Annotated in this window: 53 protein-coding genes (1 of these 53 only partly in view); 19 read left to right on the top strand and 34 right to left on the bottom strand. The window is 65.4% G+C overall.

Going from position 1 to position 56913, the window contains the following annotated elements; translation table 11 throughout:
• The 7 genes in view from HGO92_RS08825 to HGO92_RS08795 are tightly spaced (at most 47 nt apart) and all read right to left on the bottom strand, a layout consistent with a single transcriptional unit that may run on beyond the window.
• Positions 1-335, bottom strand: partial view of a PPK2 family polyphosphate kinase gene (locus HGO92_RS08825; protein WP_169993831.1) — the beginning only. Its footprint begins 517 nt before the window's first position; 335 of the gene's 852 nt are visible here — the first part of the coding sequence; its start codon is at positions 333-335; its stop codon lies off the left edge, out of view.
• Between the two features lie 25 nt (positions 336-360).
• Positions 361-1575 carry a pyridoxal phosphate-dependent aminotransferase gene (locus HGO92_RS08820; RefSeq protein WP_169993829.1) on the bottom strand — a complete coding sequence of 405 codons (1215 nt, stop codon included), beginning with the start codon at positions 1573-1575 and terminating at the stop codon, positions 361-363.
• 28 nt (positions 1576-1603) lie between these two features.
• Complete coding sequence (locus tag HGO92_RS08815; RefSeq protein WP_169994412.1) at positions 1604-2524, bottom strand: ABC transporter substrate-binding protein; 921 nt, start codon at positions 2522-2524, stop codon at positions 1604-1606.
• A 40-nt stretch (positions 2525-2564) separates the two neighbouring features.
• Positions 2565-3284, bottom strand: coding sequence for an ABC transporter permease (locus HGO92_RS08810; protein ID WP_169993827.1), 720 nt, complete (start codon positions 3282-3284; stop codon positions 2565-2567).
• Entirely contained in the window at positions 3271-4029 is a 759-nt protein-coding gene (locus HGO92_RS08805; protein WP_169993825.1) for an ABC transporter permease, read from the bottom strand. Before HGO92_RS08805 ends, HGO92_RS08810 begins: the two co-directional genes overlap by 14 nt.
• Entirely contained in the window at positions 4029-5096 is a 1068-nt protein-coding gene (locus tag HGO92_RS08800) for an ABC transporter ATP-binding protein (RefSeq protein WP_169994410.1), read from the bottom strand. Before HGO92_RS08800 ends, HGO92_RS08805 begins: the two co-directional genes overlap by 1 nt.
• Positions 5097-5143: 47 nt before the next feature.
• Positions 5144-5665, bottom strand: a complete 522-nt coding sequence (locus tag HGO92_RS08795; protein WP_169993823.1) for an NUDIX hydrolase — start codon at positions 5663-5665, stop codon at positions 5144-5146.
• Positions 5666-5862: 197 nt separating this feature from the next.
• Here HGO92_RS08795 and HGO92_RS08790 point away from each other — a divergent pair, with 197 nt between their 5' ends.
• Genes HGO92_RS08790 through HGO92_RS08775 form a run of 4 tightly spaced genes read left to right on the top strand, consistent with a single transcriptional unit; the run spans position 5863 to position 10172 of the window.
• A complete protein-coding gene (locus tag HGO92_RS08790; RefSeq protein WP_169993821.1) occupies positions 5863-7584 on the top strand; it encodes a tetratricopeptide repeat protein in 1722 nt (573 codons plus the stop codon).
• A 43-nt stretch (positions 7585-7627) separates the two neighbouring features.
• The gene (locus HGO92_RS08785) at positions 7628-8044 is read left to right on the top strand and encodes a hypothetical protein (protein WP_169993819.1); all 417 of its coding nucleotides are present in this window, start codon (positions 7628-7630) and stop codon (positions 8042-8044) included.
• Between the two features lie 26 nt (positions 8045-8070).
• A complete protein-coding gene (locus tag HGO92_RS08780) occupies positions 8071-9507 on the top strand; it encodes a sensor histidine kinase (RefSeq protein WP_240974520.1) in 1437 nt (478 codons plus the stop codon).
• Positions 9504-10172, top strand: coding sequence for a response regulator transcription factor (locus HGO92_RS08775; RefSeq protein WP_169993817.1), 669 nt, complete (start codon positions 9504-9506; stop codon positions 10170-10172). The genes HGO92_RS08780 and HGO92_RS08775 overlap by 4 nt, the downstream gene beginning before the upstream one ends.
• Here HGO92_RS08775 and HGO92_RS08770 read toward each other — a convergent pair.
• The 4 genes from HGO92_RS08770 to galU form a co-directional block, all read right to left on the bottom strand.
• Positions 10148-11380 (bottom strand): aminoglycoside phosphotransferase family protein, encoded by a 1233-nt coding sequence (locus HGO92_RS08770; RefSeq protein ID WP_240974519.1) that lies wholly within the window; start codon positions 11378-11380, stop codon positions 10148-10150. The genes HGO92_RS08775 and HGO92_RS08770 overlap by 25 nt on opposite strands.
• Positions 11381-11494: 114 nt before the next feature.
• A complete protein-coding gene (locus tag HGO92_RS08765) occupies positions 11495-12301 on the bottom strand; it encodes a hypothetical protein (protein ID WP_169993815.1) in 807 nt (268 codons plus the stop codon).
• 269 nt (positions 12302-12570) lie between these two features.
• Positions 12571-13194, bottom strand: coding sequence for a GNAT family N-acetyltransferase (locus HGO92_RS08760; RefSeq protein WP_205834341.1), 624 nt, complete (start codon positions 13192-13194; stop codon positions 12571-12573).
• A gap of 18 nt (positions 13195-13212) precedes the next feature.
• Positions 13213-14115 carry a UTP--glucose-1-phosphate uridylyltransferase GalU gene (gene galU / locus HGO92_RS08755; RefSeq protein ID WP_169993811.1) on the bottom strand — a complete coding sequence of 301 codons (903 nt, stop codon included), beginning with the start codon at positions 14113-14115 and terminating at the stop codon, positions 13213-13215.
• Positions 14116-14219: 104 nt separating this feature from the next.
• Here galU and HGO92_RS08750 point away from each other — a divergent pair, with 104 nt between their 5' ends.
• The 3 genes from HGO92_RS08750 to cpaB all read left to right on the top strand — a co-directional run bounded on the left by HGO92_RS08750 (position 14220) and on the right by cpaB (position 16008).
• Complete coding sequence (locus HGO92_RS08750; RefSeq protein WP_169993809.1) at positions 14220-14834, top strand: 5-formyltetrahydrofolate cyclo-ligase; 615 nt, start codon at positions 14220-14222, stop codon at positions 14832-14834.
• 79 nt (positions 14835-14913) lie between these two features.
• Positions 14914-15186: an FmdB family zinc ribbon protein gene (locus HGO92_RS08745; protein WP_169993807.1), complete on the top strand. Its 273-nt coding sequence runs from the start codon at positions 14914-14916 to the stop codon at positions 15184-15186.
• Positions 15187-15348: 162 nt separating this feature from the next.
• On the top strand, positions 15349-16008 hold the full coding sequence (gene cpaB / locus HGO92_RS08740) for a Flp pilus assembly protein CpaB (RefSeq protein ID WP_169993805.1): 660 nt from the start codon (positions 15349-15351) through the stop codon (positions 16006-16008).
• 3 nt (positions 16009-16011) lie between these two features.
• Here the strand turns inward: cpaB and HGO92_RS08735 are convergent, their stop codons facing one another.
• The 11 genes from HGO92_RS08735 to groES form a co-directional block, all read right to left on the bottom strand.
• A complete protein-coding gene (locus HGO92_RS08735) occupies positions 16012-20034 on the bottom strand; it encodes a DUF4011 domain-containing protein (RefSeq protein WP_169993803.1) in 4023 nt (1340 codons plus the stop codon).
• A 115-nt stretch (positions 20035-20149) separates the two neighbouring features.
• Entirely contained in the window at positions 20150-21739 is a 1590-nt protein-coding gene (gene guaA / locus HGO92_RS08730) for a glutamine-hydrolyzing GMP synthase (RefSeq protein WP_169993801.1), read from the bottom strand.
• A gap of 200 nt (positions 21740-21939) precedes the next feature.
• Positions 21940-22437: a DUF3817 domain-containing protein gene (locus HGO92_RS08725; protein ID WP_139004928.1), complete on the bottom strand. Its 498-nt coding sequence runs from the start codon at positions 22435-22437 to the stop codon at positions 21940-21942.
• 8 nt (positions 22438-22445) lie between these two features.
• Positions 22446-23282: an SURF1 family protein gene (locus HGO92_RS08720; RefSeq protein WP_346768894.1), complete on the bottom strand. Its 837-nt coding sequence runs from the start codon at positions 23280-23282 to the stop codon at positions 22446-22448.
• 73 nt (positions 23283-23355) lie between these two features.
• Positions 23356-23832, bottom strand: a complete 477-nt coding sequence (locus HGO92_RS08715) for a PTS sugar transporter subunit IIA (RefSeq protein WP_240974518.1) — start codon at positions 23830-23832, stop codon at positions 23356-23358.
• 32 nt (positions 23833-23864) lie between these two features.
• Positions 23865-25589 (bottom strand): glycerol-3-phosphate dehydrogenase/oxidase, encoded by a 1725-nt coding sequence (locus tag HGO92_RS08710; protein WP_169993798.1) that lies wholly within the window; start codon positions 25587-25589, stop codon positions 23865-23867.
• A gap of 28 nt (positions 25590-25617) precedes the next feature.
• A complete protein-coding gene (locus tag HGO92_RS08705) occupies positions 25618-26757 on the bottom strand; it encodes a GuaB3 family IMP dehydrogenase-related protein (protein ID WP_169993797.1) in 1140 nt (379 codons plus the stop codon).
• Between the two features lie 105 nt (positions 26758-26862).
• Positions 26863-28053, bottom strand: coding sequence for a BtrH N-terminal domain-containing protein (locus HGO92_RS08700; protein ID WP_240974517.1), 1191 nt, complete (start codon positions 28051-28053; stop codon positions 26863-26865).
• 369 nt (positions 28054-28422) lie between these two features.
• Positions 28423-29928 carry an IMP dehydrogenase gene (gene guaB, locus HGO92_RS08695; protein WP_169993795.1) on the bottom strand — a complete coding sequence of 502 codons (1506 nt, stop codon included), beginning with the start codon at positions 29926-29928 and terminating at the stop codon, positions 28423-28425.
• Between the two features lie 280 nt (positions 29929-30208).
• Entirely contained in the window at positions 30209-31819 is a 1611-nt protein-coding gene (gene groL / locus HGO92_RS08690) for a chaperonin GroEL (protein WP_169993793.1), read from the bottom strand.
• Between the two features lie 63 nt (positions 31820-31882).
• Positions 31883-32179, bottom strand: coding sequence for a co-chaperone GroES (gene groES / locus HGO92_RS08685; RefSeq protein ID WP_074701392.1), 297 nt, complete (start codon positions 32177-32179; stop codon positions 31883-31885).
• A gap of 442 nt (positions 32180-32621) precedes the next feature.
• Here groES and HGO92_RS08680 point away from each other — a divergent pair, with 442 nt between their 5' ends.
• From HGO92_RS08680 to HGO92_RS08665, 4 genes are read left to right on the top strand one after another with little or no spacing between them, the layout of a single operon-like run.
• Positions 32622-33575 (top strand): siderophore ABC transporter substrate-binding protein, encoded by a 954-nt coding sequence (locus HGO92_RS08680; protein ID WP_169993791.1) that lies wholly within the window; start codon positions 32622-32624, stop codon positions 33573-33575.
• A gap of 51 nt (positions 33576-33626) precedes the next feature.
• Positions 33627-34658, top strand: coding sequence for an ABC transporter permease (locus HGO92_RS08675; RefSeq protein ID WP_277351884.1), 1032 nt, complete (start codon positions 33627-33629; stop codon positions 34656-34658).
• Positions 34651-35658: an iron chelate uptake ABC transporter family permease subunit gene (locus HGO92_RS08670; RefSeq protein ID WP_346768893.1), complete on the top strand. Its 1008-nt coding sequence runs from the start codon at positions 34651-34653 to the stop codon at positions 35656-35658. Before HGO92_RS08675 ends, HGO92_RS08670 begins: the two co-directional genes overlap by 8 nt.
• Positions 35655-36413 (top strand): iron ABC transporter ATP-binding protein, encoded by a 759-nt coding sequence (locus HGO92_RS08665; RefSeq protein ID WP_169993789.1) that lies wholly within the window; start codon positions 35655-35657, stop codon positions 36411-36413. Before HGO92_RS08670 ends, HGO92_RS08665 begins: the two co-directional genes overlap by 4 nt.
• Before the next feature lie 39 nt (positions 36414-36452).
• On the opposite strand, the gene HGO92_RS08660 is transcribed toward HGO92_RS08665, so the two are convergent.
• The gene (locus HGO92_RS08660) at positions 36453-36830 is read right to left on the bottom strand and encodes a VOC family protein (RefSeq protein ID WP_169993787.1); all 378 of its coding nucleotides are present in this window, start codon (positions 36828-36830) and stop codon (positions 36453-36455) included.
• 181 nt (positions 36831-37011) lie between these two features.
• Between HGO92_RS08660 and HGO92_RS08655 the strand changes: the two genes are divergently transcribed.
• Together HGO92_RS08655 and HGO92_RS08650 are read left to right on the top strand one after the other, a co-directional pair.
• Positions 37012-37776: a Crp/Fnr family transcriptional regulator gene (locus HGO92_RS08655; RefSeq protein ID WP_169993785.1), complete on the top strand. Its 765-nt coding sequence runs from the start codon at positions 37012-37014 to the stop codon at positions 37774-37776.
• Positions 37777-37807: 31 nt separating this feature from the next.
• Positions 37808-38962 carry a sulfite oxidase gene (locus HGO92_RS08650; protein ID WP_169993783.1) on the top strand — a complete coding sequence of 385 codons (1155 nt, stop codon included), beginning with the start codon at positions 37808-37810 and terminating at the stop codon, positions 38960-38962.
• A 53-nt stretch (positions 38963-39015) separates the two neighbouring features.
• On the opposite strand, the gene HGO92_RS08645 is transcribed toward HGO92_RS08650, so the two are convergent.
• Positions 39016-39615 (bottom strand): maleylpyruvate isomerase N-terminal domain-containing protein, encoded by a 600-nt coding sequence (locus tag HGO92_RS08645; protein ID WP_169993781.1) that lies wholly within the window; start codon positions 39613-39615, stop codon positions 39016-39018.
• Between the two features lie 76 nt (positions 39616-39691).
• On the opposite strand from HGO92_RS08645, the gene HGO92_RS08640 reads away from it, so the two are divergent.
• The gene (locus tag HGO92_RS08640) at positions 39692-40954 is read left to right on the top strand and encodes a THUMP-like domain-containing protein (RefSeq protein WP_169993779.1); all 1263 of its coding nucleotides are present in this window, start codon (positions 39692-39694) and stop codon (positions 40952-40954) included.
• Positions 40955-40997: 43 nt separating this feature from the next.
• Here HGO92_RS08640 and HGO92_RS08635 read toward each other — a convergent pair whose 3' ends face one another.
• Positions 40998-42641 (bottom strand): glycoside hydrolase family 3 N-terminal domain-containing protein, encoded by a 1644-nt coding sequence (locus tag HGO92_RS08635; protein ID WP_169993777.1) that lies wholly within the window; start codon positions 42639-42641, stop codon positions 40998-41000.
• Between the two features lie 124 nt (positions 42642-42765).
• Here HGO92_RS08635 and HGO92_RS08630 point away from each other — a divergent pair, with 124 nt between their 5' ends.
• The 3 genes from HGO92_RS08630 (at position 42766) to HGO92_RS08620 (ending at position 44697) form a co-directional block, all read left to right on the top strand.
• Positions 42766-43914 (top strand): glutamate--cysteine ligase, encoded by a 1149-nt coding sequence (locus HGO92_RS08630; protein WP_169993775.1) that lies wholly within the window; start codon positions 42766-42768, stop codon positions 43912-43914.
• A 91-nt stretch (positions 43915-44005) separates the two neighbouring features.
• Positions 44006-44269, top strand: coding sequence for a type II toxin-antitoxin system VapB family antitoxin (locus tag HGO92_RS08625; RefSeq protein WP_169993773.1), 264 nt, complete (start codon positions 44006-44008; stop codon positions 44267-44269).
• Positions 44266-44697, top strand: a complete 432-nt coding sequence (locus tag HGO92_RS08620; RefSeq protein WP_169993771.1) for a type II toxin-antitoxin system VapC family toxin — start codon at positions 44266-44268, stop codon at positions 44695-44697. The genes HGO92_RS08625 and HGO92_RS08620 overlap by 4 nt, the downstream gene beginning before the upstream one ends.
• 65 nt (positions 44698-44762) lie before the next feature.
• Here the strand turns inward: HGO92_RS08620 and tsaD are convergent, their stop codons facing one another.
• The 7 genes from tsaD to HGO92_RS08585 all read right to left on the bottom strand — a co-directional run bounded on the left by tsaD (position 44763) and on the right by HGO92_RS08585 (position 50556).
• Positions 44763-45830: a tRNA (adenosine(37)-N6)-threonylcarbamoyltransferase complex transferase subunit TsaD gene (gene tsaD, locus HGO92_RS08615; protein WP_169993769.1), complete on the bottom strand. Its 1068-nt coding sequence runs from the start codon at positions 45828-45830 to the stop codon at positions 44763-44765.
• Positions 45827-46330 (bottom strand): ribosomal protein S18-alanine N-acetyltransferase, encoded by a 504-nt coding sequence (gene rimI / locus HGO92_RS08610; RefSeq protein ID WP_169993768.1) that lies wholly within the window; start codon positions 46328-46330, stop codon positions 45827-45829. The genes tsaD and rimI overlap by 4 nt, the downstream gene beginning before the upstream one ends.
• A gap of 41 nt (positions 46331-46371) precedes the next feature.
• Positions 46372-47040: a tRNA (adenosine(37)-N6)-threonylcarbamoyltransferase complex dimerization subunit type 1 TsaB gene (gene tsaB / locus HGO92_RS08605; RefSeq protein ID WP_169993766.1), complete on the bottom strand. Its 669-nt coding sequence runs from the start codon at positions 47038-47040 to the stop codon at positions 46372-46374.
• Between the two features lie 18 nt (positions 47041-47058).
• On the bottom strand, positions 47059-47427 hold the full coding sequence (locus HGO92_RS08600; RefSeq protein ID WP_169993764.1) for a hypothetical protein: 369 nt from the start codon (positions 47425-47427) through the stop codon (positions 47059-47061).
• Between the two features lie 106 nt (positions 47428-47533).
• Positions 47534-48109, bottom strand: coding sequence for a tRNA (adenosine(37)-N6)-threonylcarbamoyltransferase complex ATPase subunit type 1 TsaE (tsaE, locus tag HGO92_RS08595; RefSeq protein WP_169993762.1), 576 nt, complete (start codon positions 48107-48109; stop codon positions 47534-47536).
• Complete coding sequence (gene alr, locus HGO92_RS08590; protein WP_169994395.1) at positions 48106-49371, bottom strand: alanine racemase; 1266 nt, start codon at positions 49369-49371, stop codon at positions 48106-48108. The genes tsaE and alr overlap by 4 nt, the downstream gene beginning before the upstream one ends.
• Positions 49372-49458: 87 nt before the next feature.
• Positions 49459-50556, bottom strand: a complete 1098-nt coding sequence (locus HGO92_RS08585; RefSeq protein ID WP_169993760.1) for a carbohydrate kinase family protein — start codon at positions 50554-50556, stop codon at positions 49459-49461.
• Positions 50557-50627: 71 nt separating this feature from the next.
• Here HGO92_RS08585 and HGO92_RS08580 point away from each other — a divergent pair, with 71 nt between their 5' ends.
• Complete coding sequence (locus tag HGO92_RS08580) at positions 50628-51968, top strand: family 4 glycosyl hydrolase (RefSeq protein WP_169993758.1); 1341 nt, start codon at positions 50628-50630, stop codon at positions 51966-51968.
• Positions 51969-52056: 88 nt separating this feature from the next.
• Here HGO92_RS08580 and HGO92_RS08575 read toward each other — a convergent pair whose 3' ends face one another.
• Positions 52057-53847, bottom strand: a complete 1791-nt coding sequence (locus HGO92_RS08575; protein WP_169993756.1) for an NAD(P)/FAD-dependent oxidoreductase — start codon at positions 53845-53847, stop codon at positions 52057-52059.
• Between the two features lie 178 nt (positions 53848-54025).
• Between HGO92_RS08575 and HGO92_RS08570 the strand changes: the two genes are divergently transcribed.
• On the top strand, positions 54026-55375 hold the full coding sequence (locus tag HGO92_RS08570) for a GAF domain-containing protein (RefSeq protein WP_240974516.1): 1350 nt from the start codon (positions 54026-54028) through the stop codon (positions 55373-55375).
• Positions 55376-55486: 111 nt separating this feature from the next.
• Here the strand turns inward: HGO92_RS08570 and HGO92_RS08565 are convergent.
• A partial coding sequence (locus tag HGO92_RS08565) for an HNH endonuclease signature motif containing protein (protein WP_169993754.1) occupies positions 55487-56913 on the bottom strand: 1427 nt, incomplete at its 5' end.

The following is a 56913-nucleotide window of genomic DNA, read 5'->3' as shown; positions in this document are numbered from 1 at the left end:
GACTGTTCCTCCGCCGTCGGTGCTTTGAACGCCTTGTGGTGGATGCCTTGCGGATCGGCTGCTCCGATGACATGGCGGACGATGCCGCCCTTGCCGCCGGTGTCCATGGCCTGCAGGACCAGCAGCACGCTCTCGCGGGCGCCGAACCGGCTCTGCGCGAACAGCTTCTCCTGCAGTTCCGTGAGCTGCTCATCCTCCCGGTCGAGGAGTTCTTTGCCTGCCTCCTTATCGCCGGTAAACCCCGGGGTCGATCCGGGGTCGACATGGCGCAGGTCGAAGCCCGTCTGCACTCGCAGCAGGACGGTCGGACTCGGGCTGAACGCGGTGGTCTCCATAGTGCCCTTCCTCTGCACGTGGCGCTTACGGTTTGTACGTACTCAGGAATTCGGCGATCCGGTTGACTGCTTCCTCGAGGATGCCGACGTTGGGCAGGGTCACAAGCCGGAAATGGTCCGGTTTGTGCCAGTTAAAAGCGCGCCCGTGGGAGACGAGGATCTTTTGCTGCTTGAGCAGATCCAGCGCAAACTTCTCGTCGTCCTTGATCGGGTACACGTCCGGATCCAGCTTGGGAAACAGGTAGAGGGCTCCCCTGGCCTGCTGGGTGCTGACGCCGGGAATGGCATTGAGCATTTCGTAGGCCTTGTCCCGCTGTTCCAGCAACCGGCCCCCGGGCAGGATCAGATCGTTGATGCTTTGGTAGCCCCCGAGTGCTGTCTGGATGGCATGCTGCGCGGGAACATTCGCGCACAAACGCATGTTGGTCAACAGGTTGATGCCTTCGATGTAGTCCGTAGCCAGGTGTTTCGGCCCGGAGATGGCCATCCACCCGCTGCGGAATCCGCAGACGCGGTAGGCCTTGGACAGCCCGCTGAAGGTCATGACCAGCACGTCGTCGGCCAGCAAAGCTGTATTTACATGCTGCGCATCCTCATAAAGGATTTTCTCGTAGATTTCGTCCGAGAACACCACCAGATTGTGCTTCCGGGCCAGTTCGAGCATTCCCTCGAGCACTTGTTGCGGGTACACCGCACCGGTGGGGTTGTTCGGATTGATGATCACGATGCCCTTGGTATTGGGCGTGATCTTTCGCTCCAGATCCTCCAGATCCGGCAGCCATCCTTCTTCCTCCACACACAGGTAATGGATGGGATGGCCGCCGGCCAGGCTCACGGAGGCAGTCCAGAGGGGATAGTCGGGCGCGGGGATCAGCACCTCGTCGCCGTTGTTGAGCAGCGCCTGCAAGCTCATGGTGATCAGTTCGCTGACCCCGTTGCCCAGGTAGACATCGTCGACGCCGATGTCCTGGATGCCGCGGGTCTGGTAATACTGCGACACGGCGGTCCGGGCCGAGAAGATCCCGCGGGAATCGCTGTAGCCCTGGGCATCGGGCAGGTTCCGGATCATGTCCACGAGGATGGCATCCGGCGCCTCGAACCCGAAGGGCGCCGGATTTCCGATGTTCAGCTTCAGGATCCGGTGGCCCTCGGACTCCATGCGTTGCGCATGCTCAAGCAGCGGACCGCGGATATCGTAAAGGACATTATGAAGCTTGTTGGACTGCTTGAACTGGGCCATTTAAGCATCTTCGCATATCGGAACCGGTTTACTTCGTCAGCCCGTTTTCACTAAGCCAGTCCGCAGCCGCGTCTGCCGGATTGCGCTTTTCGTCCCCGCTGACCTGACGGTTGAGATCAATCAGGTCTTCCGTGGTCAGCGCGGCTGAGACGTCGTTCAGCACCTCTGCCGCTTCCTCGCTGACTTTGTCCTGATTCACCAAGGGAAGCACCTGCTGGGCGATGAAGTTATTCTTCGGGTCCTCCAGCACCACCAGGTCATTATCCTCGATCGAAGGTGTTGTGGTGTAGATGTCGGCGATCTGGATCTGGTCGGTAATCAGCGCCTGCAGGGTGGCCGGGCCGCCGCCGTCGTTAATCGGTTCGAAGGACTTCGGTTCGCAGCCGTAGTTCTCCTTCAGCCCGGGCAGCCCGTATTCACGCTCGGCGAATTCAGGATTGGCACCGAGCACCAACTCGTCACAGACCGGCCCCAAGTCTGTAATGCTCTCAAGCTGGTACTTCTCGGCGGTGGCTTTGGTGACCACCATGGCGTCCTTGCTTTCGGCGGATGCCGGTTCCAGGACGCCCAGTCCCTCCGGCAAGGCAGCGGGAAGGGCATCCATGATCTCCCCGGCGGAAGCAGCCGTTGCGTCTGGATCCAGGAACAACAACAGGTTGCCGCTGTAGTCGGGAACGACGTCCACGGATCCTTCTTCAACCGCCTTGACATACACCTCCCGGGAACCGATGCCGGGTTTGGTGGTGACATCGAAACCCGCAGCGGTGAGCGCGCCGGCATAGATCTCGGCGACGATCTGGCTTTCGGGGAAGTTGGCGGATCCGACCACCAAGGAACCGGTTGCGCCCGAACTGGCGGCGGTATCGGACGAACCCTCCAACGGATTGGAATTGGCGCCGCATGCCGTCAGCGTGACGGTGAGGGCGGTCATGGCTGTCGCCGCCAACATTGCCCGGCGGGAGGATGTCTGGATCTTCAAGGCTTCTCCTTTACTGGCCGGCACCCGGGGCGCCAACATTCTTCGTTCCCTGCCCCGGCGAGGACAGGGAAGACTTCAAACCTGGTGAGACCGCGTACTTTTGCACCATTGAGAGGATCAAATCGACAATCAGCGCCAGCACCGCAATCAGAATAGCGCCCGCGAACAGCCGGACGGGGTCGCTGACGGCTAATCCATCGATCAGATACCGGCCCAGCCCGCCCAGATTGATGTAGGCAACGACGGCGACGGTCGAGATGACCTGCAGTACCGCGGCCCGCATACCGCCAAGCATCACCGGCAGGGCGTTGGGCAGTTCCACCCGTACCAGAACCTGCCACTCGGTCATGCCGAGACCGCGTGCGGCGTCCAGCAGTTGCCGGTCCACCGCCGCGATGCCCGAGTAGGTGCCTGCCAACAGCGGCGGGACAGTCAGGATGACGAGCGCGTAGATGGGCGGCATCAGGCCCAGGCCCATCAGGATGACAAACAGCGTCAGCAGGCCCAGCGTGGGCAGGGCCCGCAGCGCGCTGGCCACCGAGACCACGGCGACCTTGCCCTTGCCGGTATGCCCGATGTACATGCCCGCGGGAATGGCGATCGCCGCGGCGATCAGCAGTGTCAGGACCGTATACCAGAGGTGCTCTCCCAGCCGGGCCGGGATTCCGGCCGGCCCGGACCATTGCGCGGGGTCCGCGAACCACAGACCAACCTGCTCAAAGAGATTCATGCAGCACCGCCGTTTCGGCCGCATCCGGACGGCGGGCGGTACCGGCGCTATCCCCACTGCCGGAGTTGTCCGGGCCAGTCGTCGCCACCAACACCTGTTTGCTTCGAGCCTTGCGGTGCCGGTTCCAGGGCGTGAGCAGGTGCTCCAGGCCCACCAGGACAAAGTCCATCAGCAACGCCAGGACCAGCGTCATCACGATCCCGACGACGATCTCCGTCAGGAAGTGGCGCAGCAGCCCGTCCGTGAAAAGCACGCCGAGATTTCGGATGCCAATCAGGGCGCCCACGCTGGCCAGCGAAATGTTGCTGACCGACACCACGCGCAGGCCGGCAAAAAGGACGGGCACGGCCAGCGGCAGGTCCACGGCGAAGAACCGCCGGAACGGCCGGTATCCCATAGCCACGGCGGCTTGACGGACGCCGTCGTCAATTGACTCCAGTGCATCCACGACGGAGCGCACCAGCAACGCGATGGCATAGACAGTCAGGGCGACAATCAGATTGGCCGGGTCCAGAATCCTGGTGCCCAGGATGACCGGAAGAATGACGAACAGGGCCAGGGACGGAATGGTGTAGAGCACCGAACTGACCGACAGGATCACGCCGCGGACCGACGGAAGGCGCCAGGCCAGGTAGCCGAGGGGTACCGATATCAGCAATCCCAGCACGAGCGGCAGCACCGACTGGTAGAGATGGTGCCCGGAGAGCTCCAGTACAAAGGGCAGATTGGCCAGGAACCAGTCCATTAGCCGCGGCGCTCCGCGTCCAGCCGCTGGAGCACCTCGCCGGCGTCCACCAGTCCGGCTACCCTGCCCGCGGCGTCCACTGCCACGCCTTGGCCGGAGGGAGAGGACAGCGCGGCGTCCAGTGCCTGCCGGAGTGAACTGCCTATGGTGAACAAGGAGCCGCCGGTGACCGCCGCTGCGGGCGTACGCTGTCCGGGCGGCAGCCACCCGAGAGGCGCACCGCCGTCGTCGGTTATCAGCAGCCAGCCTTCGGCAGGCATCGACGCCAGGGTCCCAGCCGTCGCCGTGGCCGCGGGCAGCAGCGGCAAGTCCCGGGCGGAGGCAAACGAGAGCGAGCGGAAGCCCCGGTCCCGGCCAACGAACCCGGCCACGAAATCGTCCACCGGCGCGCGTAACAGCTCCTCCGGCGGCGCGTACTGCGCCAAGCGGCCGCCGGTGGCGAAGACGGCCACCTTGTCCCCGATGACCGTGGCCTCGTCGATGTCGTGGGTGACGAACACGATCGTTTTCGCCAGTTCCTGCTGCAGCCGCAGCAACTCCTGCTGCAGTTCCGCGCGCACCACCGGATCCACTGCGCTGAAGGGCTCGTCCATGAGCAGGATCGGAGGATCCGCGGCGAGCGCCCGGGCCACCCCCACCCGCTGCTGCTGGCCGCCGGAGAGCTGCGCCGGGTAGCGCTTGCCCAGGGCCGGAGAAAGACCGACGACGGCGAGCAGTTCCTCGGCGCGGATTCTCGCCTGCCGCCGCGAGACACCGTTAAGGCGGGGAACGGTCGCGATGTTGTCCAGCACGCTCCGGTGCGGCAGCAGGCCCGAGGACTGCAGCACGTAGCCCATTGAACGCCGCAGCGCCGCAGCAGGCTGCGCCGAGACGTCCTGTCCGTCCACCAGGACCGTGCCCTCGGTGGGCTCCACCATGCGGTTGATCATCCGCAGCGATGTGGTCTTGCCGCACCCGGACGGACCGACGAACACGGTGATGGCTCCGCGGTCAATCTCCAAGTTCAGGTTATGCACCGCCGGCTGCCCCGACGCGTAGCTCTTCGACACGTTGCGGAACTGGACCATGGGCGAGCTGCCCGCGCTGGCCGGCGGGGCCACAGACTGGGCTTCGGTCATCGTGCCTCGCTCTTCGTCCTGATCTGGGAACCGTATTGCGGCACGGTCCCGGGACTCCTGACAGCTTGGCTGATGGAAGCTACCCCGGTAGCCGGTTCCGCGAAATAGATGTTCAGGCCGACATCCACCAGGTCCACCCGGTCCAGTGCTGCGACGTCGTCCAGCTGGATCCACTTTGCCTGGTCCGTCGATCCCTGGAGCTCATGCGCTAAATCACCGCTCGTCACAGTAGCAGCGTAAATGATCCGCAGGGCGTGCAGCGGCACCTTCCCGCCATGCAGCCGCCGTTCCGCCGGGATGAACTTACTGTCGACGCCGAGCAACCGCCCCAGTTCCACGGTGTAGCCGGTTTCTTCAGTGATTTCCCGCAAGGCCGCCGTGGGAGCATCTTCGCCCGCTTCAAGTCCGCCGCCGGGCAGCGTCCAACGCGGGGTTCCGGAACCGGTCCATCGTGCCAGCAGCACGGCATTCTCCTGAACGATCACGCCGTAGGCGCCGATGCGGGTATCGAAGGACATGCCTTTCAGTCTAGGCGGGCTTCCACTGCGCCGCAGAAGCGCCGGGCTGCATTTGGCATAGTTCCCTTCGCCATACTTTCGCAAACGTTACTTTGGCGGCCCGAGCGTTGCGTCCGGGGCCAGCGGGGACTACAACTGAATGCATGGGGATCAGGCCAGCAAGGCATCGCGCGGACCCCGTCCCGCCGGATTGGAGCGTGGCAATGCCCGCCATCGAGCGGCGGCTTCTGGAAGTCCTCGCTGCCGCCGGGCCGGACCCTGCCGCAACACCGGCGAATCCCCGTGACTGTCTGGACCGTGCCTATGAAGCGGCCTACGCGGAGGACCACTATGGCGCGGTGACCTTGGCACGCCTGGGACTTGAGCAGGCTACCGAATCCGACACCGACACCGTGCTGGCGTTGTATTCGGTCCTGATAGCCGTTGCCCAGATCCAAGACCAGACTTCGGACGCGGAGTACTACCTGGCGCAGCGGGTAGACCGGCTGCGCCGTGCCGGACGCAAAGTCCAGGCATCCGTCGAGGCTGACCTTGGGACGGTCCTCTTCCGCGAAGCGACCGCCGCGGAACTGCCCGTGCTGGAAGCGGCATTGGAGCAGCTTCAGGCAACCAAGGCCCCCGTCGGCGTCCTGGCCGACGTCAAGCTGGCCATCGCCGTCGCGCATTCGCAAAAAGGGGTCCGGTCAACGGCGGTCGCCCTGCTTGAGGACGCGGTTGAGGGTTATGCCGCCGGCGAGCGCACCGACAGTCTCGCCGGGGCGCTGATGTATCTGGCGCATACCTATCTGCAGCTGGACCAGCCCGGGCAAGCCGTCGCCGCCGCAGACCGGCTGCTCGCCATTCCGGCCAACCGTGCACTGGCGGCCTCCATGTGGCTGCTGAAAGCCAACCTCGTCAACACCGGGGAGCACGACGACGAAGCCATCGAGTATGCCCTGACGGCCCTTGAGCTCTACGCTGCCTGCGGTGTCCGGAAGGGCGCCATTTCCGCCGCGGTCGTCGTGGCACAGCTGTGTGCTGCCGCCGGCGACGCGGAGAGTTCGGTACTGGCGTGGCGCGCGGCCGTGCAGCAGGCCGAACGCGGCGAAGTCCAGGAGGAACTGACGCTGCGTCTGGCGCTGGGCAACCAACTGCTGGAGGCGGAGGAGTATGAACTCGCTGCCCAGGTGCTGGGCAAGCTGCTGCAGCGCCAGCGGCTGATCGAGGCCCCGCACTCGGACAAGGCCCGCACCCTGATGAGCCTGGGGCATGCACACCGCCATGCCGAACGCACGGCCGACACCCTGGACTGCTGGCGCGAGGCAGTAGCGGAGTTCACCGGCGGCGGAGAGTACGGCGAGGCTGCACGGTCGCTGCTGGCCATCGGCACCTTGTTGTCGCGGGAAGACCATGACGCGGACGCGATCGTCTGCTTCGAGGCGGCCGTTGCTGCCGCCCGCAAATCTTCCGACGACGCAGCGGCCCTGCCGCAGGCCCTCCATGCCCTCGGCCATGCGATGTGCGAAGCCGGCGACCAGGACGGCATCGCCCAGCTGGACGAGGCAATCCGGCTGGCGCGGGACTACGGGGCGCATTGGTACGAGGCGGACTATAGCGACACCAGGGCCCGCGGGCTCTGGGCCCTCGACCACGGCCCGGCGGCGGTCTCCGCTGCCCTGCAGGCCGCGGACCTTTACTCCGCAGCGGACGACGCGGCGTCGGCCGGCAATTCCGAACTTTTCGCCGCGCATGTCCTGGCGGAGCTTGACCGTCCCGCGGACGCGGTGCCGATGTTCCGGATGGTGCTGGCCCAGCCCGACATCAGCCGGATGCTGCGTGTGGCTGCCAACCTGGGGCTGTCATCGGCCCTGGATTCGCTCGGCCGCAAGGATGAAGCCGAGGAGGCACGCCGCGCGGCGGAAGAGGCGGCCGAGGACTGACGCTTCTCATATTCGTCTCATCTTGCCTCGGAATACTTGAAGCATGCAGCGCGCGACCATCCGTTATCTGCTCACGGCCGTTGCCATCGTCCTCGGTATGGGGCTGGCAGGTTATGCCGTGGCGAGTACCCTCCGCAGCCCCGACCCCTCCGATCTGGGTCCGTCGATAGTGTTCACCCCCTCCCCTTCGGCGTCCAGCGCGCCGGCTGAATCGCCGGATGCCGGTTCCGCAGACAACGCTTCGGCAGAACCGGACGCCGGTCGGCCTTCGAAGCCCGCAGCACCGCCGGACCCTGACCCGGCACCAGCGCCTGCCCCAGCACCAGCCCCCGCGCCGCCGCCCGCTCCCGCTCCGCCACCTGCTCCTGCCCCCGTCCCGGTACCGCCCGCACCACCGATCGATTACGACGACGGAGACGACGATTTCGATGATGACGACGGCGATGCCGATGACGACTAAAATCAACATGATGATGACCGGGACGGATGTTTAGGCGCCTGGACGGCCTGTCCGTCCGCACCCGTGTCCTCGCGGCCGTACTCGCACTTTCCGCCCTGGGCCTCGCGGTAGCCGGCGGCGTGCTCTTTGGTCTCCAGCGCGGCCAGATCAATCAACGCATCGATGACTCGCTGAGGCGGTCCGTCGAAGAGTTCGACACCCTGGCCGACATCGGCATCGACCCCGAAACGGGACAGGAATTCACCCGCGGCAGCCAGTTGGTACGCACCGTCATGGCGCGCACTGCACCGGCAGAGAACGAGGGCATGGTTGGCATCGTTGACGGACAGGTTGCGTTGACCGCCAACAACTCGGTCGAATTGCGGTTGGAAAACGACCACGAACTCATCGACAAGGTCGTGGCCCAGCCGGAGACGGAGCGGATCATCCTCACCTCCATCAAGACCGGGCAGACCACTTACCGCGCCGTGACCGTCCCTGTCCAGCTGTCCTCGGACCCCACCCACAGTATTTTTTTGCTGGCCTTCGACTACGATGCGGAACTCGAGGAGCTCGGCGACAACTTCCGGACCTACACGTTGATCAGCCTGGCGGCGCTTGTGCTCATTTCGGGCGTAGGTTGGCTGGTGGCCGGGAGGTTGCTGGCACCGGTCCGGCTGGTGCGGGAAACCGCACAGAAGATCACCGAAACCGATCTGTCCCGCCGCATCCCGGTCAGCGGGAACGATGACCTCTCCGAACTCTCCCAGACCTTCAACGAGATGCTGGACCGGCTCCAGGGCTCGATGACAGCCCAGCGCCAGTTGCTCGACGACGTCGGACATGAGCTGCGAACGCCGATCACCATCGTCCAGGGGCACCTGGAACTGCAGGACTCGTACGATCCGGAAGACGTTGACTCCGTCCGCGCTATTGCGCTCGACGAACTGGACCGCATGCGGCTGCTGGTCGACGACCTTGTTACGCTCGCGGGCGCCGAACGTCCGGAATTCGTCAAACCCCGCCCACTGGAGGTCGGGCAACTGACGGATGATGTGCTGGACAAGGCCAGGACACTGGGCGACCGGCGGTGGGTTGTCGACTCCCGCGCCGAACACATGTGGAGCCTCGATCCCAAACGCATGACCCAGGCCTGGCTGCAGCTGGCGGCGAATGCCGTCAAGTTTTCCCCAATAGGTTCAACCATTGCCGTTGGCTCCCGGGCCGTCCCCGGGGAACTGCGCCTATGGATCCGTGACGAGGGTGCCGGGATCGCCCCCGAAGACCAGGGCCGGATCTTCGCACGCTTCGCCCGTGGCGCCAACGGGACCAGGGCCGAAGGATCCGGGTTGGGATTGACCATCGTCAACGCCATCGCCCATGCCCACGGCGGGCGCGTTGAACTGGCCAGCGCACCCGGACACGGTTCCACTTTCACTATCGTTATCCAAGAACGCCAGCCCGAGCAGGAGGAGCCAGCATGAGCCAGATTCTGGTTATCGAAGACGAGGTCAGGATCAGTTCGTTTGTCGCCAAGGGCCTGAAGTCGGCCGGTTACGTGCCCACTGTTGCAGCCACCGGCCGTGAAGGTTACCACCTGGCCATGACGGGTGACTTCGAGCTGATTGTGCTGGATCTCGGCCTGCCGGACCAGGATGGTTTTACGGTGCTCCGCCGGATCCGCGAGGCCAGGAACGACACTCCGGTCATTATCCTGACCGCACGCAGTTCCGTCGACGACACAGTCGCCGGCCTCGAAAACGGTGCCGACGACTACATGGCTAAGCCCTTCCGCTTTGAAGAGCTGCTCGCCCGGGTCCGCTTACGGCTGCGAACGGAAGCACCGACGTCGGACATGAGCACCCTCAGCAGCGGAAACCTGCAGCTCGATCTGCGCACCCGGCGTGCCACCATTGACGGCAAAGAGATCGACCTGTCGGCCCGCGAATTCGCTTTGGCTGAGGCCTTCCTGCGCAACCCCGGCCAGGTGCTCAGCCGCGAACAGCTACTCTCCCGCGTCTGGGGCTACGATTTCGATCCAGGTTCCAATGTGGTCGATGTGTACGTGCGTTACCTGCGCAACAAGCTTGGCGCCGAGCGCTTCGCCACCGTGCGGGGCATGGGTTACCGGCTGGCCGCGGACAGCTGAACTGCTTCGGCAGCAAGCCGCTCCGCGATGGTCAGGCGCTGCAGGGCGTCCAGTTGCCAGCCTTCGCCCTGGCCAAAGGTCTTCGCGCCGGCCACCAGGGATAAAGCCACCCCGGCCGAGCGGCCTCTCAGCCCTGCCGGATCAACAGCTTCGTCAAAGGCGCGCAGATAACGCTCCATGACCTGCGGCACGTGAACATATCCCTCATGAACAGCCGGCAGCACCGCCAGATGTCCGATGAGGCAGGCAAGATCATCGATCCGGTGGCCTGGCCCCAGCGAGTCCACGTCCAGCACTCCGGTGACCGTGCGCCCATCGATCAGCAGATTCGCTTCGTAGAAGTCGCCGTGCGTTGGAACCAACGGTCCAGGCTTCGTTTCCGCCAGCACCTTCGAGATCTTCTCCTCCAGGCGGAAAATCCGTTCCTGCTCCTGCGGCAGAGCGGCCGCCGCGGCCCGCGCGTAGTCCGCCGCGCGTTCGGCCCACGCCGGGCGGCGGGACAGCTTCATCACCCCGACGGGCAGCCTGTCCAGAAGCTCCAGCAGGGTGTCTGGGTCCAGTTGGGACGCACCGTCATTCATCAGCGCTTGGGCCAGTGGCGTTCCCTGGACCTCGCGCAGCAGCACCACGCCGGTGGCCGGGCCGGGTATAAGCTCCGGCGACGGGAGTCCAGCCTCCGTGAGCAGCCGATGGCGCCGCAACAGCGCGTCGGCCTTGTCGGGGCGCACCACTTTAATGAACACACGCGATGCTCCCTGCGAGGCCTCCAGCACTGCCCGGCGGAGCGGACGGTAGTTGACCATCCGCAGGTCAGCGTCTCCGCTTCCGAAGGCCGCCCGTGCCATAGCGGCGGAATCGCAGGCTGTTGGCAACCCGGTCAACACCGGATCCGCGGGATACAGCCATGCGGTCAACGTGATAGTGCCGTCATCCAACCGGACCACGGGCACGCTGGTGTCCGGAACGGCCGAAGTGGTGATGCAGACGTATTCGGTGCGCACAGTTCCGTCAGGAACCTGCACGTCCACACTGTAGATTCCAGTTGCTCCGGCGCCCGGGCGGTGCTGCAGCTTGGCCAGTTTCCAAGCCTGAATACTCGCGCCGAGGGTGCCGACCGCGAGTTCCAGCGGTTGCTGCATCTTCGTGCTCTCCAGCAGGTCGATGCCGTCGGTCTCGGCCCGCATCAGGTCCCGGCTTGGAGCGTTCATACTCCTTTTCATATCATCCCGCCGCAGAAACGGCTCCCTCCGGCCGGGGAAAGGCAAAAGGCCCGCCCTTACCGGAGCGGACCCACTGATCGCCAGTTGCCAGGGCTGCGGTCCTCACGCCCGGCGCCGCTGAAGCACCGCATCCAGATTGATCTTGCCCGCCTGTGGCGCCGCTTCCTTGGCAGCCGGAGACACGCCGTCTTTCGAAGCGGCCGGCACGTCGGCCTTCGGAGCCACGGCTGCCTGTTTGATCGGCGTCTTCATCGTCGGTTTTTTTACTTCCGGGGCCGGCAGCGGTGCCGGGGCCGGCCGTTCCGCTTTGGCCGAGGCAACATACGTGGGCTTCGGCACTTCTACGGGCTGCCAGGTGGGACCGGATCCAGGCTCGGAATTTCCTGCGCTTTTTGACCCGGCTTCGGCTGCAACTTTGAGTGCCTCCGCCCGCAGTTCCTCCGGTGTCAAGCGCCGTGGTTCGGGGGCGGGAGCGGGTTCCTGCTTTTCAGAACCGGAGACAGCATCGGCTTCCGCTTCTGCCGCGTCGAAAAGCACGGTTTCCCGCTGCGGAAGTGGTGAAAGATGGTGGACCGGCGGATTCATCGCTTCTTCGAAGGCCCTGTTCACGCGGGCGGCGGCACGGCGGCGGCGGTCTCGCCGCACCAGCATACGCAGCATAAGGACGACGGCGGCGACAGCCAGCAGTGCGACCCCCGGGACACTGCCCGAGACCAGGCCGAAGAGCGCCAGTCCCCCGCCGATGACAAAAGTCAGCAATGCGGCGGTTCCCACCAGGGCCAACGCGGTGCGGCCGTAGCGGATGTTCAACGGCGCGGGCACACGTTGCTCCGGGGCAGCGCTCTCCGGGGCGACGCGCTCAGGCCCGGAGGCGGCGCGGGCTGTTCCGGAATGGGCGTTATTTTCCATGATGATCCCCTGAGCTGCACTGCCTGTGGCGGTGACGGGTCCTGAGTCGAATGATATTCCCTGGCCCGGGAGTGCCTCGGCCAGCGTTGCAGTTCCAAGAAAGCGAAGTAAATACGGTCCTACCCAGACAAGCCAAAGCCCCACGATCACTACGAAGATCACTGAGCTTTGAATGTCCACAATCAAAACCGTAGAAGCTAAAACATGCCGGGTGCGGCATTAGTCACGGTGTGTCGGCGAAAGTCACCGAAAATTGATAAACCAGCAGGTCAGCACGAACGTCCGCTGCTTTCGAGCCAGCCGGGAAGAAGTCCGTCCGGAACTTCCTCCGCAGTCAGCGCGAAAGACCTGTGATCGGCCCATGAACCATTGATGTGCAAGTAGCGGGGGCGCAGTCCTTCGTCCCGGAAGCCAAGTTTTTCCACTACCCTCAAGCTGGCAGAATTCTCCGGGCGGATGTTTATTTCCATCCGATGCAGCCCCAGGGCCTGAAAGCAGTGATCCGTGGCCATTGCTACCGCCGTTGGTGCGATACCGCGACCGGCCGAAGCCTGATCCACCCAGTAACCGAGCGTAGCCATCATGGCCGATCCCCAAACGATGCTGGACACAGTCAGCTGCCCGACGATCACCGGCGCCGCCCGGCCAGGCTGGACTTCGGTGATGACCCAGGGCAGCGCTGTTGCCAGCTTCGCCTGCCGGTTCAGCGACCGGACCATCTCGGCAAACTGCGGCAAGGAACCGTTGGGGTCGGGGTTGGAGGCTTCCCACGGAGCGAGCCAGGCCGCGTTCTGCTGGCGCAGTTGCAGCCACTCGCGCTTGTCACGACGGGAGATCGGACGCAGCGCCAAGCTACCGCACTCAACTCTGACGGGCCAGATGGCCGAACTCAGCACCGCCGCAGCCTGGTCTCAGCCCTGTGTGCCTTCGGAGAATTCCTTCAGCCAGGAGCGCAGGTCCTCACCGATGTCGGCGCGTTCCGAGGCGATGGTCACCACAGCCTTCAGGTAGCTCAGCTTGTCACCCGTGTCGTACCGCCGTCCGCGGAAAACGACGCCGTAGACGCCCCCGCCTTCTCCTTCGCGGGACGCGAGTGTTTCCAGTGCGTCGGTCAGTTGGATTTCGCCGCCCCTTCCGGGACCGGTCTCTTCCAGTACATCGAAGACCGACGGGTGCAGCACGTAGCGGCCGATGATGGCCAGGTTCGAGGGGGCCTCTTCGGGCGACGGCTTTTCGACCAGCCGGTTGACCTGCACGCAGTCGATACCGTCCATCTCGGTGACGTCGGCACAGCCATAGGCACTGATCTGCGCAGGCTCGACCTCCATCAGGGCGACAACGGATCCGCCGGTCTTCTCCTGGACGTCGATCATCCGGCGCAGCAGCTCATCGTTTTCGTCGATCAGGTCATCGCCGAGCAGCACGGCAAACGGCTCGTCACCAACGTGCTGGCGGCTGCGCAGCACGGCATGCCCCAGTCCCTTGGGATCGCCTTGGCGCACGTAGTGGATATCAGCCAGGTTCGATGCCTCGCGCACCAACGCCAGTTTGTCGAGGTCACCCTTTTCCTCGAGGACGAACTCGATGTTGGGCACGCGGTCGAAGTGGTCTTCCAGCGGCCGCTTGTTCCGTCCGGTGATCATCAGGATGTCCGTAATGTCCGCGCGGACCGCTTCCTCAACCACATACTGGATGGCCGGTTTGTCCACAACCGGCAGCATCTCTTTGGGCATGGCTTTGGTAGCGGGCAGGAAGCGGGTGCCGAGACCGGCGGCCGGAATGACGGCCTTGCGTACGGTGCGATGAGACTTCATGGAAATAAGATTACCCATCCGCAGCGTCAAAATATGAATTAGCATGACAGCTGCCGCCGAAGTGCTTTCGACGGCGGCGATGACCCCTTCGAACAAGGATTGCCGTGACTCCTCTGGATAAAGACTCCGCCCGTGCACACTTCCGCAAGCTGCGGCAGGATCTGCCGGAGACCGACCGGCGCGCGGCCGCCGAACAACTGGCCAACCATGTCATGGCGGGACTCGAAGCGGCCGGAGCGGAACGCGGCAGTACCATTGCCGGCTATCTCTCAACCGGCGCGGAACCCTCCACTGACCTGCTGCTGCCCGCCCTGACCCGGGCCGGCTACCGCGTGGTTGTCCCCGTCTGCGAGCCGGAGTACCAGCTCAGCTGGGTGCAGTGGTACGACGGCGTGGAGCTCGTCCGCAGTCCACGGGCCTGGGTCTACGAGCCAGTCGGGGAACGGCTGCCTTCAGCAATCATGGCCGATGTCCCGCTGATCCTGGTACCCGGCCTGGCGGTTGACGCCGATGGCAACCGGATAGGCCAGGGCGGCGGTTACTATGACCGGTTCCTGGCAGGTGTCGCCCGGCTGTCGGAGCAGCCCAAGGAAGTCGGCGTTTTTTATTCCCACGAAGTTGTCCCTCCCGGAACCTTCGAGGTCACTGAGCTGGACGCCCCGCTTGACGGTGCCGTGACTGCAGAGGGTTGGATATGGTTCGGTCCCGGGACAGTGTAGAATTAGCACTCGGAACTATCGAGTGCCAACCCAACGGGTGGCACGGACGTGTTCCGCGGGAATTTTCAGGAGGATTCAAGTGCCCACGTACGCCTATGCCTGCAAAGATTGCAGCCACGCTTTCGAGATCCAGCAGTCCTTCAGCGACAACTCGCTGAGCGTTTGCCCTGAGTGCAGCGGCAACCTGCGCAAAAAGTTCAACAGTGTCGGCGTCGTCTTCAAGGGTTCCGGTTTCTACCGGACCGATTCACGCGACACCAAGAGCACCAGCACGGTTCCGGCCGCCGGCAAGTCCGAAAGCCCGGCGTCGGCACCGGCAGCACCGGCCGCTGCTGCACCCGCTGCCAGCTAGAGAGCCTCCTTAGCAGTACACCACCCGGGGATGCCACGGCTCCCCGGGTGCTCTGCGTCCGATGAGGTTCCTTTCCTCCACAACGGAAACTACCGCTGCCCCCGTGCACAGTTCGCCGCAAGCCCCTGACGAACCGGTTCCCGGCGTCCTTACGGTGGCCCTATGCAGCATTCACCCCGGGCGGCCATCCCGCTCCTTGCCCGGCGTCTGGTCAGGCGCCATTACCGACTGATCGCAGCCGCCCTGCTTTGTGCAGCCGCCGGACTCACTGTCCATGAGCTCACTCCGGCCCCTCTGGAGACCGTTCCGGTGGTCACCGCGGCTGCGGACCTGCCCGCGGGGACCATCCTGGCCGATTCGGATCTGGTGACCGGCAGCCTTCCCGCCTCGGCCGTGCCGTCCGGGTCAACTGCTTCGGTCCACGACCTGGCGGGAAAACGTCTGGCCACCGCGCTGCGGGCCGGTTCCCCGGTCCTGGATACCTCCATCGTCGGCCCCGGGCTCCTGGCCGGCAGCCCGCCGGGCACTGTCGCGGTTCCGGTCAGACCCGCCGACCAGTCGACGGTCCAATTGCTCAGCCCCGGACAACGGGTGGACATCGTGCTCAGCACCGGCAACGGTTATGAGGAGCCGGCAGCCTCGGAAGTGCTGGCAAACGACGTGCCCGTGCTGTGGAAGGCAGGGAGCACCGCCGACGGTTCCGGGCTGCTGGGCCGCCAGGAAAGCGAAGGCCTCGTGGTGGTAGCAGCTTCACCGACCGAGGCCACGGCTCTGGCAAGTGCGTCGAGCCGGGGCAAGGTCTTCTTGGTACTTGTCGGTTAGGCGTCAGCTCCAGTGGGGCGGGCGCTGTTCCTTCAGCCAGGCGTCCCGGTCCTCGCGGCTGTCGCCCCAGGCCCTCGGATCGTCCTCTTTGGCCCGGTCCGGGATCGCACTGCCGCGAAGGGCCGCCGCGGCGGCCTTCCGTGTTTGCGGTTGCTGGTCCTGGAGTTCTGCCCGAGCCGCGGCGCCTTCCGTGGCGTCGCCACAATGGTCCGTGTCGTCTGCCTGCCGGTCCGCGGAACGTTCCGCAGGCTTATCATCCTTGGACACGTGCCTCCCCGTCCCTTCTTGATCCGGATCCTGTAGTCCCAAGTATCCTCCGATCAGCTGCGCGCACTTCTCCGGGTCGGCAAAAACCTCGATGGTCCACAAGGTCAGCGGACGCCATCCGAGCCGCTCCAGCAGCTGCGGCCGCAGCCGGCTCCGCTCGCGCACACTCATCTTCCGGTACTGCGGCGTGCCGTCCGACTCCAGCGCCACTGGCAGGGTCGGATGGTGGTCCCCCGGCTGCAGCAAGGGGTCTGCCGCTGCGACGATGTCCAGGATTCCCCGGTAGTGGTCCTGCACCTGTGCGCCACGGCTGCGGATCCGCTCAACCAGATCCGCGACGAGCGGATCTTCAATGCCGGCAGAGGCAGCTGATACTGCTACCCCGCCCGTACCGAGCTTCCGGTTGATCAGTTCATAGAAGTCGACGGCGCCATGGCTCAGCCGCTCGGGATCAAGGTCTTCCGGACGGAAACATGTCAGCACCCGCAGCGAACGCCGCGCCCGGGTCATAGCCATGGCGAACCGGCTCCGGCCATCCGGCTCCGACAATGGACCAAAGTTATGCACTGCCCGGCCATGCGGCGTGCGGCCGTAACCGAGCGAAAAGACGATGTCGTCACGGACCAGCCCGGAGGACCGCTCCACGGGAACCACACGGAAGGAATCCTCCGTCCGCTTGAAGAACTCCGAAGCCGCAGGGTAGTTCGGCATCTGCAGGCGGATCGCTTCTGCCACGCGTGCCGCATGGCGGACGGTGGAGGTGATGACGGCCAGCGAACGCTGGGGCCGGTGGCGTGCGTGTTCGAAGACCAGATCCACAACCCGGTTGATTTCCGCCGGGACGCTTTCAACGCCCTCATGCCCGGCACCGGGCAGCCCGGTACCGTCCGGCAGGTATTCCACCATCAGCCCGTCGCCGCCGGTAATTTCGCCGGCGGACGGCAGCCGGGTGACGGCGCCGTCGTAAAATTCCTTGCTCAACGACTGCGCCAGTTCCATATCGACCGCGCGGTACAACGTGGTCAGCGGCAGTACCGGCAGGACGCGTGCCAGCGCGTGGTAGCTGCTGATGACAGGATCCGTCTCGGCGCCGGGCGCCTGCTCACGCTTCCGGTCCACATTGACTTCGAACGGCTCCGCCGTACCCAGCTGGCCGTCGCCGAAGGCGATGACCTGCTCGGCCCGGGCCATGGCCCCGACCGCCGACTGCAGGCTGGTGGCTTCGGCGTCGAGAATGATGACGGCGTCGAAGCGTTTCTCGGCCGGCAGCACCATCGGCAGGACCAGCGGGGATGCGGCCCAGACCGGCATCAACGACGACACCAATTGGCCCGACTGCTCGCTCAGGGACCGCAGGGTCGGTTCGGAGGTCTTGAGCATCTCCCGCAGGCGCTCCGCCGCCTTGGGCTGGCTCTTGATGGCATGCCGCCAGTTCTGGGCCAGCTCCCAGCGCAGGCGTGCCGCGCCGGAAGCGATGTGGGCGTTATCGGCCAGCCGGTAGACCGCTTCCAGCTTGCGCAGGTTGTCGCCGTCGGACATGGCCAGGTAGTCGTCGCCGCTGATCATGGCTTCCAAGGCCGACTGCCACCAGGCAAGGTCCAGTTCGGCGCCGACATTCTCCGTGGCCACTTCACGTTCAGCCAGATCATCCAGCAGTTCACCCAGACCGTGCTCGCGCATCTGCTCCAGCAGCAGGGTCCGTTCCGGCAGGTTCACCAGCGTCTCGCGGTCGGCCGCCAGTGCTTCCAGCCGCTCCACCAGTGCGTCCTGGTCCAGGTCGGCCAGCAGCACGCCGTCGGCCGGTTCCGCCAGGAGCCCGGAAAGCTTCTGCAGGTTCTTGTGGATGCCGAGGTAGAAACTGTTCAGTTCCGCCAAACCGGACGGCACCGACGGGTGGCGCTGCGTAGTGGCGTATTCGGCCCACTTGCTGCGTTGCTGCTGAACGTCTGCCAGGGACTCGTGCAGGTCCGAGATATGAACACCGGGACGCACATATTCCTTGGCCACACGCCGCAGCCGGGAGCGGGTCATGGAGCTCATTTCGATACCGCGCTCGCGCCTCCAGCCGGAAGATGCCGTTGCGGAAATCAGGTCTGTGACCGGGCGGTCGAAAATGTCCGGCGTGAACTTGTCCAGGCTGCCGCGAACGGCGACCAGCAACAGGAGCTGCTGCCCCCATTCACGGAAGCTGGTGCCCAGGGAAATCTGGGAATGGTCCGCCACCCGGTTCATCTGCTCACGCAGTTTGGGGATGTCGCGGGCAAGATCCACAGACAGCTGGTGGGCGTCTTCGGTTTCCTTGCGGTTGAGCAGCTTGGCACCGAACCACGCGCTGGTGGTCGAGGACTTGCTGAAGCTGCCCAGTTCCGCCGCACGGCGCAGCCGGCCGGTCAGTTCGGCGCGGTCGGCGATGTTGTCCAGCACGGAGCGCTTAAGCCGGACGGTGGTGGCCGGTGCCGGATCCAGCGAGACCAGCTTGGCCAGCGACTGCATGGCCTGGTACGGCGAGCAGTTCCAGCGCTTGCGGACATTGTGCAGCGACTGCACATGGTCCATCAGCTGGTGGCGGTGGTCAATGAGGGTGGTGTGCAGTTTTTCCAGCTGCGGCGCCGTGGCCTGCTCGTTGCGCATGATGGCCCGGACCAGCTGGTCCTTGAGCTGCTGGCTGGTGATGTTGGCGTTCAGCTGCAGCACCAGGGAGCCGAGCTTGAGCTCGTCGAGCTGCTTGGCGAACTGGTTCAGCGTGGTGCGCCGCTCCGCGACCACCAGGACGGATTTGCCTTCGAAGGCCAGCGTCGCCGCGGCGTTGATGGCGGTCTGGGTCTGGCCAGTTCCCGGCGGCGCCGAGACGACCACCGAATGGCCGCTCTGGACCAGGTCAAGGATCTTCTGCTGGGCGGGATCCGCGTCCAACACCAGGAACTCGTCCTGCGGTGAGCGCTCGTCCAGCGGCGGCAGGTCCACCTCCGGCACGGGCACGTGGTAGCCGGTTTCCGGGTCCAGATCCGCTGCCATCATGGCGTTCAGCAGCGGGTGCGCGGAATCGAGGGCGGAGGTATCGGCAATGTTCGATACATCGGCGAAGGTGGAGACCAGGAGGTGGTGCTCGATGGTCATGCTGCGCACATCCTGGGTCAGCGACCGCAGCCGCTCCAGCACCGGATGCGGGTCGAACCGCGCGGTGCTGTAAGCCAGCCGGGCCACGCCTTCGGGGTCGATGTCGACGCCCTGTTCGGCTTCAAGGTGCCTCACCAGTGCCGGGTTGAGCCGGGCCTGGTCGGTGAGCTGGAGTTCGAAGTCATCCTGGCTGGGCCGGACCGTCAGCGCCACCGGGGTGAGCATGATCGGGGCGTTCAGCGTCTCGGACCGGCCTACCTCGGGAACACGCCAGGAGGCGGTGCCCGCAGCAAGATAGCCGACGTCGATGCCGCGCTCCGTGCTGAGCTCAAAGATTTTGGAACGCAGGCTGCGGGCCGTCTTCATCGCCGCCGAGTACTGGGCCTGGTCCCGCAGCAATGTGGACAGCCGCGTGCGCCGGCCGGTCAGCAGCTGGGCAAGACCGGACGGATGGGCATGGGTGAGGTCGATGCTGTTCGTCGAGGACGGCGCGAAGTACAGCAGGGTATCTGTTCCCGCGTGCTGGCCCAGCTGTTTCAGCCAGTGCGTCAGAATATCCTCGGCAGCCTCGTCAGTGCGATCGCGCGACACGGCTACTCTCTTTTCTTCACTCTCGGGCACAAGCCTTGACCAAATTGGCATGTGTCTCAAACTATCGGATAGGACATGGCAAACGGGTGACCGCAACACTCCCCGGCTGAATTTGCCGGGGAGTTCACAGCTTTACCTGCTGCGAGGCTGCGGCCACCCGTCGGCGTTACTCCCACTCAATGGTTCCCGGCGGTTTGCTGGTGACATCAAGAACCACACGGTTCACGCCGTCGACCTCGTTAGTGATGCGGTTGGAGATCCGCGCCAGCAGGTCGTAAGGCAGCCGGGACCAGTCAGCGGTCATGGCGTCCTCGCTGGAGACGGGGCGGAGCACAATCGGGTGGCCGTAGGTGCGGCCGTCGCCCTGGACCCCGACGCTGCGCACGTCGGCGAGCAGCACCACCGGCATCTGCCAGACTTCGTTGTCCAGGCCGGCAGCGGTCAGCTCAGCGCGGGCAATCGCGTCCGCCTTGCGCAGCAGCTCCAGTCGCTCGGCGGTGATGTCGCCGACGATGCGGATGCCCAGCCCCGGACCGGGGAACGGCTGGCGGCCCACGATCTCGGCCGGCAGGCCCAGCTGGGCGCCAACGGAACGCACCTCGTCCTTGAACAGTGTGCGCAGCGGCTCCACCAGTTCGAACTGCAGATCCTCGGGCAGACCACCGACATTGTGGTGGCTCTTGATGTTCGCAGCGCCCTCGCCGCCGCCAGACTCGACGACGTCCGGGTACAGGGTGCCCTGGACCAGGAATTTGATGCTCTCGCCCTCGGCTGCCGCTTCGGCGATGATGGCACGCTCGGCCTCTTCGAAGGCGCGGATGAACTCGCGGCCGATGATCTTGCGTTTGGTTTCCGGATCACTGACACCGGCCAGCGCGCTCAGGAAGCGCTCCTGCTCGTTGGCCACATACAGCTTCACGCCGGTGGCGGCGACGAAGTCCCGCTCCACCTGTTCGGCTTCGCCTTCGCGCAGCAGACCATGGTCCACGAACACACAGGTCAGCTGGTCGCCCACGGCGCGCTGCACCAGGGCGGCGGCCACGGCGGAGTCCACGCCGCCGGAGAGTCCGCAGATCACGCGCGACGTGCCGACCTGCTCGCGGATGCGCTCGACCTGTTCTTCGAGAATATTGCCGGTGGTCCAGTTCGGCTCCACCTTGGCGCCCTTGAACAGGAAGTTCTCCAGAACCTGCTGGCCGTGGGCCGAGTGCTTGACCTCCGGGTGCCACTGCACGCCGTACAGCGCCTTCGCCTCGTTCGCGAAGGCGGCCACCGGGGCGCCGGCCGTGCTGGCGAGGACCTCGAAGCCCTCCGGAGCTTCGTGCACCGAGTCGCCGTGGCTCATCCAGGTGTTCTGCGTTTCGGGCACACCTTCGAGAATGGAGCGCGCCTGGCCCACCGTGGTGGTGTCCGTGGCACCGTATTCGCGGAGTCCGGTCTGGGCGACCTTGCCGCCGAGGGCGTTTGCCATGGCCTGGAAGCCGTAACAGATGCCCAGAACCGGGACGCCGGCTTCGAACAGGTCGGCGCCGACGCGCGGTGCGCCGTCGGCGTAGACGCTGGACGGCCCGCCGGAGAGGATGATTGCGGCCGGGTTCTTGGCCAGCAGCTGCTCTGTGGTGTGGGTGTGCGGAACGATTTCGGAATACACGTTGGCCTCGCGTACGCGGCGTGCGATCAGCTGCGCATACTGGGCCCCGTAGTCAACGACAAGTACGGGCCGGTGGTCCGTGGCGGCGGGGGCTGGATTAGTCACCCACTAAGGATAGTCGCCGCGCGCGGCTGCTTGCACATTGGCCTCAGGCGGCGCCGTCGGGCGTACGGTTCCGGCTGATCCGAATGTTCCGATGGCCCCGGCGGTCCCCGCTGTCCCGGCTGTTAACGTCAACGGACGACGGCGGGTGGATACCGCCGTCGTCCGCTTGGGTTTTTGGTCGCTTAGGTTTAAACCATGGCTTAGTAGCGCTTGGCCGCTTCGGGATGCTCGGCCAGGTCTTCTTCCACCTGCCGGTGGACGCGCTTTTCCAGCAGGATCGAGAGGAACGGGATGACGCCGCCCAAGGCGATCAGGATAAACCGGGTGAACGGCCAGCGCATCAAGGACCACAGGCGGAAATCGGCGATCAGGTACAGCACGTACAGCCAGCCGTGGGCAATCAGGACGGCGATGGAGAGATTGACGCCTTCAACCACGGACGGTTCCGCCTGCGCCAGGCCGAGCGCGAAAGTCTCCCCGGTGAGCGTATTGGTGGCTCCGGCGAAGAGGAACAGGTTGAAGCCGTAGCGCAGGATCATCTCGGCACAGAGCAGCAGCAGCATGATGCCGGTGATGTAGGAAGTGACCTTGTAGAACGTCAGCGCCGAGCGGATCTGCGCGTGCGTGCCGCCGTAACGCCGCTTGGCAGGGCGGGCCTTGGCGGGAGCTTGCGGGGCATCCGGGTTCGGCTGGTTCACGTTATCTGTCACTTGCTTACCTCGTTGTTTTTATCGGTGCCGCCCTGAAGGCCGGCCAGATAGCGGGCCTCTTCGGCGGCGAATTCTTCGTCCTCGAGCGTCCGGCGGTAGTCGTCGGCGACGAGCCGCCACCAGAGGAAGATGGCGAAGCCGGCGAAGACTACCCACTCCACCGCGTAGAAGATGTTCATCCAGTTAACCGGCGTCTCCTGCGGCTGCGGGTCCACGACAACCGGTTCCATGGCGGTGCCGGCGGTGGCCGTGCCAAGATCCTCGCCCGCCACGGTGAAGTCGGTGCCGACCACAAAGCCTGGATACGCCGGGGCATTCCAGACATTGATCAGTTCAGCCACGGACAGGGTGGACACTTCCCCCGGAGGGGTCTGCCCCGGGACCGGCGCTTCGGTCGGCAACAGCCGTCCGACGACAGACGCCTGACCTTCCGGTGCAGTAGTCGCATCCGCCGGATCCGCCACCCAACCGCGGACTACGGGGATAAGAACCTCTTCGCCGTTCTGTTCGGGAGCACCGTCAACGGTAAACGCGGTGACTACCCAGTACCCCTCCTCGCCGTCCTGCAGCCGGGTCTGCACCAGCACCTGGTCCGCCGGACGGAACCGGCCGTCGAGACTGACCATCTGGTCGGCCTGGGACATATGCATCGGAGTGCCGGGTTCAAAGACCTCGATCAGCGGCTGGACGGTTTCGGTCTGGCCTGGCGGCGGCGGGGACTCGTTTTGAGATGCAGAAAACTGCCACTGGCTCAAGAGTACAAAGACTGTCGAAACGACCAGTGCCAGCACCAACGCCGCGATCCAGCGGGGCTTCAGGGCAGTTTTCAGCACCCATTAACCCTACTTCGTGCCTCTGTAGAAAACGAATCTGCCCGCGGCTCTTCGCCACCGTCGGCGGGATGCCTCAGGAATCGGAGAAGTCGATCGTGGAGTTGATCAGCTCGGCAATCACGCCCTGGTCATAGGCCCGGCGCAGCGACTCACGGAAGTTCTCTTTCATCAGGGACCGCGCCAGTGTGGCCAGCACCTCCAGGTGCTCCGAAAACGAGGCGGCCGGCGTTGCCATCAGCAGCACGAGGTTGGCTGGTCCGTCCACGGCACCGAAATCGAGGCTGTGGCCGAATTTCGTCACCCCCACGGCGATGGAGGTGTGCTGCACGAACTCGCTGCGCGCGTGCGGCAGGCCCACGCCGCCGGGCAGCCCGGTGGCCAACTGGTGTTCCCGGGCATTGACCTGTGCCAGAAAACCGTCCAGATCCGAGATACGGCCGGCTGCATGCAGTGTTCCGGCGAGCTGCGCGGCGGCGTCCTGCTTGTCCGCCGCCACCAGGTCCAGCAGCACCAGGGCCGGCGTGGTCAGTTCGAGTTCAGTCATCGGCATCTGTGCCTCCATCCGTGCACACTGCCGGTCCCTCAGCTGAGCGGGACAATGTCGTCCACACCCATGCGCGCGCTGTCGGCCGAGATATCGTCCGGCTGTTCCTGGCTGAGCCGCTCGGCTTCCACTCTGGCAAGGTAGTGCTTGACTTCCCGCGCTTCCTGCTCGTCGCTCCAGTGCAGCAGCGGCGCCATGAGGGCCGCTACTACGGGGGCGGCGGAGATACCGCGGTCCCAGGCCTCAATGGAGATCCGGGTACGCCTGGTGAGCACGTCATCGATGTGGCGGGCACCCTCATGCGTGGTGGCGTAGACGATTTCTGCCTGCAAATAGTCATCCGCGCCCGGCAGCGGCTCCGCCAGTTCGGGACTGCCTGTGATGATGTCCAGCACTTCATCCGTCATGGAGCCGTAGCGGTTGAGCAGGTGCTCCACCCGTGCCACATGGATCCCCGCACGGTCGGCCATGCGGCTGCGCTTGTTCCACTTCGCCTTGAACCCGGAGGCTCCGAGCAGCGGAACAATCTCCGTGCAGCTCGGCGGCACACGCTCGTCCAAGGCACGCGCGGCTTCGTCCACCGCGTCCCTGGCCATGACCCGGTAGGTGGTGTACTTGCCGCCCGCCACCACTACCAGCCCGGGAACGGGATGGGCGACAACGTGTTCGCGCGAGAGCTTTGCCGTGTCGTCGTTTTCGCCAGCCAGCAGCGGCCGCAGTCCGGCGTATACGCCTTCCACGTCTTCGCGGGTCAGGGGGCGGCTGAGCACCTGGTTCACGTGCTCGAGCAAATAGTCGATGTCCTTGGACGACGCCGACGGGTGTGCCTTGTCCAGGTCCCAGCCCGTATCCGTGGTGCCGATGATCCAATGCCGGCCCCAGGGGATGACGAACAGCACGGACTTTTCGGTCCGCAGGATCAGCCCCACGGTGGACTGGAAGCGGTCCCGGGGCACCACCAGGTGGATCCCCTTTGAGGCCCGCACTTTCAGCTGGCCGCGCTCGGTGACCATGGCTTGGGTTTCGTCGGTCCAGACTCCGGTGGCATTGACCACCTGTTTGGCCCGGATGTCGAACTCGGTGCCGTCTTCCTGGTTGCGGACGCGCGCTCCGACCACGCGTTCGCCCTCGCGCAGGAAGTTGATGACTTTCAGCCGGTTGGCGGCATGCGCCCCGTACTCCGCCGCCGTCCGGACCAGGTTGACCACGAACCGCGCGTCGTCGACCTGTGCGTCGTAGTAGCGGATGGAGCCAACGAAGACGTCCTTCTTCAGGCTCGGAGCCGCGCGCAAGGTGCCATGCCGCGACAGGTGCTTGTGGAACGGCATTCCGCGGCCGTGCCCGCTGGCCACCGACAATGCATCATAAAGCGCGACGCCGGCGCCCACGTAGGGACGCTCGACGAACCGTTTGGTCAGCGGATAGAGGAAAGGCACCGGGCGGACCAGATGCGGCGCGATGCGCTGCAGCAGCAGGCCGCGTTCCTGCAGGGCTTCACGGACCAGGGCAAAGTCCAGCATCTCCAGGTAGCGCAGCCCGCCGTGGATGAGCTTGGAGGACCGGGAGGACGTGCCGGACGACCAGTCCCGGGCTTCCACGATGCCGACGTCGAGGCCGCGGGTGACGGCGTCCAGTGCAGCGCCGGCGCCGACCACTCCCCCGCCGACTATCAGTATGTCCAGTTCCCGGTCGTGCTCCTGCGTGGCCCGCAGGGCGGCCAGGGCCTCCTCACGGCTTTCAGGACTCATGGCTCCGGAACTCATACTTAGTCAGCCTCCCGGCATCGGCGGATCACTCGTTGGATATGTACGGCGAGAGGACTACCTCGCACCGCTGGAACTCCTTCAGGTCCGAGTAGCCCGTAGTGGCCATGGACCGGCGCAGCGCGCCCACCAGGTTGGACGTGCCGTTGGTGTGGTGTGAGGGCCCGTAGAGCACCTCGGCCAGCGGTCCGACCGTGCCGATCCTGACCCGGTCCCCGCGCGGCAGCTCGTGGTGGTGGGCTTCCTGGCCCCAATGCCAGCCGCGGCCCGGAGCCTCCTCTGCGCGGGCCAGTGCGGCGCCGAGCATGACGGCATCCGCGCCCATGGCAATGGCCTTGACGATGTCCCCGCTGGTGCCCAGCCCGCCGTCGGCAATGACGTGGACATAGCGGCCGCCGGACTCGTCCATGTAGTCGCGGCGTGCCCCGGCCACATCGGAGATCGCTGAGGCGAGGGGCGAATGGATGCCCAGCGCGCGCCGCGTCGTCGTTGTTGCGCCGCCGCCGAAGCCCACCAGCACACCGGCTGCACCGGTGCGCATCAGGTGCAGGGCCGGGGTGTAGCCCGCGGCGCCGCCGACGATCACGGGAACGTCCAGCTCGTAGATGAACTGCTTGAGGTTCAGCGGCTCGTGCTCCCGGGAAACGTGTTCGGCGGAAACCGTGGTGCCGCGGATCACGAAAATGTCTACGCCAGCGGCGAGCACGGTCTTGTAGAACTCCTGGGTGCGCTGCGGCGTCAGGGAGCCGGCCACCGTCACACCGGCTTCGCGGATCTCGGCCAGGCGCGAGGTGATCAGGTCCGCCTGGATCGGAGCCTCGTAGATCTCCTGCATCCGCTTGGTGGCGGCGGGGCTGAAGCTCTCCTCGCTCAGCGCGGAGATCTCATCGAGCATCGGCTGCGGGTCTTCGTAACGGGTCCACAAACCTTCGAGGTTGAGCACGCCCAGGCCGCCCAGCCTGCCGACCGCGATGGCCGTGGCCGGGGACATGACCGAGTCCATCGGGGCCGCGATCACCGGCATCTCGAACTGGTACGCATCGATCTGCCAGCTGACGGAGACGTCCTGGGGATCACGCGTGCGCCGCGAGGGAACAATCGCTACATCATCCAGGGAGTAGGCTCTGCGCCCACGCTTGCCACGGCCAATCTCAATCTCGTAAGTCACGGCTCTAGGTTATCCCACCACGGCGCGCACGCCGGGCCGGGACGCGGACTGTGGACAGCCGGGTCCGGCGCTGGCCGGCGCTGCCGGCCCTCAAATGCGGGCAGCTCACCCTGACAAGGACTTCGCCGCGGCCTCCTCCGCCGCCTGCATGTCCTCCATCCGGTCCGCCAGAGCTGCGAAGTGCGCGGTCCGCTCTTCTGCAGGACACTGTGGATCGACGGCGTCGGCCAGCTGCTGCCACCGCTCGCCGACGGCAGCGTACTGCTGGGCCGGCTGCAGCAGCCGGTCCAGGCCCTCCAACGCTGCCGCCTCGGTCAGGAACCGGGCGTAGAGCGGCCGCAGCGCAGCCGGCCCTCCCCAGACGGTTCCCGCCAGGCACTCCTTGATCCGTTCCAGTCCGAACCGCAGGCGCTGCTCGTCGGCGAACATGGCCGGCCAGCCTTTCTTGGTCCTGGTATCGCGCAGCCGCGCCGTCCAGGTCTGCATCCCGGCCAGCCCGAAATTTTTCGCCACGCGCGCGGGGACGACGGCCGGCGGGACCGTACCCAGCAGCACGCCGGCCGTTTCCGCCACCGCCTCCAGGACGCTCTGGCGCAGCTGGTCCACGGTAGTCTCGCCGGGATCGACCACCGAAGCCTGCCAGTGCTTGTCCTTCTTGCGTTTGCCGCGCGCGCCTGCCAGCTCGGCCGCCGTTGCCCCGTGCAGCTGCCGGCCGCCGTCGTCAATCAGGTATTCGCCGTTGGCCTTGCCGGCCACCACCACATCCACGGAGTCACTGTGCTCCGGAGCATCCGAGTGGTACCAGGGCAAGGCACCCTGGGTAACCCTAACGACGACGGCGCGGCCGGCCTCCAGCGCGGCGTCCAGATTGTCCTGGGCTGCATTGGTGCTGGTGGTGGACTTCTCCTCCACAACCGCTCCACAGCGGTTCAGCAGGTTGCCCACGTAGGGACCGGGATGGAAGCGGGTGACAATCGTCGCCGTCGTAATTTGTTCGTATTCGAAGGTGAACACCATGAAACCGATGCCGCCGGCCAGTCCGGAGAGCACCGCTTCGGTAAAGGGTGTGCCCGTGGCGGGATTTTCGACCCCGGCCTGGGCCAGGACGCGCTGCCACAGCCCTGCGTCGCGCTGCACCAGCGGCGCGCCGGCGGGGTAACCGGGCAGCAGGCCCGGCAGGGACGGTTCGGCCGGCAGGTCCTTGAGCAGCTGCAGGCGGCCTGTCGTGTAACTCTCGCCCGTCTTCTGCATGCGTTCGCGGACACGGGACTTGAAGTGCTTGTGCTGGACCATCATGTCTCTTTCTGCACGCGCCGACGTCCGGCCCCACGCGCCGCCGACGTCAACACGTCGCAAAAGGAGTGTTCATCTGGTCCTCCACCCGGAGGCTGGACCTCCTTTGCTCCCGCCGTTCCCGGCCGCGTGGGTGCCGGTGAAGGGAGTTAGGCGATGGGCGTCGCCGATCCCAGCGTAGTAGGACCGCCGCGCGCGTACAACAGACAGCACCGCAGGCGGCGCAACACAGCGCCGAACCAGCATTGAGCGGCTGCAATTTACGACGACGAAGGCCCGGGCTTGAGTGCCGGGCCTTCGTCTGTTGCTGGTGGCCATGGCCGGACCCGTTGTCAGAAACCTGTTACTGGATCCGTCCCGGCCGCCGCCTGGCTACCGCTTGTAGTTCGGCGCCTCCACGGTCATCATGATGTCGTGCGGGTGGGACTCCTTGAGTCCGGCCGACGTGATGCGGATAAACTTGCCCTTGGCCTTGAGCTCGGCGACGGTGTGGGCGCCGGTGTAGAACATGGTCTGGCGCAGTCCGCCGACCAACTGGTGCGCGACGGCGGAGAGCGGTCCGCGGTACGGCACCTGGCCTTCAATGCCTTCGGGAATCAGCTTCTCGTCATCCGGGACGTCCGCCTGGAAGTAGCGGTCCTTGGAGTAGGAAGTGTTCTTCCCCCGGGTCTGCATGGCGCCGAGGGATCCCATCCCGCGGTAGGCCTTGAACTGCTTACCGTTGACGAACACGAGGTCTCCCGGGCTTTCAGCCGCGCCGGCGAGCAGCGAGCCGAGCATGACGGTGTCCGCCCCGGCGACCAGAGCCTTGCCGATGTCGCCGGAGTGCTGCAGACCACCGTCGGCAATCAGCGGCACGCCCGCAGGAATGGCAGCCTTGGCAGCCTCGTAGATGGCCGTGATCTGCGGAACGCCGACGCCGGCGACCACGCGGGTGGTGCAGATGGAACCCGGACCGACGCCCACCTTGATGGCATCGGCACCGGCGTCGATCAGGGCCTGGGCACCCTCGCGGGTGGCTGCCTGTCCGCCGATAATGTCCACGTGGGCCGCGGCCGGATCCTTCTTCAGCCGCGCGATCATGTCCAGCACACCGTTGCTGTGGCCGTTGGCCGTATCGACCACGAGCAGGTCGGCGCCGGCGTCGATCATGGTCATGCCGCGTTCGTAGCCGTCACCGAAAAAGCCAATGGCGGCTCCGACGCGCAGGCGGCCCTCATCGTCCTTGGTGGCCAGCGGATACTGCTCGGCCTTATCAAAGTCCTTGACCGTGATCAGTCCCTGCAGCACGCCGGCGTCGTCGACCAGCGGCAGCTTCTCAATCCGGTTCTTGCCCAACAGGTCAATCACGTCGGGCCGGCTGATGCCGACCTTGCCGGTGATCAGCGGCATCGCGGTCATCACCTCGTGGACCTTGGTGGTCGGGTAGTCCGCGCGGGGCACAAAGCGGGTGTCGCGGTTGGTACAGATACCCAGCAGCTTCCCGTCCGTGTCCACCACGGGCAGTCCCGACACCCGGTAGTTGAAGCAGAGTTCGTCCAGTTCGGCCAGCGTCGCGTCCGGGGAGATGGTCACCGGGTTGGTGATCATGCCCGATTCGCTGCGCTTGACCCGGTCCACGTGCTCGGCCTGGTCCTGGATGGAGAGGTTGCGGTGGATCACGCCGAGGCCGCCCTGGCGTGCCATCGCGATGGCCATCCGGGACTCGGTCACGGTATCCATCGCCGCCGACAGCAGCGGGGTCTGGACCGTGATGCGCTTGGACAGCCGGGAGCTGGTGTCCGCTTCAGAAGGGATGACATCTGTCGGGCCGGGCAGCAGCAGCACGTCGTCGTAGGTCAAGCCCTCGAAGGCGAACGGGTTAAATTCTTCAGTCACTGTGCGGCCTTTCGGAGATACACCGGAATGGGGAGCGGCCAATGTCGCGGGGGTTACCGGTACAGAGGTGGTAGTTACATCCTAAAACCATTTGCCACCCGGCTCTATTTCGTTCCCGCACCCATGTGGTGGAACTAACTCAAGCCGCGTCTTCTTCCCGTGCCGGATACGCCGTCAGTCTCCCCTCACAAGCACGGCTTTAACGCGAGGGATCCGGCCAGTGTGAACTGGCCGGATCCCTTTCTGCGGCTACTGAGAGCGAAGCGCGGGCGCCGCGGTCTTAGTGGCTGTGGCCTGCGTGGCCGTCCTCGTCCTCGGCCGGCTTCTCGACGACCAGAGTTTCGGTAGTCAGGACCAGCGCGGCAATGGATGCAGCGTTGACCAGCGCGGAACGAGTCACCTTGACCGGATCGATGACGCCGGCGGCAACCAGGTCCTCGTACTTCCCGGTCGCGGCGTTGAAGCCGTTGTTGACCTCAAGCTCAGCAACCTTGGAAACGACCACGAAGCCTTCGTAGCCAGCGTTCTCGGCGATCCAACGCAGCGGCTGGACCAGCGCGCGGCGGACAAGCCCGACGGCGGTGGCTGCATCGCCTTCGAGAGCCAGAACGTTGGGATCGGTGTCCAGGGCCTGGGCGGCGTGGACCAGGGCGGAACCGCCGCCGGCCACGATGCCCTCTTCCAGGGCAGCACGCGTGGAGGACACTGCGTCCTCGATACGGTGCTTCTTTTCCTTCATCTCAACTTCGGTGGCTGCGCCGACCTTGATAACGCCGATACCGCCGGCCAGCTTGGCCAGGCGTTCCTGCAGCTTCTCGCGGTCCCAATCGGAATCGGTGCGCTCGACTTCGGCGCGGATCTGCGCAATGCGGTCCGCAACATCGGACTCGGAGCCGGTACCGTCAACGATGGTGGTGGCGTCCTTGGTCACGGTTATCCGGCGTGCCGAACCCAGAACTTCGAGGCCGACCTGGTCCAGCTTCAGGCCGAGGTCCGGAGAAACAACCTGGGCACCGGTCAGGGTAGCGATGTCCTGCAGCATGGCCTTGCGGCGGTCGCCGAAGCCCGGAGCCTTGACGGCAACCACGTTCAGGGTGCCGCGGATCTTGTTGACCACGAGGGTGGAGAGCGCTTCGCCGTCGATATCTTCGGCAATGATGAACAGCGGCTTGCCGGCCTGCAGCGCCTTCTCCAGCAGCGGCAGGAATTCCTGCACCGTGGAGATCTTTCCCTGGTTGATCAGGATCAGGGCGTCTTCCAGGACAGCTTCCTGGCGTTCAGCGTCGGTGACGAAGTACGGCGACAGGTAGCCCTTGTCGAACTGCATGCCCTCGGTGAGGACCAGTTCGGTCTGCAGACCGGAGGCCTCCTCGATGGTGATGACACCGTCCTTGCCGACCTGCTCGAAAGCCTTGGCCAGCAGCTCGCCGACCTCAGGGCTCTGGGCCGAGATGGTTGCCACTTCGGCAACCTTGCCCTCGACCTCGCGGGCGTTCTCCAGCAGACGAGCCGAGACTGCCTCCACAGCAACCTCGATGCCGCGCTTGAGCGCACCGGGAGCTGCACCTGCGGCTACGTTGCGCAGGCCTTCCTTGACGAGCGCCTGGGCCAGGACGGTTGCCGTGGTGGTTCCGTCACCGGCTACATCGTTGGTCTTGGTGGCAACTTCCTTGGCCAGCTGTGCGCCAAGGTTCTCGTAGGCGTCCTCGAGTTCGATCTCGCGGGCGATGGTCACACCGTCGTTGGTGATGGTGGGTGCGCCCCACTTCTTGTCCAGCACGACGTTGCGTCCGCGCGGGCCCAGGGTCACCTTGACGGTGTTGGCCAGCTTGTCGACGCCGGCTTCCAGAGCTTTGCGGGCAGCGTCGTCAAACTTCAACTGCTTTGCCATTTATTAATTCTCCTTATTGGACCAAAAACCCCGGCCAGTTGCCTGGCCGGGGTCATCGGAAAACTACTTGACGACGATCGCCAGCACGTCGCGGGCGGAGAGTACGAGGTACTCCTGGCCGCTGTGCTTGACTTCGGTTCCGCCGTACTTGGAGTAGATAACGACGTCGCCCTCGGCTACATCGACCGGGACGCGGTTTCCGTTGTCATCAACGCGGCCGGGGCCTACTGCGACAACTTCACCTTCCTGCGGCTTTTCCTTGGCGGTGTCCGGGATGACCAGGCCTGAAGCCGTGGTCTGCTCTGCTTCGAGCGGGCGGACAACAATACGATCCTCAAGAGGCTTAATAGAGACCGACACTCGGCTCTCTCCTTTGCATGAGCTACGAATAGGTTCTTTGGCCAAGGACTTTTCTGCCGTCGTCGCGGTGCCGGCAGGAGGTTCCTTGAATAATTAGCACCCGCACGGGGAGAGTGCTAATAAGACTCTATGTGCCGGATTAGCACTCGGTCAAGGTGAGTGCCAAAAGCGTCGCATCGCCCCCTCGCGCGAGCCCCCACATCGGCTCGTATGACCGGCCCGGCTACCGGTTCCAGCGCCAGCCAGAGTGCATCCGGATGCGCCGTCCGCCGTCGCTGTTTGGTGTTGTCGTTGCTTGAGGACATTTTCCTGCAGGAAAGTTGCCTAAGGCTAACCTAACCCGATACGGTTCGAAGGCGCGCAAGAATTAGCCAATGATTTTGTGATCTATTGCGGCGGGTACCGGGAGGTGCCCGAGCACCCGATTTTCCTGGAGCCATTTATGAATAAGTCAGTGAAGTCCCGCCTCCTGGCAGTCTCGGCCGTTGCCTCGCTGCTGGCGCTGAGCGCCTGCGGCCAGGACGCCGGGGCAGCCGACGCCAACGCCAACGCAGAGACCATCACGGTTGAGCATGCGCAGGGCTCCACCGAGGTCCCGGCCAACCCGGAGACCGTCTACAGCTTTGACCTTGGCGCGCTGGACAGCCTGGATTCCCTCGGCGTTGAGGTTGACGGTGCTCCGACGGCACAGTACCCGGAGTCGCTGGCCAAGTACGGCGAGGATTCGGTCACCAAGATCGGCTCCATGAAGGAACCGGACTTCGAAGCGATCAGCGAAGGTGCTCCGGATCTGATCATCATTTCGGGACGCACTGCCGGTGCCTACGAGGAACTGAGCAAGATCGCCCCGACCATCGACCTCAGCGTTGATGCCGCCGCACCGGTCGAGAGCTTCAAGGAAGTTTCCACCACGCTCGGCGAGATCTTCGGCAAGGAAGCCGAGGTCGAGGAGCAGCTGGCCGCGATCGATACCAAGATCGAGGAGACCAAAGCCGCCGCTGCCGACGCCGGCACTGGCCTGGTGCTGATGACCAGCGGCGGGGAACTCACCGCCTACGGCGCCGGTTCGCGCTTCGGCATCGTCCACGACGTCCTGGGCGTGCAGACCGCGGCCGATGTCAAGTCCGAGGGCGCGCACGGCGAAGCCGTCTCCTTCGAATTCATTGCCGAGAAGAACCCGGCCCATCTCTTCGTGATCGACCGCGATGCGGCCATCGGCGAGACTGCGGGCAAGGCCGCCGCCGCAGTCCTGGACAACGAACTGGTCGACGGCACCGATGCCGCCAAGAACGACAACATCACCTACCTGGATTCCGCTTCCTGGTACCTGGTGGGCTACGGCCTGAACAACGTTGACTCCATGGTCGGCGCAGTACAGGCAGCACTGGTCAAGTAGTCAATGCCGCTGCGGGCCGGTCCATCCGGCCCGCAGCGGAAGAGACCTACCATGGCTTCCTCGACGATGACCCGTTCCACCCCGGCAATCTCCGGCCGGGTAGCTCTGGCACGCCCGCGCGGTTCCGGTGGCCAGCTGGCGGTGGCCGGTGCCGCCGTTATCGCGCTCGCGATTGCCAGCATGTTTGTTGGGGTCAGCGACGTTTCACTGCCCGCACTGCTCGCGGGCGACCAGACAGCGTGGGATATTTTCTGGATCAGCCGGGTGCCGCGGACCGTCTCCGTCATCCTGGCCGGCATGGCCATGAGCGTTGCAGGCCTGATCATGCAGCTCATGGCGCGCAACAAGTTCGTCGAGCCCTCCACCGTGGGCACTGTTGAATCCGCGTCGCTGGGCATTCTGGTGGTCACGGTGGCCGTCCCCGGCGCCTCCCTGCTGGCAAAGATGTCCACGGCCACCGTATTCGCGGCCGCCGGCACCGCGCTCTTCCTGCTGGTGCTGCGCCGGATACCGCTGCGCAACACGCTGCTGGTTCCCTTGGTGGGCATCATGCTGGGCGGCGTGATTGCCGCTGTCACCACATTCTTTGCCTACCGCTATGACCTGCTGCAGACGCTCAACAGCTGGATGATCGGCGACTTCTCCGGTGTGCTGCGCGGCCGCTACGAACTGCTCTGGATCGTCGCCGTGCTGACCTTGGTCGGCTACCTCTGCGCGGACCGCTTCACCATGGCCGGCATGGGTCAGGAGTTCTCCACCAACCTCGGACTGAACTACAACCGGGTAATGACCCTCGGCCTGATCATTGTCTCGCTGATCAGCGCCGTCGTCGTCGTCAATATTGGGTCCATTCCCTTCCTCGGGCTGATCGTGCCGAACCTGGTGTCCATCATTTTTGGCGACAATGTCCGCAGGGCCGTGCCCTGGGTGGCCGTTTTCGGCGCGGGGTTTGTCCTGGTCTGCGACATCATCGGCCGGACCATCCGCTTCCCGTACGAAATTCCCGTCGGCGTCATCGTCTCGGCCATCGGCAGCGCGATGTTCCTTTATCTGCTCCTTCGAAAGCGTGAACGCCGTGGTTAGCACCGGCCTCCCCACGGCACTGACCCAGCATCAGCGCCGGCCCATCAAGGGCATCCCCCCGAAGACCTGGATCATTGCCCTGGCAGTGCTGGCCGCTGCCCTGGTGGCGGCCTTCATACTGATCGACCTGCGCGGCAACATCGGTTACATCCTGCCCCGCCGCGCCATCAAGGTGGGCTCGATGATCCTGGTGGCGTACGCCGTCGGAGTCTCCACCGTGCTGTTCCAGACCGTCACCTCCAACCGGATCCTGACGCCGTCGATCATGGGTTTCGACGCCCTCTACATGCTGATCCAGACCGGGCTGACATTCGCCATCGGCGGCCAGGCGCTGCTGACCATGGGCGCCCCGGCCCGCTTTGTCATCGAAGTGGCCCTCATGGTGGCGTTCTCCTTCCTGCTCTACCGCTGGCTGTTCACCGGCGGGGGCAAGAGCCTGCACCTGATGCTGCTGGTGGGCATCGTTTTCGGCACGATGTTCCGCGGCATCTCCTCCCTGCTGCAGCGGCTGATTGATCCGAGCGAGTTCATCATCCTGCAGGACCTCTTCTTCGCCAGCTTCAACAACGTGGACGGACTGCTGCTGCTGGTTTCCGCGCTGGCCGTCGCCGCCGTCAGCGTGCTGGCCTGGCGCATGCGCCACCAGCTGGACGTGCTCTCGCTGGGCCGCGAAACCGCGATCAACCTCGGCGTGGACCACAAACGTTCAGTCATCTCCGTTCTGATCATCTGCTCGGTGCTGGTGGCCGTATCCACGGCATTGGTCGGCCCGATCACGTTCTTCGGGCTGCTGGTGGCCAGCCTGGCCTACCAGCTGTGCTCGCACTTCCGGCACACCTCGGTGCTGGCCATCGCCGTCCTGCTCGGCATCATCGCGCTGGTGGGCGGCCAGCTGGTGCTGGAGCAGGTCTTCGCCTTCGACACGGCGCTGAGCATCGTCATTGAATTTGTGGGCGGCATCGTCTTCATCGCCCTGCTGCTGAAAGGCAAAGTCAAATGATCCACGTCTCCGGCGTCTCCAAGCGCTACGGCACCCAGACCGTCGTCGACGACGTCAGCTGCTACATCAAGGACGGCGGCATCACCTCGATCATCGGCCCCAACGGCGCCGGCAAGTCAACGTTGCTGTCCATGATGAGCCGGCTGCTGGACATGGACGCCGGCTCCGTCACGATCGATGGCCTCGACGTGAACGATACCCCCGGCCGGGAACTGGCGCGGAAAATGGCCATCCTGCGCCAGGACAACCAGCTCACGGTCCGGCTGACGGTGCGCGACCTGGTGGGTTTCGGGCGCTTTCCGCACCACGGCGGGCGGCCCCGCATTGAAGACAAGGCGTATATAGACCAGGCGCTGGATTACCTGGACCTGAGCGCCATGGCGGATAAGTTCGTGGACGAGCTCTCCGGTGGCCAGCGCCAGCGCGCCTTCATCGCCATGGTGCTCGCGCAGGACACTGACTACCTGCTGCTCGATGAACCGCTGAACAACCTCGACATGAAGCACGCTGTGGAGATGATGCGCCTGTTGCGGCGGCTGACGGACGAGCTGGGCAAGACGGTGGTCCTGGTTATCCACGACATCAACTTCGCCTCCTGCTACTCAGACAACATTGTGGCCATGCGCGAGGGCCGGCTGGTCCATCAGGGCGCACCCGCGCAGATCATGCAGCCGGAGGTGCTGCGCGATGTCTACGAGATCGACATCCGCATCGAGGAGATCGAGGGCAACCGGATCGGCGTCTACTTCGCCTAGGGGACTGTGTGCTAAGGACAGCTGTCCGCCGTCGTTGTTTCAGGCTTTGAGCACTGACAGGACGTTTCCTGCCGGGTCTTTGAACCAGGCGATGTCCGGACCGTTGCCGCGCATGATGCCCTTCGCATCCGTGGGAAGATCCGCACCGCCGTAGATATCCGTCTTCACCCCGGCCTGGTTGAGCTCGTCCACGGCGGCTTCCACATCGTCCACGACGAAGTTCAGGACAGTAAATGAGGCCGGCTCGTGATTCTCCTTGGGGTAAATCATCACCGTGGCCCCGCCGGGAATGGTCACGTCCAGGGTGCCCATGTCCCCGTCCGCAACGGGAAGGCCCAGCGTCCGGCTGTAGAAGTCTTTCGCCGCAGCTGTGTCGTTGACGCTGAAGCTGCTGACCGCTTGCTTGGCAGTGAACACGGTGTTCTCCCTTGGGCATGACGGATTACTGAACACCACCAAGCTTGGCACCGCGGTGGCGCATTTTCCATAGCGCGGGCGGGACGTTCGTGGGCGCTGCGCCCCTCGATCTTCCTCCTGAAGACTCCTACCATAGGACGAGGAGACGCCGCGGGTCGCCTCCCTTCACACGGAGGTCAGCATGGTCAGGTTGGAATCGGCCACTGCGGATACCGGGATTGCCCGGGCCATAGCTGATTCACATCTGCACGCGATTCCGGCCCACGTGCTGGAAGAACTGCTGGCCGGCAGTTCGCTGGCAACGGTGAACGCCGGTTCCGTGATCCATCATGAAGGCGACGCCACCGTGCACTTCGAGCTCGTCGTTTCCGGGCTGGCCAAGATCTTCGTAACGGCGCCCGATGGGAAAACGGCCACGGTCCGGTACTGCCGAAGCGGGTCCCTTATCGGCGTGGTCTCGTTGTTCAGCGACGAGTTCACCATGCCGGCAACGGTGCTCGCCCTCACCGAAATGAAACTGGTGCAGTTCTCCCCCGCGGTGGTCCGCCAGACGACGGCTCGTGACAGCCGCGTGGCGGTGGCCCTCATCCGTGAGCTCAGCGACAGGGTGCTTCACTTCATCGCGGAAATTCCGGGAGCTGCCTTCACCTCCGTCCGCCAACGGGTGGCACGGCACCTGCTCGATCTTGCAGGCCCCGGCGGACCCTCCGGCCAGCTGGCCTCTTCCCCGGCCGGAGCCGGAAGCCACGAAGCCGGAAACCGCCAGTTCGTGGTGACGACAAGCCAGCGGGAGCTTGCCGACGCCGTAGGATCCGCCCGGGAAGTTGTCGTGCGGATCCTCCGCGAACTCCGTGAAAGCGGCACAGTCCGGACCGAGCGGGACCGCATTGTGATTCTCGAGCCGGAGCGGCTCATCGAACTGAGCAAATGGAACCCAGGTTCCTGACATAGGGGCAGAAGAAGCGCACCATCAATCCATGACTACAACATTGGGTCAGGCGCCCATAGCGGATCACACCACCAACAGCACACCACAGCCGCACGCCGCGGAACCAACTACCGGCGACTTCAGCCCGGAGGAAGTGCTGTTGGCCTCCCGCAATCACGCGATGCCGCTGGAGCTGCTGCGCTGGAACCGGACGCCCGCTGGCATGCACTATCTGGTGATGCACTGGGATGTTCCGATGGTCGATCCGGTCAGCTGGCGCCTGAAGATCGGCGGAGAGGTCGCCGAGCCCTTGGAGTTCTCGCTGGCTGATCTCCGTCTCAGGGAAAGAGTGTCCATGGGCGTCACTCTTGAGTGCGCCGGCAACGGCCGGACTTTTCTAAAACCGCGCCCCGTGTCCCAGCCTTGGCTCCACGGCGGCGTTAGTACGGCGGAGTGGACGGGTACGCCGCTGACGCCGCTTATGGATGAGGCCGGGCTGCGGCCGGATTCGGTGGAGCTGGTCTTCAGCGGAGCGGACCGGGGATTTCAGGGAGGTGTGGCCCATGCCTATGAACGCAGCCTGCCCGTGCGGACCGCTATCTCAGGTGGTCTCCTGCTGGCCTATGAGATGAACGGCCAGCCGCTCCTGCCGCAGCACGGCTTTCCCGTTCGTCTGGTAGTTCCCGGTTGGTACGGCATGGCGAGCGTGAAGTGGCTCCACAGCATCGAGGCCATTACCCACGCTTTCGACGGTTTCCAGCAGCGCTTTGCCTACCGCTTGCAACAGGACGCCGACGATCCAGGCGAACCGGTTACGCGGATACGTGTCCGCTCGCTCATGGCTCCCCCGGGCATTCCCGATTTTGCTTCCCGCCGGCCCATCGTGCCCGCCGGCGAGACCATCTTGGTGGGCCGTGCATGGTCCGGATACGGTCCCATCAAGTCTGTCCACGTGAGTGTCGATGGCCGCTGGCTGCCGGCGCAACTGGACGAGCCGGATGGGAGGCACGCGTGGCAAGGCTGGTCCTGCTCCTGGCAAGCCGAAGCGGGGGATCATGAATTGATCTGCCGCGCCGAGGACACCGTAGGGAACATCCAGCCACTTGAACCGGAGTGGAACTACCAGGGCATGGGCAACAACGCCGTCCAGCGGTTGCAAGTCACCGTGCTGCCATCGGTTTCGGACGGTACCGTACTCCCCTAGACCCGCGGTGCCCGTCATGACCTACGAGCTGCCTCCCGCAGTCCGCCACCATCTCACACGACGGAAAAACCCGGTGGCAGCGAAGCCCTTCCGGTCAGTGCCAGCAGCAGCAGGCTGCCATCGCCCCGCGCGGCGGCAATTTCCATCGCCACCTTCATCGCGGCCATCTCCACTTCAGGAGACAACGACGCCGGAACGCCGCAGGCGGCCGCCAGATCCAGGCTGTGCACTGCCAGCTCGAAAATCCGTGTGGGCAGATAGTCGCTGAACCGCATCCCGCCGGCGATCGTCTCGATCACGCGGTCCGAGACCACCGGCACCACACTTCCCAGTTGCGCCAGCAGCCGGTCCACGGTCTCAAGCGGCGCCGGCCCCAGCTCCTCCCCCGCCGCCACCGCCCTGGCGGTAATGTCCGGCGACGATGTAAAGTCCAGCCCGGCGTAGTACGCGGCGGTGGATTCGACGTCGATATTTTGGGCCGGCCGCTCCAGATAGGTCAGGACGGTAACCAGCGCACGGCTGGTATGCCCGGCGAGCGTCCGCACGTTCCAGTCCCCCAGCCCCGGCTCGTCCCAGGCACTGTCCGGGATCCGGGCCATCACCTCGCGGAAGTGCTGTGCCGCCGCCAGATATGTTGCCGCTCCGGGAATCATGAGCCCATGATGCCACGCGATGCGCCGGAACTACCCGTGTCGGGCCGACGGCACGCGCTGGTCTAGGCTTGAAAGCATGGCATCCGAGACCTCCGCCGAGAATATTGCTCCCATCCTCACGCCGGAAGGCTGGGAGTTGCTGAACTCCCTGGAGCCTTATTCGGAAGCCGACAGCCTCAAGATCAGCACGAACCTGCGCAAGGCAGGCCACTCCCCCGAACTGGTCGCGGCCGCGCTGACCCAATCCAAGCTGCGGGCCAAGGCCGCTGCCAAATTTGGGCCTTTCACCGAGCAGATGCTGTTCACCAAGGCAGGCCTGGAACAGGCGACCCGGCTCAACATCGCGGCGCTGCATGCCCAACGGTTCGTCCAGGCCGGCGTGGAGCACGTTGCGGACCTCGGCTGCGGGATCGGCGCTGATGCGCTGGCCCTGGCCACACTGGAACGCAAGGTCACCGCCGTCGAACGTGATGAGACCACGGCCGCGGTGGCCACTATCAATCTCATGCCCTGGCCCAACGCCACCGTCGTTAACGCCGATGCGGAGCAGGTGGACCTGACCGGCGTCGACGGCGTCTGGCTGGATCCGGCCAGAAGAACGACGACGACGTCCGGCACCACCCGGTTGTTCGATCCCGAAGCTTTCTCGCCGCCGCTGTCCTTCGTCGAAAAACTGGCGGACAAGGGACTTCCGGTCGGCGTCAAAATGGGCCCGGGAATTCCGCATGACGCGCTTCCGGCAGACTGCGAGGCCCAGTGGGTTTCGGTGGACGGGGACGTGACCGAGGCGACGCTGTGGTTCAACAGCCTGGCCCGGCCCGGTGTCCGGCGGGCCGCCCTGGTCATCTCGAACGGCGGTTCGGCGGAGCTCACCAGCGACGTGGCCTACGTACCCTCGGAGCAGGATGTTTCCGTTGGACCGGCCGAGGGCTACCTGTATGAACCGGACGGCGCGGTGATCCGGGCGGGGCTGGTGGCTGATGTGGCACGGCAGCTCGGCGGGCATTTGCTCGATGAGCACATCGCCTACATCTGCGCGCCGGACCTGCTGGAGACTCCGTTTGCCCGTGCGTACAAGGTGCTGGAGGTCCGCCCCTACAACGTCAAGAAGCTCAAAGCATGGGTGAAGGCCAGCAGGATCGGGACGCTGGAGATCAAGAAGCGCGGCACCTCGGTCACGCCGGAGGAACTGCGCAAGACCCTGCTCACCGGTTCAGGCAAGGGGCCGAACAAGGCCACCCTGGTGCTGACCCGCATGGGCGAGGAGCGGGTGGCCATTGTCGTCGAGCCTATCCCGGCAGCCGGACACCGCAGCCGAAGCCGCAGCGCCCGGCCGTAGCACCGAGATTCGCCTTTGCGCCGGACGCCTGCCTCTGCCGGTGTTACCCGCAGCCGGCGCCGGTTTCGTGTTCGCCGACGTCCACTGGAAGGGTGCCGGGTGCGCCGGCCTCGCCGGTCAGGTAGTCCAGCAGCGCCTCGAACGCTGCCGGGGTGTCGCCGTAGAGCGCGGCCTTCACCTCGGCCGAGGACAACTCCAGCCCCCAGGGCGCGTCCAGCGAAACAACAATGTCCCCGGTTCCGCTCTCGGGCCCGGCCAGCAGGGTGACCGTGGGCCCCGAGCCTACCGCCAGCCCGCGCGCCTCTGCGGCCTCCGCCAGCCGCTGGTTGGCCGCCGGGTCTGCGCCCTGGATGGTCAGCGAGCCGTCCAGTTGATCCTCGCGCGAGCACTGTCCGGTCAGAACGGTCAGCGCGGCGGCCGAGGCTTCCTGCGAGTCTTGGGCATGGGTGCCGATCTCTGCGAGCGACGGCGTCTGCGCGATGGATTTCTGCCACAGCTGCATGGTGACTACCCGGGTAGCGGCTTCGCCCAGCCGCTCCTCGGCCAGCGTGCCGTCCTCCACCGCGGCAAGAATCGCGGCGTGCGCGGCATACGGATCCGCAGGCATCAGCAGCAGATCGGCGCCGGCGGCCAGCGCCATCGGCGCAGCCTGGCCGCCCGGGTACTGGTTCTCCACTGCACCCATGTTCAGTGCATCCGTGATGATGACGCCTTCAAACCCCAGGTCCCGCAGCGCCTGGTAGCTCGGTGCCGACAGCGACGACGGAACACCCGGTTCCAGCGCGGGGACGGCAATGTGGCCCATCATCATCACCGGTGCCCCGGCGTCGATCGCCGCTTTGAACGGCTTCCAGTCCCGCGCCTGCAGTTCCGCCACGGAGGCGTCCTGCACCGGCAAGGCCAGGTGCGAATCGGTGGTCACGGAGCCATGGCCCGGGAAGTGCTTCACGCTGGGCATGACCCCGGCCTTCTCGAAGCCTTCCAGCAGCGCCGGAGCCTGCGCCGAGGCCCGCTCCGGGTCGCTGCCCAGGGACCGCGCCCCGATAGTGGGATCTGCCGGTCCGATCGTCAGGTCCAGTCCCGGCGCGTGGTCCATGGTGAAGCCGAGCGCGGCCAGTTCGGTGGCCATCGCCGCCATGGAGTCCCGCGAGACCGTCTCATCCGCCGCGGCGCCGTAGGTCATCGGTGTCGGCCACTCGGTCAGCGGCGCGCCCAGCCGGGCCACCATCCCGCCTTCCTGGTCCACCGAGATGATGCCGGGCCAGTCCCGCGAGTTGAACATCGCGTCCTGCAGCGCCTTGTTGATCTGCGCCATCGCCGCCACATCCACTGTGCCATCCGCGGTCAGCGGGACGTTGTCGCCCATAATGATGCTGCCGCCCAGATGCAGTTCCTCAATGGCGGCCAGCTGCGGTGCCGGATCGGTTCCGGAGTAGAAGGACACCATGACCTGCCCGGCCTTTTCCTCAAGGCTCATCGCCTCGACGGCAGCAGCGGCGTCGTCGTGATGATCCTGGTTTGGCCCCCAGGACAGCGCGGGCGGCTCGGTGGGCGCGGCAACGGACGACGGCGGCGCGGACACGCTGCCCTCGGGCGCGGGGCCGGGGGCGGTACAGGAGGAAATGAGGAGTGCGGACGTGGCCGCCAACACACCCAGCGCCAGGCGCCGGGAACCGAACTTTTTCACGTCTTTGACGGTACCACTGCCGTAGAATCTGACTTGGGTTCTCTGCCGCAAGCCGCGTGACGGGAGCACAGCCGAAGCGCACTCGGAGCGCCTCGGCAAGCCGCGCAGCAGATCAGGAGTCAGCTTGAATATCGAGTTCGCATCATCCGCCCAGTCCACCCTCGGTGTCGAGTGGGAACTGGCGCTGGTGGACGGCCGGAGCGGCGAACTGGTGTCCGCGGCCTCCGAAGTGCTGCGCAACGTCGCCGCCAAGCACCCCGAGCTCAAGGACGACGACGAGCACCCCCACATCAAGCAGGAGTTGCTGCTGAACACGGTGGAACTGGTCACGGGAATCTGTACGTCCGTGGAGCAGGCCAAGGGCGAACTTAGCGATGCCCTGACCGCCGTGCGGGATGTGACGGATCCGATGGGCGTGGAGCTCTTCTGCGCCGGCAGCCACCCCTTCGCGGCGCCGCGCTCGCAGCCGGTGACGGACAAGGAGCGTTACGCCAAGCTGATCGACCGTACCCAGTGGTGGGGCCAGCAGATGGTGATCTACGGCGTGCACGTCCACGTGGGCCTGGACCACCGGGACAAGGCCCTGCCCGTGCTGGACGGCCTGGTCAACTACTTCCCGCACTTCCAGGCACTGTCCGCTTCCTCCCCCTTCTGGGGCGGCGAGGATACCGGCTACGCCTCGCAGCGCGCGCTGATGTTCCAACAGCTGCCTACCGCCGGCCTGCCGTTCCAGTTCCCCGCCTGGGCGAACTACGAAGATTATGTGCAGGACATGTTCAACACCGGGGTGATCGATACGCTCAGCGAGATCCGCTGGGACGTCCGCCCGGTCGCCGCGCTGGGCACCATCGAGATGCGTATCTGCGACGGCATGTCCTCGCTGCAGGATGTCGGCGCCATCGCCGCGCTCACGCAGTGCCTGGTGGACGAGTTCTCCACCGTCCTCGACGACGGCTGGGCCATCCCCACCATGCCGCCGTGGCATGTGCAGGAGAACAAGTGGCGCGCGGCCCGGTACGGCATGGAAGCGATTGTCATCCTGGACGGCGCCGGCAGGGAAAAGCTAGTCACCGAGCACCTGCGTGAAGACGTGCTCAACCGGCTGGAACCGGTGGCGAAGAAGCTTGGCTGCAGCGACGAACTGGCGGACGTGGAGAAGATCATCGAGCGCGGCGCCGGCTACCAGCGCCAGCGCCGGATTGCAGCAGAGAACGACGGCGACCTGCGCGCCGTCGTGCTCGATGTTGTCCGGCAGCTGCGCGGCGAAGCCTAACTCCCCCAACCGGCCACTCAACTAGTCGTCCTTGCGCGCTTTCCGGCAGCTGGGTAGACAGGTAGAATTGGGAGGGTAGAAAGGGTTCCTCATGAGTCTGAACATCAAGAATCAGCACGTCCACAATTTGGCTCGTGAGGCTGCTTTGCGCACGGGGCTTACGCAGACTGGCGTCATCGAAAAAGCTCTGGAACTCTATCTGTCCAGCCTTCCCGAGGGACAGGACCCACCCTCCATTATCAAAGCTCAGGCCCTATCTGAGATCGCCGTGGAATTCAGCCGGGGTATCTCTGCACAGCAACTAGACCGGCTGAAGGGCGACGACCTCTACGACGAACAGGGCCTGCCCGCATGATCGTGGATACGTCCGCAATCATCGCGGTCCTGACCGATGAACCTGAGGCAACCCACTTTCGTCGCCTGATCACCATGAATCTCACCCGGATGTCTGCGGCGACGTACGTAGAGACCGGTGTTGTGATCGACCGTCTGGGAATGCCGGAGAAGTCGCGTCTTTTGGACAAGTTCCTGAGTGCCGCGGAGACCTCCATCGAACCGGTGACCACGGAGCAGGCCAACATAGCCAGGGCCGCCTATCGTGATTTTGGCAAAGGGACAGGACACAAAGCTCAGTTAAATTTCGGCGACTGCTTCAGTTACGCATTGGCCATAGAGCTCGGCGAACCTTTGTTGTTCATGGGGGACGATTTCACTCACACGGACGTGGAACGGGCCTTCAACCCAGAACAACCCCCAGCAGCCGCGCCCGGCACTTCGACGTAGCAGATAACGCCCTTTCCCAGACCTGGGAAGGGCTTTTTCTGCTACTTCGATTGAGGGAGGCGTTGCTAAAGGTGGACGCTGGTCACCGGCATGGAGGAATCCGGGGCGAAATCGATCCCGGACGGTTGTCCGCCGGCCATGATGATCTGCGAGCCGAGTGCCGCGACCATGGCGCCGTTGTCCGTGCAGAGGTTGATCGGCGGGACGCGCAGCGTGATCCCGTTGGCCGTACAGCGTTCCGCGGTCAGCTCGCGCAGCCGTGAATTGGCGGCCACTCCCCCGCCGAGCAGCAGGTTGGTGATGCCGTGCTCGGTGCAGGCCAGCATGGCCTTGGCGGTGATGACGTCCACCACCGCTTCCTGGAAGGACGCGGCGATGTCGGCCACCGGCACGTCCTGCCCGGCCGCCTCGAACTGCTCCACGGCACGGGCCACCGCGGTCTTCAGCCCGGAAAACGACCAGTCGTACCGGTGCCGCCCGGGCTGCTCGGCGGAGCCCATGTACTTGGGCTGGCTCAGGCCGCGCGGGAACCGGATGGCCTTCGGATTGCCCTCCTTGGCCAGCTTGTCGATCGCCGGCCCGCCCGGGTAGCCGAGCCCGAGGATGCGGGCCACCTTGTCATAGGCCTCGCCAGCGGCGTCGTCGATTGTGGACCCGAGCAGTTCGACGTCGTCGGTAATGGACTTCACCCGCAGGATCTCCGTGTGGCCGCCGGAGACCAGCAGCGCGCCGAGGTTTTCTGGCAGTTCCCCGCCATCCAGCAGCCCCACGCCGACATGCGCCACCAGGTGGTTGATCGCGTAGAGCGGTTTGCCCGTTGCGACGGCGAGCGCCTTGGCCGCGCAGACGCCCACCATCAGCGCGCCCGCAAGGCCCGGGCCCGAGGTCACGGCCAAAGCGTCGACCTCGTCCAGTGTCACGCCGGCTTCATCCAACGCCTGGCGCAGCGTGGGAACAAATGCATCCAGATGGGCGCGCGAGGCGATCTCCGGAATCACGCCGCCGAAACGCACGTGTTCCTCCATCGAGGAGGAGACGGTGTTGGTCAGCAGGGTGTCACCGCGGACTATGCCTACACCGGTTTCGTCGCAGGAGGACTCGATGCCCAGTACCAGCGGTTCGCTGCGGTTCATCGGGTCTCCTCCGTGGTGGTTGTGCTCGTGTCTGTGGCCGCTTCCCGCCGTGCGCCGGGCGCTCCGGTCCAGCCGGCGAGTTCCAGCCGCATGATCAGCGCGTCGGCACCGTCGCGGTAGTAGCGGGGGCGGCGGTGGATCTGTTCGAAACCGAACCATTGGTACAGCCGCTGCGCCCTCGGGTTGTCCGCCCGGACCTCGAGCAGCACGTCCTTGGCCTTGCGCCGCGCAGCCTCCTCGATCAGGCAGGTCAGCATCAGGCTGCCGATCCCCTGCCCTTCCCACTCCGGCACCACAGCGATGGTCTGCACGTCTGCGATCGGCTCGATGCACATCAGTCCGGCGTATGCGATCACCGTCCCCACGGCGTCGACGGCGACGTAGTAGCTGCGGGTTTCGGGCTGGGACAGCTCATCGAAAAACATCTGGGTGGGCCAGGCGTCCATCGGAAACAGGCTCTGTTCAAGGGCGTCGACCTCGGGAATATCGGCCTCGGTCATTGGCCGGATGCTTCCGCGTTGCACGGCCTTGTCCGCCGCCTTCACAGGGCACGCTTCCGCGGTCCGGGAACCTTGGCATCGGATTCGCGCAGGTACAGCGGCGTGGTTTCCAGCAGGGGCAGACCCCGTGTCAGCTTGACGACGGCGGTACGGCCGAGCGCTTCGGCGGTCGGCTGGGTGCCGCTGAAGTCCGCGACGGCGTGCAGCTGGTCCGGATAGATACCCGCGCCCTTGCCGTAGGCCGGCAGCTCCGGCACGTCCGCCGGCGCGGAGACGTGCGGACCGTCCAGCAGTTCGGGGGTTCCCCCGGTACTGCGATACCGCGCCCAATAGACTTCTTTGCGGCGCGCGTCCGTGGCCACGATGAACTCGTCGATCCCCAGCCGCCAGGCATCCAGCGCTGCCTCCACAGCGATGGCGTCCAGACTCATTACCCCGTGCAGGGGCTTGTTCCAGGCGAACGCCAGCGAACGTGCGGTAGCGATGCCGGAGCGAAGGCCGGTGAACGGCCCGGGACCCACACCCACGACCAAGGCGTCGATATCGGCGGCCGTGACGTCCGCCGTCGTTAGTATTTCCTGGATGCCGGGCGCCAGCACTTCGGCGTGGGTCCGGGTGTCCTCGGTGGCAAAGGCCTGCAGGGTCTCTCCGTCTCCGGTGATGAGGGCCGCGCTGGCAATGGCGGAGGTATCGATGGAGAGAATGAGCACCAGACCATTTTACGTGGTTTAGCCGTCGCCCTGATGCCGTGCGTACAACTCTTCATTCCGTTCGGTTGCCCGGACCCATTCGGGGCGCATAAAGCGCGGAAGCCACGCATGGCTCAGCAGCCAAATCAGCATTCCGGCAAGGACGGGAACGATCAGCGCGGCGACAGCTGCCTTCGGTGCACCGGCTTCAGCTGTCCAGACGGCCGCGGGCGCCAGCAGGAAACTTATTCCACCGTAGAGCAGGCCAAGCCCGGGGTAGCTGCGCACGCCGGGGATCAGGCCGGTATAAGCCAGCCACCGGCGCCAGCGGCCGGAGTAGGCTCGCCAACCGGCAAGCACCATCGCTGCGCCTGCCGCGATGCCCGCCAATCCCCCAGAGACATCCACGCGCTCCTGATCCCTTCATCGATTTTTTCTCCGACTTTTTTCACCGACTGCAATCCCCGTCAGGCGATCTTGTACACACTAGGTGAACGCCTGTCCGGTGCGGCCCCTAGAAAGGATTGCCGCCGGCCCAACGCGGACCGTACGCGGCGATGCGGATCTGCCGGTCTTCGGCGTCGTCCGAATCATCAAAATCAAGTACGACGGCGGAGCTGCCGCCGGCTTCCGCGGCAGTTTCGGCTCCGGCTGCGGCCAGGTCAGCTCCGGTGGCGCGGACCAGCGTGATGTCCAGCCGGCTCTCTGCCAGGTGCTCCACCCGGTCGCGGCCCCATTCGACCACGGTCACGGCGCTGTCCATCGTGTTTTCCAGGTCAATGTCGTCAATCTCGCCGGCCGACTCCAGCCGGTAGGCGTCCACGTGCACCAGATCCGGCCCGTCTCCCAGGCTGGGGTGGACCCGCACCAGCACAAAGGTGGGCGAGATGATGCCGGGGCGCACGCCCATGCCTTCGCCCAGCCCCTGGGTGAAGGTGGTTTTGCCTGCACCGAGTTCCCCGGTCAGGACGATAAGGTCACCCGCCTGCAGCTGTGCGCCGATCCGGGCAGCAAGGGCCTGGGTTTCTTCGGCACTGGCTACCGGATACTCCGCTTCCCACTCCGGTGTTGGTTCCGCGGGGTCAGTCACTCGCGGTCTCCCGCGCCGTTGCCGCCCCCCGCGGCGGCGGAGGCCCCGCCGTCGTAATTCCCGAAGTTGTGGTTCGCGCCGTCGTAATTCCCGGTGAAGTCCACGGAAGGCTCCATGCCGGCGGCCGCTCCGGTCTCGAGGTCCTGGCCGATGTAGACGCGGGGAACCCGCGGACTGACCCTCGTGACGATCTCGTAGTTGATGGTGCCGGCCGCCGCGGCCCAGTCCTCTGCCCCGGGCGCATCCTCGCCGGGGCCGAACAGAATGACTTCCGCGCCGACAAGGTCCTCGGCCTCGGAGGTGCGCAGATCCACCACGAACTGGTCCATGGCGACCCGGCCCACCACGTCATAGCGCTTGCCGCCGATGGCAACCTGGGCTCCATTGGCGCTGCGGGGAATGCCATCGCCGTAGCCCATCGGCACCAGGACCAGGGTTGTGGCCTCCTCGGTGTGGTAGCGCAGGCCGTAGGAAACTCCCTGGTGCTCGGGAACAAGTTTGCAGTTGGCCACACGGGCGCGCAGGGTCATCGCCGGCTTGAGTTTGAGGTCCTCCGGCACCTGCCCCTCGAAAGGTGAAAGACCATACAAGCCAAGGCCAACGCGAACCAGGTCGAAGTGCGAATCCGGGCGGGTCAGGGTTCCGGGTGTGTTGGCCAGATGGCGCACCTCAAGGTCCAGGCCGGCGTTCTCAGCCACCGCCACCGCCTCGCGGAACCGGTCGATCTGCTCATCCGTTTCCGGCCGGTGCGGTTCGTCGGCGACAGCCAGGTGCGAGAAGACGCCGACCACGCGCAGCAGCCCTTCCTCCTGGAACTCCACGGCCCGGCTGACCAGCGGCTCCCATTGGGCAGGCGGGCAGCCGTTGCGGCCCAGCCCGGTGTCGATCTTGAGCTGCACGCGCGCCGGACGTTCCTGCCGCTTTGCCGCCGCCGCCACGTATTCCAGTTCCCAACCGGAAATGCCCAGATCCACGTTGGCGTTGATGGCGGCGTCGAAATCGCTATCGGGAGTGTGCAGCCAGGCCAGGACCGGTGCGTCGAAGCCGGCGGACCTGAGTTTGAGCGCTTCGGAAATGTGCGCAGTGCCAAGCCAGCTTGCCCCGGCTTCCAACGCCGCGCGGGCAACCTCAACGGCGCCGTGCCCGTAGCCGTCCGCCTTCACCACGGCCATCACCCGCGCGGGAGCGGCGATCTCGAGGAAGTGCCGGACGTTTGCCCGGATGGCGTCCAGGTCAATCACTGCCTGGCGGTCATATCTCATGCCTGCTGGAGAACTCACCCGTTCATTCTTTCATCAGCAGCCCGGAATCCGGTTCAGGCCCGCTAACTAGCCGCCCTCAGGCCGGTCTCAGACATCCGAATGCCGTGCCACAGTGGCGGTGGCCCGGCGGACGGCCAGCGGCGGGATCTCGGGGATGATCTTCTCCAGGAAGGCATACCGGCGCAGCCACTGGCCGCGGACTCCCTCGCGCGCATCGTTCACACGTTGCCACCAGTCCGCTATATCGCCCCAGCCCGGCGCCGCCAGCGACCCGCCGAATTGCTGGACGGACAGCGCGGCACACAGGTTGGCGAACGCGAGGCGGTCGGCCAGCTTCCATCCGGCCAGCGTGCCCATCAGGAAGGCGGCGCTGAAGCAGTCCCCGGCACCGGTCGAATCGTAGGCCTTCACCGGCAGTGCCGGCACCCAGTCCTCTTCGCCCGTGATCGAATCGATGGCAATCGCTCCGCGCGAGCCCAGGGTCACCACGGCCACCGGCACCCGGTCCGCGAGCGCATACAGCGCCGCCCACGGATCGTCGGTTCCGGTGTAGCGCATGGCCTCCGCGTCGTTCGGCAGGAACGCGTGGAACTTTTCGAGATTGGCCAAGGTGGACTCGGACCACTGCCCGGTAGGGTCCCAGCCGACATCGCCGAAGAGTTTTGTCCCGTTGGCAGCAGCCGCCAGTGCCCACGGTTCCAGTTCCGGCGCCAGCGACGTGATGGCAGCCCTGCACGGCGGTGGGTTGCCGACCAGTTCGGATGCGCTAAGCGGGGCAGCGTGGCCATGCGTAACAAACGACCTGTCCCTGCTGGTGGAGAGGGAGACCGTGACCGGCGAATGCCAGCCGGGGAAGTTCCGCGACAGGGACAGGTCAACGTACTCCTGCGCACCGATGGTATTGCGGTTGAACTCGCCATACGCGTCATCCCCGAACGCCGCAGCCAGTGTGGTGTTCAAGCCCAGCCTGCTGGCGGCAATGGCCTGGTTTGCCACACCGCCGGGACAGGACCCCATTCCCTCGCTCCACAGTTCCTCCCCAGGCTCCGGCAGGGAACTCAGACCGGTGAAGATAATGTCCAGAAAGACCGGGCCTGTCAGCAGCAGGTCGAAAACGGGGCTGTCCGGTGTCCGGCTTGCCGCCAAAGGGTCATATCCGTGCGGTTGGTTGAGGATGTTGGTCATACTGGCACAATACAAGCAGGGGGCTGGCTGTCATTTTTTGATCCAGCCGGGCAAATCGTCAAAGGGGTGCTGTGGTCAAGCTGGTAATTCTGGGCGGCGGAGGTTTCCGGGTGCCGTTGGTCTACCGGGCGCTTTCCACCGGACCCTATGCGGGGCTTATAGATGAACTGGTGCTGCAGGATACGGACGGCAGCCGGCTTCAGGCCATCGCACGCGTCCTGCGTGACCTTCCCCTGCCCGACGACGCCCAACCGCCCAGGTTCACGCTGACCGAAAACCTCCAGGACGCTCTCGCCGGTGCGGATGTGGTTTTTTGCGCCATCCGCCCCGGCGGCACTGCCGGCCGGACCGTCGACGAACGCGTTGCGGCGCGGCTAAACATACTCGGCCAGGAAACAACCGGCGCCGGCGGCATCGCCTATGCGCTTCGGTCCATCCCCGCCGTCCTGGAAATCGGCCGGCAAATGCAGGTCCATTGCCCGGACGCGTGGCTCATCAACTTCACCAATCCTGCGGGCATGGTCACCGAGGCACTGCAGAAGATCCTCGGCCGCAGGGTCATCGGCATCTGCGACTCCCCCGTCGCATTGGTCAGGCGCGCGGCCCAGGCTGTCGGAGTCCCGCTTCGGGAGGGGCGGTTGACCGGCGTCGATTACGTGGGCCTGAACCATTTGGGCTGGCTGCGTGCCCTGAATTACGACGGCGAGGATCGGCTTCCCAAGTTACTGTCCGATGAGCGGGCGCTGGCTTCCTTCGAAGAGGGCCGCGTGTTCGGCGCGCCGATGCTTCGGGTACTCGGAACCGTTCCCAATGAGTACTTGTTCTACTACTACTTCCGGCGCGAAGCGACGCTGGCCATGGCCGGTGCAGCCAGGACCCGCGGCGAATCCATCCACGATCAGCAGCAGGAGCTCTATGCCAAACTGCACTCTTCGCCGACGCCGTTCCAAGACTGGGATGCTGTCCGACGGTCGCGCGAAGAGGGCTATCTAGCAGAAGCCCGGCCCGAAGGCGGGTCGCGGGATGAGTGCGATGTGACCGGCGGCGGTTATGAACGAGTAGCGCTCCAGACCATGCGGGGACTGCTCTCCGGAGAACGGACCGAGCTGATCCTGAACGTCCGCAACGGCTCCACCTTTCCCCAGCTTCCCGAGGACGCCGTCATTGAGGTCCCTTCAGAGGTGACGGCCGATGGCGCCCGGCCGCTGCCGGTGAGGCAGCCGCTGACCCTCCACCAGGCCGGCCTCATGGCGCAGCTGAAGGCGGTGGAACAGGAGACAATCAAGGCAGCCCATGGAGACCGGGATGCAGCCCTGCGGGCCTTCATGATTCACCCGCTGATCCTGTCGGGCCACGTGGCGAACCGGTTGCTGGAGGCCTACGAACAGGCCCACGGCTACAAGTGGGCATAGCACGACGCCGGCCGGTCGCCTTAGGTGACCAGCCGACGTCGTTGTTTATTGCTTTTGCATTAGGTTTCCCTGGACGGGGGTTGCCCGGCTAGCGCGCATGGTGGGACTCCTGCAGGTCGTACACCGGGGTCTCCAGACCCTCCATCCGGGCCTTGAGCTGGAGCGCCAGGTAGGTGGAGTAGTGCCGGCTCTGGTGCAGGTTACCGCCGTGGATCCAGAGGTTCTCCACGTTGGTGGGCTTCCACATGTTGCGCAGTTCGCCCTCCCACGGACCGGGATCCTTCGGGGTGTCGGAGCCGTATCCCCAGCACTTGCCCACCTGGTTGGCTACGTCCGGCGACACCAGGTCCGCCAGCCAACCGTTCATCGAGCCGAAGCCGGTGGCGTAGACGATCAGGTCCGCTTCCAGCTCCGTACCGTCGTCGAGCACCACGGCGTTGCCGGTGATTTTGTCCACCTGCCCGTTGGCCAGCTTGACCCGGCCGTCGATGATCAGCTGGGAGGCACCTACGTCGATGTAGTAGCCGGAGCCGCGCCGCAGGTACTTCACAAACAAGCCTGAACCATCTTCACCGAAGTCCAGGTCAAAGCCCGCGGCCTCAAGCTGGGAGTAGAACTCTGCGTCGCGTTCCGCCATCTTCTCGTAGACCGGTTTCTGCGCGTCCGGCAGAATCCGGTACGGCAGCGAGGCGAAGAGCATGTCGGCCTTCTCCGTGGTCACCCCGTTGGCCAGCGCCTTTTCGGAGTACAGGTCGCCCAGGCCCAGATCCATCAGGGACTCGCTGCGGGAGATGTGCGTGGAGGAACGCTGGACCATCGTGACGTCCGCGCCGTACTCCCACAGGTCGGCGCAGATATCATGCGCCGAGTTGTTGGAGCCGATGACCACGGCCTTCTTCCCGGTCCAGTCCCCGCCGCCCGGATGCTGGGAGGAATGGTGCTGCTGGCCCAGGAAGGAGTCCGCGCCGTCGAACTTCGGAATGTTCGGGTAGCCGGAAACGCCGAGGGCGAAGACCAGCTGCTTCGGCCGCAAGGTGACCGGTTCGCCGTCGCGTAGTACGTCCACAATCCACTCGCCGGCGGCCTCATCGAACCAGGCCTTGGTGCACTCGGTGCCGGACCAGTAGTTCAGCTCCATGATCCGGGTGTAGTGCTCCAGCCAGTCGCCGATCTTGTCCTTGGCGGCGAAGACGGGCCAGTCATCCGGGAACTTCATGTACGGGAGATGGTCGTACCAGACCGGATCGTGCAAGTGCAGGGACTTGTACCGGTTGCGCCAGGAGTCTCCCGGCCGCTGGTTCTTCTCAATAATGATGGTGGGCACGCCGAGCCGCCGCAGCCGCGCCGCCAGCCCGATCCCGCCCTGCCCGCCGCCGACAATGACAGTGTAGGGCTGCTCCTCATAGCCGAGCCTGGCCTCCTGCTCTTCCTTCAGTTCCAGCCAGGACTTACGGCCCTTGGTGATGCGATGCGCCACGCCTTTGTCCCGGTTGGGCCCCTTTTTCTCTTCGAACCCCTTGAGCTCCTGCATGGTGGTCAGCAGGGTCCAGCATTTGCCGTTGCGCAGCCGCAGATGCGCCCAGCCCCTCGCGGCACCGGTCTCAAAATTGACCCAGGCCTCGGTGGCCGCCGCATCCCCGGTAGCGTCCTCGGCCAGTTTCCAGCCGGAGGGCTGCACGTCGGCCAGCCTGGCTTCAAGCATCCGCCGGATCGCGGCCTTGCCTTCCAAGGTCTTCAGGTTCCAGGTGAAGGAAACAAAGTCCCGCCAGAAGCACTCGTCGTCGAAGAGCTCCAGGGCGCCGTCGATATTTCCTGCCTGCAGCGCCCCGTCCAAGTTGTCCAGCCACGCCTGCGCGACGTCGTTCGGTGATTCCGCCATGTCCACTCCTTTGTGTCAACTGCTCGTATCCGCTGAGTGTCGCAACAGCTTCGGCGGTACGCGTATGCTGGTGCGAACGTGATCGACATCACCAGTGTCTGCCCGCGGGGGTTGCAACGGCGTTACATGGCCGTCGGTACCCGTTCACTCCGGCTGGCATCGAAGGAAGGAGCCACGGTTGCCTGCAAGCCCGCCCCATCCAAATACGGGTGCTGCCTTGGAACCGGGGCTGCGTTTCACCGCGCCGCACGAGTACGCCCGACTGCTGCGCACCGCGCACGAGCAGGTCATCGGCGGAGTCCACCGCCCCGAAATTCCGTCCGGATTGGTCGCCTCCTGGCGACGTTCCATGGACTTGGGAATCGACCCGGACCAGCACAGCCCCAGGCACCTGCATGATCCGGCCGACGTCGCCGACCTGCGCCGCGGCCACCGTCTCCAGACAACGCTGCCCGCGCTGACAGACCTGCTGGCCGAAGAAGGTTCCGACGGCCGCCACCTTCTCATCATTACCGATTCCCACGGCGAAGTGCTGTGGCGGATCGGCAGTCCGGCGGTGCTCCGCAGGGCAGATTCACTCGAGTTCATCGAGGGCGCGGACTGGTCCGAGGCCGGCATCGGCACCAATGCCATCAGCCAGGCCCTGACCACGGGCGCTCCAGTGCAACTGTTCTCCGCCGAGCACCTGGTCCGCACCCACCACGAGTGGGCATGCACGGCCGCACCGATCCGGGATCCACGCACCGGCCACATCCTCGGGGTGCTCGATGTGTCCGGCCCGCTGGATACGCTGACTGCGGACAGCCTGCGCATGGTCCGCTGCGGCGTCCGAGTGGCCGAGGAACTGCTGGCAAAGCACGACGACGACGCCCGGGCTACTGCTTCCGCCCCACCGGAGCGCCGCAAGGCTTCCCGAGGATCGGCCGCCGCGCAATCGTCCGCGGGTGTGCGGTTGGAACTATTGGGCGACAAGCCTGCCGCCGTGCTGAGCGATGGCTCGCAGGTTCCGCTGACGTTGCGCCGGGCCGAAATCCTGGCACTGCTGGATTCCCGCCGCCAAGGCTGGAGCGCGGACGAACTCGCGTTCGAGCTCTACGGCGACACCGGCACGCCCTCGACGGTCCGCATAGAAATGCACCGGATCCGAGGTGCTCTCGGCTCCGTCGTCGCTTCGTCGCCGTACCGGCTGACCGGGTTACAGGAACGGGGATCGGATGCCCGCCAGGTGATGGAACTGCTACGCCAAGGCAAGGTACGTGAGGGTCTCGATACCTATAGTGCGCCGTTGCTGCCCCGCTCAAATCTGCTCTGCGTGGAACTCCTGCGCGAGGAACTGAACCTTGCCGTCGGTGCCGCCGTACGCAGCAGCGGCTCCCCCGAATTGATCAGCCGATGGCTGGCCACGGACATGGGCTCGGGCGATGCCGGCGCCGTGGAAGCACTGGAACAACTGCTCGGCCCTTCGCACCCCCGATGCTCCGCCTTCCGTGCCCGGATCGATTTACTGGACCGAACCTTACGCAGCTGACCGGCGAGATTTCCAAAGGCTTCGATGAGGAGCCCGCACGGGACAACGTCTGGCAGATTCTGTCACGCGCCAACTCCCGCGCTTCAGCACTGGTCAGAGCTTCACCAACGGTCAGAATGGTGGTTCTTTTTCGGGTTCCGGTGGTGGTGGTTTTTTGGGTTTGAGGCGGTTGCGGAAGTTGTCGGGCAGCGCGTCGAGGATCCGGTCGGTGAAGGATGGCGGTCCGGCTCCGGTGTCACCGGGTTTCGTGGTGTAGGTCTGGTTCCCGGGCGTGGTGGTCGTGTATTCCCCGGGTCTGGTTTGGGTGACTTTCCAGCCGGCGAGGGATTTGAGCCGGTGGTCCGAGCCGCAGCGCGGGCCGAGGTTGCCGAAATCGGTCCGGCCGTGGCCGCCGTTCGCATGGTAATCGATGGTGTGGTCCAGGTCGCAGTCCTTCGCCGGAACATGACAGCCCGGCGCGGTGCAGGTCGTATCGCGGTGGCGGACCGCGCGGGCCAGATCCGCCGGCGGCCGGTACACGGTTTTGCCGTAGGAGAGGATGGTCCCGGTCTCGGGGTGGGTCAGGATCCGGTAGAACGAGTCCGCGCCCTCGCAGAGTTTGCGGGCGGTGTCGGCGGGGATCGGCCCGTACCCGTCGAGGGTTGCCGGTTCCTCGTCCAGGCCCATCAGCGTGAACACCGGCACGGTGAGCGCGACTTCGGGCCGGATCCCGGCCGCCGGCCCGGCCTCCATGCCAGCGTTCAGCAGCAGCTCGATAAAGACATCGGCGCGCAGCTGCCCGAGCGTGCGGGTCTCGGTCTTGGTTTGCAGGCTCCGGGCGGACTGGGTGAGGCGGTCGTACGCGGCGTACGCTTCCTCCGCCGGCAGGTACGCGCCCAGGAACGCCATGCCGTCATCCGCCGGTTCCAGGTACACGTTGCGGCACTGTTCCTGGCGTTCGCGGCGGACGGTGATGGTTTCCGGGTTCAGTTTCTCGCGCTGTTTCCGCGCCGCGGAGCGCAGCTCGCCCGGGGTTTTATCCGGCGCCTCCACCAGCAGCGCCTGCTCGAAGCCGGGTTTCGCGTCGTCGGGCAGGGTGTCGCCCTGCCGGGTGATCACGCCCGCGCGTTCCAGATCCAGGTCCCCGGCGGTGAGCGCGGCCAGCGTGCCCGGATAGTGTTCGCACAGCTCCTGGGCCCTCTCGTACCGGCCGCGGGCCTGGTGCTCGGTGATCCGGTACAGGCAGGCCAGTTCCTCGACCACGGACTGCTCGGCCAGATTCTCCAGCTCGGCCCGGCCGGCCGGCGGCGTACCCGGATCCGGCGGCGGGAGCTCTTCGACGGCGGTCTGGCCGATGCGGTGGGTCAGGCGTACCAGGCCCGCGTCCAGCCAGGCCGCCAGCCGCCGGCCCGCTACCAGCTGCTCCACCGCCGACCGATAATCCAGCTCCTCGAATCCCCGCACTCCGGCATCGGCAACCAGAACGGTACCCGCAGCGCTGGTCGCGGCCTCGGCGTTGCCGGCAGCACTGGCAGAGTTCAGCGCGTTACTGCTGGTGT

It is taken from the genome of Crystallibacter degradans (assembly GCF_012952295.1).
Taxonomy (GTDB): domain Bacteria; phylum Actinomycetota; class Actinomycetes; order Actinomycetales; family Micrococcaceae; genus Crystallibacter; species Crystallibacter degradans.
Note: the sequence above shows the minus strand (reverse complement) of the source record. Positions and strands in the feature narration are given on the sequence as shown.

Bases quoted from the DNA above. Each gene is read 5' to 3' on its own strand.
- tsaD (WP_169993769.1), bottom strand. From the start codon at position 45,830: ATGAACCGCAGCGAACCGCTGGTACTGGGCATCGAGTCCTCCTGCGAC.
- HGO92_RS08585 (WP_169993760.1), bottom strand. From the start codon at position 50,556: ATGACCAACATCCTCAACCAACCGCACGGATATGACCCTTTGGCGGCA.
- HGO92_RS08765 (WP_169993815.1), bottom strand. From the start codon at position 12,301: ATGGAAAATAACGCCCATTCCGGAACAGCCCGCGCCGCCTCCGGGCCT.
- HGO92_RS08775 (WP_169993817.1), top strand. From the start codon at position 9,504: ATGAGCCAGATTCTGGTTATCGAAGACGAGGTCAGGATCAGTTCGTTT.
- HGO92_RS08655 (WP_169993785.1), top strand. From the start codon at position 37,012: ATGGTCAGGTTGGAATCGGCCACTGCGGATACCGGGATTGCCCGGGCC.
- HGO92_RS08735 (WP_169993803.1), bottom strand. From the start codon at position 20,034: ATGCCAATTTGGTCAAGGCTTGTGCCCGAGAGTGAAGAAAAGAGAGTA.
- HGO92_RS08785 (WP_169993819.1), top strand. From the start codon at position 7,628: ATGCAGCGCGCGACCATCCGTTATCTGCTCACGGCCGTTGCCATCGTC.
- HGO92_RS08795 (WP_169993823.1), bottom strand. From the start codon at position 5,665: ATGTCCTTCGATACCCGCATCGGCGCCTACGGCGTGATCGTTCAGGAG.
- HGO92_RS08810 (WP_169993827.1), bottom strand. From the start codon at position 3,284: ATGAATCTCTTTGAGCAGGTTGGTCTGTGGTTCGCGGACCCCGCGCAA.
- HGO92_RS08820 (WP_169993829.1), bottom strand. From the start codon at position 1,575: ATGGCCCAGTTCAAGCAGTCCAACAAGCTTCATAATGTCCTTTACGAT.
- HGO92_RS08800 (WP_169994410.1), bottom strand. From the start codon at position 5,096: ATGGTCCAGTTCCGCAACGTGTCGAAGAGCTACGCGTCGGGGCAGCCG.
- HGO92_RS08815 (WP_169994412.1), bottom strand. From the start codon at position 2,524: ATGTTGGCGGCGACAGCCATGACCGCCCTCACCGTCACGCTGACGGCA.
- HGO92_RS08770 (WP_240974519.1), bottom strand. From the start codon at position 11,380: ATGAACGCTCCAAGCCGGGACCTGATGCGGGCCGAGACCGACGGCATC.
- galU (WP_169993811.1), bottom strand. From the start codon at position 14,115: ATGAAGTCTCATCGCACCGTACGCAAGGCCGTCATTCCGGCCGCCGGT.
- HGO92_RS08665 (WP_169993789.1), top strand. From the start codon at position 35,655: ATGATCCACGTCTCCGGCGTCTCCAAGCGCTACGGCACCCAGACCGTC.
- HGO92_RS08675 (WP_277351884.1), top strand. From the start codon at position 33,627: ATGGCTTCCTCGACGATGACCCGTTCCACCCCGGCAATCTCCGGCCGG.
- HGO92_RS08805 (WP_169993825.1), bottom strand. From the start codon at position 4,029: ATGGACTGGTTCCTGGCCAATCTGCCCTTTGTACTGGAGCTCTCCGGG.
- groL (WP_169993793.1), bottom strand. From the start codon at position 31,819: ATGGCAAAGCAGTTGAAGTTTGACGACGCTGCCCGCAAAGCTCTGGAA.
- HGO92_RS08710 (WP_169993798.1), bottom strand. From the start codon at position 25,589: ATGAGTTCCGGAGCCATGAGTCCTGAAAGCCGTGAGGAGGCCCTGGCC.
- HGO92_RS08625 (WP_169993773.1), top strand. From the start codon at position 44,006: ATGAGTCTGAACATCAAGAATCAGCACGTCCACAATTTGGCTCGTGAG.
- rimI (WP_169993768.1), bottom strand. From the start codon at position 46,330: ATGACCGAGGCCGATATTCCCGAGGTCGACGCCCTTGAACAGAGCCTG.
- HGO92_RS08640 (WP_169993779.1), top strand. From the start codon at position 39,692: ATGGCATCCGAGACCTCCGCCGAGAATATTGCTCCCATCCTCACGCCG.
- HGO92_RS08700 (WP_240974517.1), bottom strand. From the start codon at position 28,053: ATGATGGTCCAGCACAAGCACTTCAAGTCCCGTGTCCGCGAACGCATG.
- HGO92_RS08780 (WP_240974520.1), top strand. From the start codon at position 8,071: ATGTTTAGGCGCCTGGACGGCCTGTCCGTCCGCACCCGTGTCCTCGCG.
- HGO92_RS08620 (WP_169993771.1), top strand. From the start codon at position 44,266: ATGATCGTGGATACGTCCGCAATCATCGCGGTCCTGACCGATGAACCT.
- HGO92_RS08715 (WP_240974518.1), bottom strand. From the start codon at position 23,832: ATGCCGATGACTGAACTCGAACTGACCACGCCGGCCCTGGTGCTGCTG.
- HGO92_RS08575 (WP_169993756.1), bottom strand. From the start codon at position 53,847: ATGGCGGAATCACCGAACGACGTCGCGCAGGCGTGGCTGGACAACTTG.
- HGO92_RS08645 (WP_169993781.1), bottom strand. From the start codon at position 39,615: ATGATTCCCGGAGCGGCAACATATCTGGCGGCGGCACAGCACTTCCGC.
- HGO92_RS08680 (WP_169993791.1), top strand. From the start codon at position 32,622: ATGAATAAGTCAGTGAAGTCCCGCCTCCTGGCAGTCTCGGCCGTTGCC.
- alr (WP_169994395.1), bottom strand. From the start codon at position 49,371: ATGAGATATGACCGCCAGGCAGTGATTGACCTGGACGCCATCCGGGCA.
- cpaB (WP_169993805.1), top strand. From the start codon at position 15,349: ATGCAGCATTCACCCCGGGCGGCCATCCCGCTCCTTGCCCGGCGTCTG.
- HGO92_RS08650 (WP_169993783.1), top strand. From the start codon at position 37,808: ATGACTACAACATTGGGTCAGGCGCCCATAGCGGATCACACCACCAAC.